The sequence below is a fragment of the Coleofasciculus sp. D1-CHI-01 genome (assembly GCF_040218875.1).
GTDB lineage: Bacteria > Cyanobacteriota > Cyanobacteriia > Cyanobacteriales > Coleofasciculaceae > Coleofasciculus.
Genome location: NZ_JAVJQP010000124.1, coordinates 1 through 47,114 on the forward strand (window position 1 = coordinate 1; position 47,114 = coordinate 47,114).

At 44.8% G+C, this 47,114-nt stretch carries 28 protein-coding genes and 4 pseudogenes; 14 read left to right on the top strand and 18 right to left on the bottom strand.

Annotated features, from left to right (window positions below; genetic code table 11):
- Positions 1-395: 395 nt before the first annotated feature.
- The 5 genes from RIB93_RS22080 to RIB93_RS22100 form a co-directional block, all read right to left on the bottom strand.
- On the bottom strand, positions 396-3,392 hold the full coding sequence (locus RIB93_RS22080; protein WP_446375661.1) for an SAV_2336 N-terminal domain-related protein: 2,997 nt from the start codon (positions 3,390-3,392) through the stop codon (positions 396-398).
- 327 nt (positions 3,393-3,719) lie between these two features.
- Entirely contained in the window at positions 3,720-4,874 is a 1,155-nt protein-coding gene (locus RIB93_RS22085; protein ID WP_446375663.1) for an AAA family ATPase, read from the bottom strand.
- A 20-nt stretch (positions 4,875-4,894) separates the two neighbouring features.
- On the bottom strand, positions 4,895-6,358 hold the full coding sequence (locus RIB93_RS22090; protein WP_446375665.1) for a VMAP-C domain-containing protein: 1,464 nt from the start codon (positions 6,356-6,358) through the stop codon (positions 4,895-4,897).
- A 732-nt stretch (positions 6,359-7,090) separates the two neighbouring features.
- Positions 7,091-8,503, bottom strand: a complete 1,413-nt coding sequence (locus RIB93_RS22095) for a CHAT domain-containing protein (RefSeq protein ID WP_446375667.1) — start codon at positions 8,501-8,503, stop codon at positions 7,091-7,093.
- Between the two features lie 317 nt (positions 8,504-8,820).
- Positions 8,821-9,126: a DUF3288 family protein gene (locus tag RIB93_RS22100; protein WP_446375669.1), complete on the bottom strand. Its 306-nt coding sequence runs from the start codon at positions 9,124-9,126 to the stop codon at positions 8,821-8,823.
- Positions 9,127-9,562: 436 nt separating this feature from the next.
- Here RIB93_RS22100 and psaC point away from each other — a divergent pair, with 436 nt between their 5' ends.
- Positions 9,563-9,808 (top strand): photosystem I iron-sulfur center protein PsaC, encoded by a 246-nt coding sequence (gene psaC / locus RIB93_RS22105; protein ID WP_071777200.1) that lies wholly within the window; start codon positions 9,563-9,565, stop codon positions 9,806-9,808.
- Between the two features lie 270 nt (positions 9,809-10,078).
- A complete protein-coding gene (glmS, locus tag RIB93_RS22110; protein WP_446375671.1) occupies positions 10,079-12,031 on the top strand; it encodes a glutamine--fructose-6-phosphate transaminase (isomerizing) in 1,953 nt (650 codons plus the stop codon).
- 279 nt (positions 12,032-12,310) lie between these two features.
- Here glmS and RIB93_RS22115 read toward each other — a convergent pair.
- Positions 12,311-12,715, bottom strand: a pseudogene (locus tag RIB93_RS22115) (Uma2 family endonuclease); the annotation flags it as partial.
- Between the two features lie 111 nt (positions 12,716-12,826).
- Here RIB93_RS22115 and RIB93_RS22120 point away from each other — a divergent pair.
- The gene (locus tag RIB93_RS22120) at positions 12,827-13,597 is read left to right on the top strand and encodes a cysteine hydrolase family protein (protein WP_446375673.1); all 771 of its coding nucleotides are present in this window, start codon (positions 12,827-12,829) and stop codon (positions 13,595-13,597) included.
- 135 nt (positions 13,598-13,732) lie between these two features.
- Complete coding sequence (locus RIB93_RS22125; RefSeq protein ID WP_446375711.1) at positions 13,733-14,185, top strand: cupin domain-containing protein; 453 nt, start codon at positions 13,733-13,735, stop codon at positions 14,183-14,185.
- 271 nt (positions 14,186-14,456) lie between these two features.
- Here RIB93_RS22125 and RIB93_RS22130 read toward each other — a convergent pair.
- Positions 14,457-14,756, bottom strand: a pseudogene (locus tag RIB93_RS22130) (ThuA domain-containing protein); the annotation flags it as partial.
- A 50-nt stretch (positions 14,757-14,806) separates the two neighbouring features.
- Between RIB93_RS22130 and RIB93_RS22135 the strand changes: the two are divergent.
- From RIB93_RS22135 to RIB93_RS22145, 3 genes are all read left to right on the top strand, one after another.
- Entirely contained in the window at positions 14,807-16,453 is a 1,647-nt protein-coding gene (locus RIB93_RS22135; protein WP_446375675.1) for a CocE/NonD family hydrolase, read from the top strand.
- A gap of 575 nt (positions 16,454-17,028) precedes the next feature.
- Positions 17,029-21,042, top strand: coding sequence for a response regulator (locus tag RIB93_RS22140; protein ID WP_446375677.1), 4,014 nt, complete (start codon positions 17,029-17,031; stop codon positions 21,040-21,042).
- Between the two features lie 162 nt (positions 21,043-21,204).
- The gene (locus RIB93_RS22145) at positions 21,205-22,473 is read left to right on the top strand and encodes a sensor histidine kinase (protein ID WP_446375679.1); all 1,269 of its coding nucleotides are present in this window, start codon (positions 21,205-21,207) and stop codon (positions 22,471-22,473) included.
- Here RIB93_RS22145 and RIB93_RS22150 read toward each other — a convergent pair.
- Positions 22,445-24,784 (bottom strand): response regulator, encoded by a 2,340-nt coding sequence (locus tag RIB93_RS22150; RefSeq protein WP_446375681.1) that lies wholly within the window; start codon positions 24,782-24,784, stop codon positions 22,445-22,447. The genes RIB93_RS22145 and RIB93_RS22150 overlap by 29 nt on opposite strands.
- A 547-nt stretch (positions 24,785-25,331) precedes the next feature.
- Here RIB93_RS22150 and RIB93_RS22155 point away from each other — a divergent pair.
- The 4 genes from RIB93_RS22155 to RIB93_RS22170 all read left to right on the top strand — a co-directional run bounded on the left by RIB93_RS22155 (position 25,332) and on the right by RIB93_RS22170 (position 34,370).
- Entirely contained in the window at positions 25,332-25,808 is a 477-nt protein-coding gene (locus RIB93_RS22155) for a helix-turn-helix domain-containing protein (RefSeq protein ID WP_446375683.1), read from the top strand.
- A 132-nt stretch (positions 25,809-25,940) separates the two neighbouring features.
- Positions 25,941-29,444: a WD40 domain-containing protein gene (locus tag RIB93_RS22160; RefSeq protein WP_446375685.1), complete on the top strand. Its 3,504-nt coding sequence runs from the start codon at positions 25,941-25,943 to the stop codon at positions 29,442-29,444.
- A gap of 1,265 nt (positions 29,445-30,709) precedes the next feature.
- Positions 30,710-31,665, top strand: a protein-coding gene (locus RIB93_RS22165) for an IS630 family transposase (RefSeq protein ID WP_446375687.1) whose coding sequence is annotated in 2 segments (ribosomal slippage) — positions 30,710-31,052 and positions 31,052-31,665 — 957 coding nt in all. Because the reading frame shifts where the segments join, the coding sequence is not laid out codon by codon here.
- On the top strand, positions 31,626-34,370 hold the full coding sequence (locus RIB93_RS22170) for a CHAT domain-containing protein (RefSeq protein ID WP_446375689.1): 2,745 nt from the start codon (positions 31,626-31,628) through the stop codon (positions 34,368-34,370). Before RIB93_RS22165 ends, RIB93_RS22170 begins: the two co-directional genes overlap by 40 nt.
- 411 nt (positions 34,371-34,781) lie before the next feature.
- Here RIB93_RS22170 and RIB93_RS22175 read toward each other — a convergent pair whose 3' ends face one another.
- The 4 genes from RIB93_RS22175 to RIB93_RS22190 all read right to left on the bottom strand — a co-directional run bounded on the left by RIB93_RS22175 (position 34,782) and on the right by RIB93_RS22190 (position 39,892).
- Positions 34,782-35,759, bottom strand: a complete 978-nt coding sequence (locus RIB93_RS22175; RefSeq protein WP_446375691.1) for a tetratricopeptide repeat protein — start codon at positions 35,757-35,759, stop codon at positions 34,782-34,784.
- 314 nt (positions 35,760-36,073) lie between these two features.
- Positions 36,074-37,834, bottom strand: a complete 1,761-nt coding sequence (locus RIB93_RS22180; protein WP_446375693.1) for a protein kinase domain-containing protein — start codon at positions 37,832-37,834, stop codon at positions 36,074-36,076.
- 152 nt (positions 37,835-37,986) lie between these two features.
- Positions 37,987-39,285, bottom strand: coding sequence for an NB-ARC domain-containing protein (locus RIB93_RS22185; protein ID WP_446375695.1), 1,299 nt, complete (start codon positions 39,283-39,285; stop codon positions 37,987-37,989).
- Between the two features lie 214 nt (positions 39,286-39,499).
- The gene (locus RIB93_RS22190; protein WP_006100053.1) at positions 39,500-39,892 is read right to left on the bottom strand and encodes a hypothetical protein; all 393 of its coding nucleotides are present in this window, start codon (positions 39,890-39,892) and stop codon (positions 39,500-39,502) included.
- A 460-nt stretch (positions 39,893-40,352) separates the two neighbouring features.
- On the opposite strand from RIB93_RS22190, the gene RIB93_RS22195 reads away from it, so the two are divergent.
- The 3 genes and pseudogenes from RIB93_RS22195 to RIB93_RS22205 all read left to right on the top strand — a co-directional run.
- Positions 40,353-42,566, top strand: a complete 2,214-nt coding sequence (locus RIB93_RS22195) for a phosphoketolase (RefSeq protein WP_446375697.1) — start codon at positions 40,353-40,355, stop codon at positions 42,564-42,566.
- A 96-nt stretch (positions 42,567-42,662) separates the two neighbouring features.
- Positions 42,663-42,860, top strand: a complete 198-nt coding sequence (locus tag RIB93_RS22200) for a hypothetical protein (RefSeq protein WP_446375699.1) — start codon at positions 42,663-42,665, stop codon at positions 42,858-42,860.
- A gap of 20 nt (positions 42,861-42,880) precedes the next feature.
- Positions 42,881-43,124, top strand: a pseudogene (locus RIB93_RS22205) (IS630 family transposase); the annotation flags it as partial.
- Between the two features lie 139 nt (positions 43,125-43,263).
- On the opposite strand, the pseudogene RIB93_RS22210 reads toward RIB93_RS22205, so the two are convergent.
- The 6 genes and pseudogenes from RIB93_RS22210 to RIB93_RS22235 all read right to left on the bottom strand — a co-directional run.
- Positions 43,264-43,392, bottom strand: a pseudogene (locus RIB93_RS22210) (transposase family protein); the annotation flags it as partial.
- A 630-nt stretch (positions 43,393-44,022) separates the two neighbouring features.
- Positions 44,023-45,456 carry a protein kinase domain-containing protein gene (locus tag RIB93_RS22215; protein ID WP_446375701.1) on the bottom strand — a complete coding sequence of 478 codons (1,434 nt, stop codon included), beginning with the start codon at positions 45,454-45,456 and terminating at the stop codon, positions 44,023-44,025.
- A 111-nt stretch (positions 45,457-45,567) separates the two neighbouring features.
- Positions 45,568-45,960, bottom strand: a complete 393-nt coding sequence (locus RIB93_RS22220) for a hypothetical protein (protein ID WP_446375703.1) — start codon at positions 45,958-45,960, stop codon at positions 45,568-45,570.
- 83 nt (positions 45,961-46,043) lie between these two features.
- Entirely contained in the window at positions 46,044-46,517 is a 474-nt protein-coding gene (locus tag RIB93_RS22225) for a hypothetical protein (protein ID WP_446375705.1), read from the bottom strand.
- Between the two features lie 10 nt (positions 46,518-46,527).
- Positions 46,528-46,719, bottom strand: a complete 192-nt coding sequence (locus tag RIB93_RS22230; protein ID WP_446375707.1) for a hypothetical protein — start codon at positions 46,717-46,719, stop codon at positions 46,528-46,530.
- Positions 46,720-46,822: 103 nt separating this feature from the next.
- The coding region (locus tag RIB93_RS22235; RefSeq protein WP_446375709.1) for a hypothetical protein at positions 46,823-47,114 on the bottom strand (292 nt) is incomplete at its 5' end.

The window sequence follows — 47,114 nt, forward strand, 5'->3', positions numbered from 1 at the left end:
TTCCCATGTTACCCGGATATCTTCCGGTAGCGATCGCGGTTTAAAATCAGGTGGGTTTTGTTATTGGGTTTGAGGTTAACCGAAAAATTTAGGTTGTGATTAGGGCGGGTTTCGTTGTTGAATTTGAGGTGGGTTATTTCATTTAATCCCTAAACCCGCCCCTACACCTTTTGGGTGCGATCGCGCTTTTAAATCATCTAGATTTTCTTGTCCGATTTCCGGTTAATCTATCAATTGGATATTGAGAAAAAAATCTAACGTAGGGGCGGGTTTAGGGACAAATTCAACAATACCCACCCATAACCTTTCTACAAAACCCGCCCTGTCCCAACCTTAATATTTGCCAAAAATTTCGATCCGCCGTCAGGAGGGCAAAAGGGCAAAAGGGCAAAGGGCTACAAAGTCCTGCCGGAAACGCACACTACCCGAAACCCGCTGATGATGCTGAGGTCGTCGGGGTAGTTGCTGAGGCGATCCGCCACACGGCAGTTATACGGGTTGTAGAGCCAGGAACCGCCACGCAGTACCTTGTATGATTGAGCATTATTTTCATCAGTGTTTTGAAGGGTAAAATCGCCTGAACCCCTTGATTTTTCGTTTGCATTTACCTTGCTTGTCTCTTGTTGATAATTTTTCCTATCTAGCCATGCGCTACCATCCGTTGGCGCACCTTCATAGTTTTCATGCCAATCATCTAAACACCATTCCCACACATTCCCATGCATATCGTACAAACCAAAGGCGTTAGAGGAGAAACTGCCCACGGGAGTGGTTTGTTGTCGGTATTGTCCTTTAGTTTCATCAGCATAGGTAGAACTGGCTCTGTAATTAGCTAATTGATCCGTTAAGGTTTCGCTAAAGTGAAAGGGAGAATAGGTGGGATTTTGGCTCGATTCACTCATCAATGACGAATCCGGGAGAACGGCTCGACAAGCATATTCCCATTCGGCTTCAGAGGGCAGTCTGTATTCCCGTCCGGTGAGTTGGGAGAGTCGGGCGCAAAATTCTACTGCATCATACCAGGAGACTCGCTCAACAGGTCTATCCCAGCGCGTGGGGACTGTATCGCTTGAGCGATAGTTGGGTAAGGTTTGGGGATCAGGATCATCCTTAAAATAAGCCGGATCAGGGTCAAGATCACGGTTTACCTTCAAATCCGTGCGAGACGCGATTATACGCCATTGTGCCTGAGTAATCGGCGTTTTGCTCATAAAGAAGGATGGCACCGTAACTTCGTGTTGAGGGTGTTCGTCGTCACTTCCTTCTCCTGCTGGCGAACCCATCAGAAACGAACCGCCAGGGATAGCGACCATATCTAGAGTAATGTCTTCCTCCTCTGTTCGAGCAAGTTGTTCCCTGAAATATCGCGCCGTGCGGGTTTCCCGTCTACTAATCTCACCCTTGCGGTTAACAAAAACCGTCTCAAAGGAAAATAATTCAAGTTCCCTAGTATCCAGTGATGGAAACCCAGCAGAGGACGACTGTGACTGTTGTTGAGTGACTCTCGGCGTCGCCTCCACCGATTCACCCTGCCATCCCGCTTCAATTTCCTCGGCTAAACGCACATAAGCTCCCCCCAATTGTTTCAAAATATGGGTAGTAATCTCAGCAAAATGCTCTGGCTCAAACTCCTTAAGCGTTTCCCTTTGCACCTGTTTTAAAGCGTCTGGCTGCTTCAACAATCCATAAAACTGCTTGAGATTTTTACCCAGTCGTTGGGCAAAATAGCGAGAAATCACCGTAACAATCTGCACAGACTTGGCTGTGGGAGAATCCTTCAGAAACAGGCTGCGGATTGTCTCCGACTCATCTGTTGATGCATCGCCAATAAACCGATACTGAATCTCATCTGGGTTCGTCTCTGGCGTAATTAAACCTTGGGGGTGTAAGATTCCCCCCAGAAACACTTCCGCAACATGAACCGGTTGAAGTTCCCGCAGTAGCGTGCGTCGAATTAAACGCACAATCGGTAAATTCACCACAGGTGCAGCCGCCAGCAAACTCGCCAATTCTCGCGCCATGGGGGAGGAAGATAAGCGGAAGTCATAATACCGTTCTGGGAAACCTCTCTCCAAACCTCTCTCCTGCGAGGAGAGAGGCTTTGAATTCTCGCTATTTTCTGAATTCTCGCCATTCTTTGAATTCTCCCCCTTCCGTGCAAGAAAAGCGAAGCCTCCTCTGTCCTCCCCCCTCGCAGGGGGGAACGAGGGGGGTTGGGAAGGGGGTTGGGGGGTTAGGTCTGATGTTTCTGGATGATATGATAAGCCAGCTTGTTGTGAAGGTTGAGCCTTGTCATCTGTCGGATTTCCTCTCCTCTGTGACGTTGGCGGAAACACAAATCCAGTCGCCCCAACGGTTCCCTTCCCCACCACCATTTCACTCCAGGTTTGAGCCAGGTCAGGTTCTAAACTGAATACAGGCACTTTAACGCCCTGTTCCCCCTCAAAATCCTCGCCAAATACAAGTTCCGTAATTGCCAGATTTCGATTTGCCACAGCCGCTTGACACCGACTATCCAGTTGTACCATTATCCCCCCACTTAATCCCGTTCGCCACCACATCCGAGTGGGTAACATCTGAACAATGGCGACAACATTCTGGTTTCCCCAGGTGTCTAGAATTGAGACGGCTTTCCCATTGCGCCACCTCTCGCCAACGCAATCACTAACCACTAAAATTAACCGATGACCACTGGGATCAATAAGTATTTGGGGACGGTAGAGACGGTGAGACAACGCATATTTACCGATTCCTTTATTCAGGCGAATCTCTCCCTGTTCATCCGTTACCATTCCCCAAGTCCGGACATGACGAAAAATGCCATAGTGTTGGCAGAGTTGTTCTAATTCCTGAGTTGTCTGTCGCCAGAAAATCATCGAGTCGCTTTGATCAATCACCAACTCTAAATCAAATCTCAGTTCTTGAAAAGGCTTGAGAACAGGACTTACAATACCGTTTAATTCGGCAGTCGATTCCACCGTGGCGACTTCATCTAAAATCGTGGTTTCCCTAGAGGAAATACGCTGCATCAAGGGGCGAAATGCCCGTGCCAGTTTCAGGGGGTGAGGAATAGCCGCCACATCGGGAAGGGCAATCTCTAAGGAATCGTGACGAGAAGCAGTTTTGGCGTAGACTCCTACAGCAGGTTGGTTTCGGGAGGGGATAGTCGGAAGAGACGATTCGGGTACTGTGGTGGATGATGGTGTAGAGGATACGGTTGAATCAACAATAGGCGATTCGGCTGGGGTAGGTTCGTGGGTAGAAGCCGGAGTTGGAGGTTGAGTTGAGGCAGAATTCCGGCGTTGTGCCGCCAGCCAGAGAATTTCAGCAATTTCTGTCCCGGTGAGGTTTAAATCCTGTTCTAATAGGGCGATTAATCGGTCAAATTTCATTTCCGAAGGCAGAGGGTAAGAGGCAACAGGCAACAGGCAACAGGGAGAAATTCTATCCTAATTGTAGGGGCGGGTTTAGCCATTTAACTGACGGGTAGACCAATAACTTATCAACAAAACCCGCCCTCTTGTCGCCTCATGTCTCTGGATATAAGGGGTAAGGTGGGCAATGCCCACCCTACGTCTGAGAAATTCTATCCTAATTGTAGGGGCGGGTTTAACCATTTAACTGACGGGTATACCGATAACTTATCAACAAAACCCGCCCTCTTGTCCTTTAGATTGGCTCCAAATGACCAATGACGAATGACAAATGACCAATGACTATCACAATTCATCAATCGCTGACAAACTATTCAACAACAATTCCTGTAACTCCTCCGTAAACGCTTCCGGACTCAGGTTATTTCTAATATAAATCGCATTAAGTAATTGATCCGTCGCCCGATCCTGTTCATCCTTGTCCAAAAACGCTTCAATCAATGACTCCGTTATCTGTTTCATCCTTTCCCAATTCGCCTCATCCGTTTCCTCTTGGAAATGAGCCGCAATAATCCTTTTTAAAGCGGCTGTATCCGGATCAGGCATTCTCACCCGCAGACAGCGACGCACAAAAGCCGGGGGAAACTCTCGTTCAGCGTTACTGGTCATAATAATAATCGGAAACTGAGAACAATGAACTCTTCCCCGTCGAATCGAGGCTTTAATTCCCGCATCTTCAGTTCGCACTTGTACCGATTTAGGGTTACTATTATCCGTCTGAGTTGGCGACTTATCTGCCCAACGGACTAATTCCGGAATCTCATAGTTCCCTTCTTCAAACAGGTGCAACAGTTCGTTAGGTAAATTAATGTCACTTTTATCAATTTCATCAATCAATAACACTCTGGGATACTGAGAGGGTAAAAAAGCGGTTCCCACGGGACCCAAGGTAATATACTGACCAATATCCGGCGATTTACCTTTATTAAGCTGGGAATCTTGGAGTCGTGCGATCGCGTCATACCGATAGAGTCCATCTTGTAAGGTAGAACGGGTAGTAATCAGCCAGGTTAAGACGGGTCCTAATTTAAGTTCATGAGCAATCGCATAAGCTAAAGACGTTTTTCCCGAACCCGGATTTCCTGTTACCAAGAGGGGACGCCGTAAATACAACGCCGCATTCACCGCATCCGCTACATTCACCTTTGGCGGTTTACTTATGTCATCTTCCCATTCATTATCAATCGATTCATCCTCTGGTTTAGGGGAATGCAGCCGAAATTTTCTCCCTTTTTCTTTTCCTTGTTTATTTTCCTCAGCATCCGCTAATTCTTGCACCGCTTGCCAGCGTTCTTCGATATCTTCAAGTTCGGCTGAATCGTCAATTTCTCGAAATCGCCGCCAGGGAGGAGGCGGAGGTAAATTGGCAATTTTAAAGCCATGTTCTTGTCCATCGCCATAAAAGAAATACCAATCATCCGGATGCGTTTTTGATGTCACACTACCCTCCTATAATCCATTTAGCTTGCCAGTTGATTAAACTTGGGTAAATTAACTGGCTTGCGCTCAGTATTATCGCAGAGAACGGATAAATTATACCCCAAAAGCGTCTCTCGATTCGGTTGAGCCAAGTCTTGCTTACGAATGTTTAGGATTTTTTCCGATAATGTATCTAAATCAGAGAACGAGTCTGCCGTGGTTAATGTATTCAAGCTGTCTATAGCAGGCTGACAAAGGTCTTTATTTTTCAACCAGAAACACAACGGAATTCCCTTTGCCAATAAAAGCTCAAAAAATACCTGAGTTTTGCGAGGGGGTAAGTCACAACACAGTTTAACAATGATAAATCGTTCCAGTTCTAATGCCAATTGTTTCTTTTTTAATGTATTGGATAATAAACTGGACAAGTTCCTATCTTTATCAAAATCACGGATATCATTGGGTTTGAGTTGGGTCATTTTTTGCCATTTAATCAGACAAGCATTCTGCCAATCGGGTTTTAACAGTCGATTTAACGAGCGTAACATCACCGAATATTTCTCGCAGAGGGCGATATCATCTTTCTTCCAAACTTGAGGAGGCTTGAATTCAAACCGCTTACTGAGGAGTTCAGTGGGCAGAAATAATTCAATCTTCAAATTGTATGGCTGATTCTGTAAAACTTTTGCGTGTAAGTAGTCATCTTTGGCTTGTTGAATAAAGTTATAAATCACATCTGGGATCTCTTTCTCGAAGTATCCCTCAGTTTTCATGTCCTCTGGATTTAAATCAATCGGTTGATTTTGGGTGTTGGGGAAATCCTCGATAAACTCAGCTTGGATGTTAAAGGTTTTCTTTTTAGTTCGGGTTTTACCCAGCAGCGGATAAACCAAGATTAAAATATAGCTGTGGAGAATAGAATTGGATGGCTGTTCAGTGGGACAATTAAGAGTAGGATAGTTCTGCTGAATCCACCGTTTTAACCTATCGTTTAGATCAGGCGGAATATCTGGGCGAGTTAACAGGTTCATCACAGAGGATTCGACAAAATTGGTTAAGCTAGGACAGGTGGTAGATAACCCCATATCTTTTGGATTATTAAGACAATTGAAGAATAGGCGATCGCGCTCAATCAAGCCTAACAAATTTTCCTCTAACTCTTCAATATTATGGCAATCAAAAAATTGCTCAACCTGTTTACCGCTAGTTACATCTTGCAGAATAAAAATGAGGGCTGACAGTTGTTCATAAATAGTGAAATTCGCTGCAACTCTGGGATACTCTTGACCAACTTGTCTAACAAAATCTTGGAAAAGCCCTCTGTTCTCTAATTCCTTAATGGCGTAAATCAGCCTAGTTCGGTAGTCATCACCTGGAAGTTGATTGTAAAAATTCTTGCCAAACGTCCCTTCATTTTCCAAGACTATATTTTTGAACTTATCTTCACTGAGTACATCTTCAATATCTTGGCGAATTTTTTGCTTTTGCCGATCAGTTAGACTCATATTCAAGATATCAACATCACTCTCAATCGAAACTAGGCAGCATTACCTTATATATTAACCTATCTTTCCACGGGAAATCACGAAACCTGCGTATCGGGGCGGGTTTAGTCGCATCTGGGTGCAACCGAAGAGATAATAGTGAAACCCGCCCCTACATCTTTACATACCATACCTGACTAGCAAAGACGTTCGGTCAAAATTATTATATATCGTGAAAAGTCAGATATATTAACAAAGGTGCGTTACGCAGCGCTAACGCACCCTACATTGTAGGGGCTTCTAACTTTTCATGAGAAATCAAAAAACCTGCGTATCGGGGCGGGTTTAGTCGCATCTGTGTGCAACCGAAGAAATAGTAGTGAAACCCGCCCCTACACCTTTACATACCATACCTGACTAGCAAAGACGTTCGGTCAAAATCATTATATGCCGTGAAAAGTCAGATATATTAACAAAGGTGCGTTACGCGGCGCTAACGCACCCTACATTGTAGGGGCTTCTTTCTCCAATTATAGGGAATTATTCCTCCAATTATAGGGGCTTATTCCTCCAATTATAGGGTTTTTTTTCTCCAATTATAGGGGCTTCTTTCTCCCCTCTCCCGTGCAAAAAAAGCGAAGCATCCTTTGTCTTCCCTCCTCGCAGGGGGGAATGAGGGGGGTTGGGAGAGGGGCTGGGGGAGAGGGGGTTATTACTTAATTTAACACCCATAACAGCTTACCTACGCCCAATTTAACCGAGAACATCCCGTGCAAAATTCTGATAATCCTCTCTAACAACAGCGATAAATGCTGACAAATAACCTCGATTCTCCAACTCTCGAATTAAGCGAATCACTCGCGTTCGATAATCACCGCCCGGAATCTGATTATAAAAATTACTGCCAAACGTCCCTTCATTTTCCAGGAAAATACTTTTCACCTGATCTTCACTCAACACCGTTTCAACTTCATCCCGCAACCTCTTCCTCAATTCATCAGTCAACTTAACCAACACCGCACTCTTTTGCTCACCTTCTCCTAACCCCCCTTTTCCCCATAAACATCCATCAACCGCATTCATATAAATCACCGGAATCGCAAAATCTATCTGTTCATAACCATTATCCAGAGCAATATTAAACCGCGCCTGCTGTACAGCAAAATCCACAGACTTCCCCTTAACAATTTCCCCATAAACATCTTTGACAAAACCACTAACCGTATGATTAGACACTTGATACTGCATCGCGATAACCACAGGAATTCCTTGCAGCATTAAACGAGACGCCACGCTACTAAACCCATCCGTCTCTGATGATTTTCCTGTCTCACAAGCTTGTAAAATAACAATTTTAGGACGATACTGAGTAAATAGTCGGCTAAAAAAATCAGCCGTTTTCCAATCCGGTTCCCCCGAATCTCTCACCAATGCCACTTGTCCAACGTCCTTGCCATTTTCTGATATTAATTGACCATGACCAATAAAGTGAAAGATATCCGGTTGATTATGGCGTAATTGTTCCGCAACTTTTCGCGATGTCGCAGGATTAATTACGGGTAAAAGTTGAATCTTATCCTGTTGATTGGCAAGCCGAGTTAAATAACCTTGAACTTCCTGATAGTCAACCTGACTCAACTGAGAATCGGCAGTCGGAATAGCCACAACTAAAGCAATTTTAAGAGATTCATTTGCCCCTACCTGAATCGCTGGCTTCTCCTCTTTATTCACGTTATACCGACTCCGAACCCAACTCAAATTCGGATCAGTCGCCAATAGAATTTCTCCCCGTTGATACCGTTGGGGAAAACGCAATAATTCCCAGGGATACGCCATTAATTCCGGCATTGCCGTTTCATTTATCTCTAGACTAACCTGTAACCGTTGCTGCGTTTGAATCACAATCTTTCGATAGGTTTGCCAGAAATCCTCCCGGAGTTGATTGTCAAATAACGCCTCAAATAACGCCTCACCGACTCGTTGAATTGACTCCCCCGTTAACCGAGACGAATCAGCAAGACAATCTTGAACACGCTGATTCAACCTATCCAGCCGCAACCTGCCCGTCGCTTCATTCAAAACTTCAAACGCTGGACTGTATAATGTCACCCTAACCGACGTTTCATTCGGGACACAAATCTGATAAATTGACTCAATTTTATCCATGAGGCAGTATTATCTTATTTTCACCAATCCAGGCTTCTTTTTGACCCACCGCAAAATCTCTGTTCCACTTCCTCAAGATTCGGTGGTGTCAGGTTTCGATTTGTCATGGAGTCTTGCTTCGCTAGATAAGTAGACTAACAAAATCACCATACTCTTGGCAGCAAAAATTGTCCGGACAACTCTCTACTGTTAACTTTTATTGTGTCCACCGACTTAACTCTAATGGCACTGAATTAGGGCTGGTGGGCATTGCCCACCCTACGGTATATCAAGGGTTTGGGCGAGCCAAAAAAGCAAATTAGAGAGTGCTATGCTACTTAAGTCCAGTCATCTGGAGTCTCGACGGATTTAGGTTGCTTGTAAACATAACCCTGGCTGTGGATTTGACGGGTTAACTCAAATAACTCGTCTTCTGTTAAACTCCACTGCTGGAGAATCCGTTCGAGCCCCTGTTGAATCCTCCTAGCGCCAGGAAACCGAGAATAACGAATCCGTAGTCGCGCCAATTCCGTCAACTGGTACTCCGTCGGATTGGCTGAGACTTCCAAGAGACGATCCACTAGGGCGCGATCGCTCTTTTCTTGGGGATGTTGTTGGTCTTTGTTTTCTAAGATTGATGACATAATTGTACTTGACTTTTTTGCCGTTATTCTTTAAGTGTCCGCTTTAAGTTACCCGCAAATGTTACAGAGTTTGAAGTTATGTAACTTAATCCTCAAACAGATGAGAGTGCTGCGGTACACTAAGCCTTAATCTGTAGTCTGTCTTACTGCGATCAGCGAGAATACTCTTGTCATAATCGTTGATTAGACGCCAAGAGCGATCGCCCGTGTGTGAGCAGATCCATCTGCAATAATAGATTGCGTACTGTCACAGAACCTACCGTTAACTTGAATAAGGGATAACGGCGGCTTGTCAAAAGTTGGGACTGTGACCACCTTACCTGAGTCATCAGGTAAACAGTATGCCATTAGAATCCCTGACTATCCCTAATTAGGGTTAGCGTGGGGAGGATATCTAAATCAATCACCGATAATTCTCGTTTGGAGTCGTTATTCTATGTCTCATAGCGTCAAAATTTACGACACTTGCATCGGTTGCACCCAATGTGTACGGGCTTGTCCCCTCGATGTGTTGGAGATGGTACCCTGGGATGGCTGTAAAGCTAGTCAGATTGCCTCGTCTCCACGTACTGAAGATTGTATCGGTTGCAAGCGCTGCGAAACCGCTTGTCCGACCGATTTCTTGAGCGTTCGGGTTTATCTTGGCGCTGAAACCACCCGCAGTATGGGTCTTGCCTACTAACGGTGTTTTGAAACCAATCTATATCATTGTAGGGATACAGGGGCATTGGTATTCGAGCTGTCGCTTGCATGGTAATGCTTCTGTATCTCTACGAAAAATTGCCAATTTTTCAGTAAATTTGAATACAAAAAGGCAAATTTAGTAGGGACACGACATGGTGTCCCTCTGAATAAATAACGTTTTAATGATTCTTGACGTTCCCATGGGTTGCCCTCTAGCCTATATCGCATAAGATGTTGAAGGCATCATGTTTGAGGAGGGAGCGGTTCAATGTGTGGAATCGTTGGTTATATTGGCACGCAACCAGCAACAGATATTTTAATGGCAGGGTTAGAACGACTCGAATATCGAGGTTATGATTCTGCCGGAATTGCCACCGTTTGGGAAGGAGAGATTCAGTGCGTTCGCGCTAAAGGCAAACTCTACAATTTACGAGAAAAACTGGAACGTACCGACAACCAAGCCCGACTCGGGATTGGACATACCCGTTGGGCAACTCACGGGAAACCTGAAGAATATAATGCCCATCCCCATACCGACACCCATCAGCGCGTGGCGGTGGTGCAAAATGGCATCGTGGAAAACTATCGGGAATTACGGGAAGACTTGAAAAAACGGGGACATGAATTCCGTTCTGATACCGATACCGAAGTGATTCCCCACCTAATTGCCGAGTTTCTCCCCGAACCCTCAACCCCAGATATTCAACACCCGAATGCCTTCCTAGACGCCGTGCGCCAAGCGGTGAATCAACTCCATGGGGCGTTTGCGATCGCGATTGTTTGTGCCGACTATCCCGATGAACTGATTGTCGCACGACAACAGGCTCCTTTGATCTTAGGATTTGGTCAAGGGGAATTTTTCTGCGCCTCCGATACTCCCGCCCTCGTCCCCCACACCCATGCGGTATTGAACCTAGAGAATGGAGAACTGGCACGGTTAACCCCCCTAGGGGCAGAAGTCTATAACTTTGCTGGGGAACGTCTTCGCAAATTTCCCCGTACCCTCAATTGGAATCCCGTACAAGTCGAAAAACAGGGATTCCGTCATTTCATGCTCAAAGAAATTTTTGAGCAACCAGGCGTCGTGCGAACCTGTTTAGAAGCTTATATTAGCAGTGATTGGTCAGCAGGAGAAAATGATAGCAGTAGTCCAATACCTGATCAAAACCCAGTCGCCGGAGACACCCCATCCATAACCACGCCAATACAATTGGGACTTCCTGAGTCGTTGTATGAAAACTTAGAACACGTCCAGATATTGGCATGTGGTACCAGTTGGCACGCCAGTCTTGTCGGGAAATACCTGATCGAACAACTCGCTGGAATTCCCACGATGGTACAATATGCCTCAGAATTCCGCTATGCCCCCTCACCCTTGACCCGTAATACCCTCACCATTGGCGTCACTCAATCGGGAGAAACTGCTGATACCTTAGCGGCGTTGGAGATGGAAAAACGACGGCGTACTGGTTTAGGACAAGAATATCAGCCGCGACTGGTGGGGATTACCAATCGTTCCGAGAGTTCTCTGGCACATTTAGTCCCGCATATTATTGAGACGTTTGCGGGAATGGAAATTGGTGTTGCGGCAACGAAAACCTTTGTCACTCAATTAGTGGTATTTTACTGTTTAGCTCTGGATTTAGCCTATCAACGCCAAACCCTACCCCCGTCACGGATTGCCGAAATTATTGCTGGGTTGCGTCAACTTCCCTCCCAGATTGAGTTGGTGTTATCGCGTCAGGAACATTATCTGGAAGAATTAGCCCATGAGTTTGCCGAAACCCAAGATTTCATCTTTTTGGGGCGGGGGATTAATTTCCCCATCGCTTTAGAAGGGGCGTTGAAGCTGAAGGAAGTCAGCTATATTCACGCTGAAGGGTATCCAGCAGGGGAGATGAAACACGGACCCATTGCCCTATTGGATTCTAAAGTTCCCGTGGTTGCGATCGCGATGCCGGGTACTGTGTATGAAAAGGTGCTATCTAATGCCCAAGAAGCCAAGGCGCGAGATGCGCGATTAATTGGGGTGACACCCATGCATGATCCAGAAGCGGCTCAAACCTTTGATATTTTATTATCGGTGCCAGTGGTGGAGGAATTATTGTCTCCAATTTTGGCAGTAATGCCTTTACAACTTTTGGCATATCATATTGCGGCGCGGCGGGGTTTAGATGTGGATCAGCCTAGGAATTTGGCAAAATCAGTCACGGTGGAATAAATGCAAAATCTTATGTTCTAGAGTAAAAAGAAATGCCGAACAGCTTATTATACAGATGTCGAGACGTATCCTGGCACGTCTGTAGGGGCGGGTTTCACCGATAACATGCCAGCAAAAACTGATAACTTAATTAAACCCGCCCTCTTTCCGGTTGAGGAGAGGGCGACCCGACCTAATTGATGAACTGGTGTTGTTAATTAGACCAAGCGGGTCGCCCCTACAGGTTGTTATAGCAAATCCGCATTTATTACCCCCTTTCGACATTTCGCCACGATACTTCTATTCCTCACTATCGGCAAAATTGACGTTTTCATAAATATCGCTCAAATTGATCTGAAACCCGATTGAACGTAATTTGAGAACCGCCTCGGCTGATTCCTGATCACTTAGTAACCATTGACCCTCATGATTTTTGGCATACTGCATCAGATGATATTTGGTTTGGTCAATCAAAATATATTCCTTAAACTCCGGAATTGACCGATAGTAAATAAACTTATCGCCTAAATCATAATTCTTCGTCGATTTGGATAATACCTCAACAATCAACGAGGGATTCATCACCGTCGTTGTCCCTGTTCCTGTGTAAATCGGTTCTCCTTCAATAACCATCACATCAGGATAGGTGTACTGACGATAACGAGGTATCCATAACCGTACATCCCCGATATAGATATCGTAATTTGCTTCCCATCCTAATTTATCAGACCATTAGGGCGATGACTTATCCATTACCCCTTGTGAGTGGATCGAAACTGAGTACAATTATTGGGATATCTATCATTCATTACTGCCATGAATCAACCGTTACGGACATTAGGTGTAGCCCCCAATGCTTGGGGAGTGAGTGATGCGATCGCGGATTTGACTCGCCCCTCCCTAACCCCTCACCCCATTACCCTTACCACCGAAACCAAAAGCCTGCGCCTGGATTTAGTCAAATCTGCCATCCTCATCATCGACATGCAAAATGACTTCTGTCATCCCGATGGCTGGTTAGCCCATATTGGCGTAGACGTAACCCCAGCCCGCAGCCCAATCGAACCTCTGACAGCCTTGCTTCCCCAGTTACGAGAGGTTAATGTTCCTGTGATTTGGGTGAACTGGGGAAATCGTCCCGACTTACTTAATATTAGTGCTGGATTGCGCCATGTTTACAATCCTACAGGTGCAGGAATTGGACTCGGTGATCCCTTGCCCAAAAATGGGGCAAAAGTGCTAACCAAAGATAGTTGGGCAGCCGCAATTGTAGATGGATTAAACCACGAACCCGAAGATATTTATATTGACAAATATCGCATGAGTGGTTTCTGGGATACTCCCTTAGACAGCATTTTACGCAATATGGGCAAAACCACTCTTTTCTTGGCGGGTGTCAACATTGATCAATGTGTCATGGCAACATTACAAGATGCTAATTTTCTGGGATATGATTGCGTGCTACTCAAAGATTGTGCGGCAACAACATCTCCTGATTACTGCTTTAAAGCGACGATTTATAATGTTAATCAGTGTTTTGGGTTCACCAGCGATTCTCAATTACTTTTTAAAGCTTTAAAATCGTAAAAAATTCAGAATACAGAGGGCATAATGGCAGGGGAGACAAAGAAAATGGGGAGATTTAGCAGCTATCAACGGTTTGCATCAAAAACGAATGACGAATGACAAATGACAAATGACGAATTGCAGGAGAAACTACCTATGGAATCCCGGTGTATGATTCCCGTTATTAAATCCCCCAAGGACTACCAAGCCTATCGCATTAGTCCCCAGGATAGCAACCGTTTAGCCATTATCTTCGATCCGGCGATCGCGGATTCATCATTAACCGTTTGTGTGGAGATTTTTGATCAAGGTGGCAAAACTCCCCCTAATCGTCATCAAATTGCTGTAGAAATGTTTTTTATCCTTAAAGGGGAGGGAATTGCCCGGTGTGATGGCAAAAATGTGCCATTTCGGGCAGGAGATAGCTTATTAGTGCCACCAACGGGTATTCATGAAATTATAAATACAGGTCAAGGTCGTTTATATGCGTTATGTTTCATGGTTCCCAATGAGGATTTTGTTGAACTGATTCGCAGTGGTACACCTGTCAATTTGGATGAGGAAGATTTTCGCGTCTTGGGACGCACTGATGCGGTGGTTCCGTGTTAAATAAATAGGAAATAGGAAATAGGAAATAAGTAGGTAGGTACAATAAACGTGAACAGCGGAGATTATCATTCGTTGGTCATTTTTCATTTGTAAGAGATTAAAACCCAGAATCAGGGCGGGTTTTGAATAAAGGTTATCATCAATAGCGAAACGAAATGTCCTAAACCCGCCCCTACAGAAAACCCTGTCCTCGAACAAAGCGGCGAGTTCAACAATTAACAATCAACTAATTTAAAGGACTTGCCCAATACACGGAATTGGTAATAACGCGCAATACAATTAGACCCATGCCAGACAAAACGCGCTGATGGACTTTATCGACAATAGTGTCTTGTACTTGGTCATGGGCAATGTGTCCCCACCAGATTAAAACATCTGTCTGGTTAAGGATGGCATCAGTTAATCCATGATCAGGTTGGTCTAATGTAGCAGTTTTAACCGTTAATCCTGAGGATTGCAAATGTTGCGCGATCGCGTGATGAATTCCATCAGGATAAATCTTGGCAACGTCAGGTTGTTGTTTTTCCACTTGATACTCATTCCAGACGGTAACGCGAGGCTTGGCTGTCATATTATAAATAAACCATTCTTTTTTTTTATTATGCCAATAACAAATGAAAAATGAAAAAAATTCATAAACAAACAGCATCAATGTTAACCCGCGATGGAATTCATCTAGATGCTGATATTTACTATCCCGATACTGATACAGACTTGCCCGTACTCCTGATGCGACAACCTTACGGGAAAGCGATCGCGTCTACGGTAGTCTATGCCCATCCCACTTGGTATGCTGCCCAGGGGTATATCGTCGTGATTCAGGATGTGCGGGGACGGGGAACATCAGGGGGAGAGTTTCAGCTATTTGTCCACGAAGTTGCTGATGGCATTGATACCGTTAACTGGGTGTCACAGTTACCGGGTAGCAATGGACAGGTGGGCATGTATGGCTTTTCCTATCAGGGGATGACTCAACTGTATGCAGCATCGGCAAATATGCCCGCGTTGAAAACCATTTGTCCGGCGATGATGGCGTATGATTTATATGCAGATTGGGCGTATGAAAATGGGGCATTTTGTTTACAAATCAATTTAGGCTGGGCAGTACAATTAGCCGCCGAAACTGCCCGATTAAAGGGTGATGCTATTGCCTATCAAATTCTCTATACTGCTTCTCGCGATTTGCCATTTTATAATTCATCATCCAAATTTATTGAGACTTTAAGCAAATATGCGCCGAATTCGTTTTACTATGAATGGCTAAATCATCCTGAACCCGGAGATTATTGGCAAAAATTCTCACCTAACCTCGACGGTGTGGATTTGCCGATGCTACATATTGGCGGTTGGTTTGATCCGTATCTCCGGGGTAATCTGCGCCTCTATAAAGAAATGGCAAATCGGAGTAACTTTCCCCAGCATTTGATTGTCGGACCTTGGGCGCATCTGCCTTGGGGACGGAAAGTTGGGGCAAGAGATTTTGGCACAGAGGCGGTAAGTCCTGTGGATAGGTTACAAGTGCGTTGGTTTGACCAGTTTCTTAAGGGGATTGATAGCGGATTGTTGGACAAACCGCCTGTCTATTTATTTGAAATGGGCAGTAATCAATGGCGTTATTTTGATATGTGGTTGTCAGATAATCAAAAATCCTATTGTCTTTCCAGCACGGGTTTAGCTAGTGTGCGAGACGATTCTGGGACTCTTATCCCCCAATCTGAATTATCTGATCCATTGTCCGTCTTATCGGCTGCAACTGATGTTTTTGTTCATGATCCCTGGCGTCCGGTTCCTGCCTTAGGTGGTCATGCAGCAATACCTGCGGGTTCCTTTGATCGTTCTACTATTGATAGCCGCACTGATGTTTTAACGTATACTTCAGCACCATTTGCTGACGATTTATATCTAATGGGGGATGTCGCGGTAGAGGTTTTCTGCCATGCTAATCAATCAAGCTTTGATCTCTGTGCCGTGTTATCGGAAGTCTTTTCTAATGGAATCGTTTATAATTTCACTCAGGGGTATGCGACTGTAAGTCTGGGTCAAGAAACAACACCCGTTAGGATTGAACTCCAGCCAACTTGTATAAAAATTGCCACAGGAAACGCATTACGTCTGAGTCTAAGCGCTGCTTGTTTTCCAGCGTATCCCGTGAATCCGGGAACAGGCGTATCGTCTACTGCAATGTCCTTGATGGAGGCTCAACTCATTACACTTACGGTGAATTGTGGTGGAAACTTGACATCAAAAGTTTTGTTACCAGTCGCTTAAGTTTATCTTATAGGATTGGGTTTGATTGAGGCGACGAAAAGGCTAAACTAACCACTCAACAAGGATTCGACAATTTCAAAGCTAAAACGGTATTAACCTTTTCCCTCTTTTGGAGCTAGAGAGAGTATAAATACTCAAACAAAATCGATATATATTATACCTCAATGAGCCAAAAATGTACTCAATAAGCGTAGCGAAGGGAATGATAAAAATTTGTTAGTAAAGATGATTGAGGACTATGTAAAATAAGAGAAGTGATCGAGTTATTTACAGTTTCAGTTGATTGTAATAGCTGTCAAGAACTGTTAAAAAACTAAGACAAGACCCTGGCATCAAAGCCGCACTCCTGTCGTTGTTGCGTTGGGGCTAACGCTCAACCTTTAGCATGGATGTGATACAAGAAAACTAGGTAAGTTTAAGGAGCATTGAGCCAAGCCCAGCATTCTCCAGGCTATCCCGAATTGATTGAGAACCCTGGTCAACGGCTGCTGATCAAAACACCTCCTCCCGCCCGGTGTAAATTGACCAACCCTTCCCCCAAGCTAAACCCAGTCAAGAGTTTTGACGTTTGACCAATGATGAACAAGCCACCCTTTCTAGAAACGAATCCCCAAGAAAATGACCAGCAACCGTTAGCACAGCCTCATAAATCTTGGCGTCCCCGTCATTTTCTAGTCTGGATGGTAGTGGGTTTAACCACTGTGACGATTGGCGCTGTCGCCACAGTCAGCTATTTTGGAGTGCGCCAGCTAATCCTAGAAAACATCAAGCAAAACGCCCTCAATTCAGTGCAAGCCGAAGCCAGTGAAATCGATCGCTGGTTAGCCACGCGCAAGGCTGAAGTCGAAACGATCGCCAGTACCCCGATTCTGCGATCGATGGACTGGTCGCAAATTAAACCTTACTTGCAACGAGAAGTACAACGCAGCCGGGACTTTACCTCGTTTTCTGTGATCAGGGCGGATGGGACATTTCAAAGCAGCAATGAAGGAGAGGGAAATGTTCAAGATCGCCAACATTTCCAACAGGCGATGGCGGGAAAAGTCTATGTCTCTGATCCCCTAATTAGTCGGGCGACCAAATTACCGATTATTATCATTGCCGCCCCGATTCAAGCCATGCCCCCTCAGCCTCCCCGAACCATTGGTACAGCGGCGGGTGCGATCGATATTGAGCGCGTGGCGGAAGTTGTCGAAAATATATCTTATGGCAAGGACAGCTACGCCTTTGCCCTCAACTCTAAAGGAGTGCCAATTGTTTATCCTGACCAACAAACAATTGGAACGCCAGAAACACCCGCCCCCAGTTGGCTAGACTCACCCGAACCGGATCTAGCCGCGATCGCGGACAATATGGTCAACAAAGAACAGGGAATCCAAAAGGCAACTATTGAAGGGGAAGCCGTTTATGTAGCCTATGTCCACCTCGAAGAGGCAAACTGGTCGATTGCCTTAGTCATGAACGACGAGAAAATAGAAAGCCCGATTTGGTCACTGAATTTGCTGGCGATTGTCTTAGTCGCCCTCTTGTTCGTTGCCATATTTTTCGTCAGGCGACAGGTGAAACTCTTTGAGCTGACACGGGCTAAAGCCGCCAAAGAAGCACTGCTCAATCGCTTGACCAATCGCATTCATTCCTCACTTGACTTGGATCGCACCTTACCCGCTACCTTAAAAGAGTTGACATCGTTGCTGGGATTAGAACGAGTCATTTTTGGGTGGTTGCTCGACAATCAGACGTTGAGAATTGCCTATGAGTATACGGAGAAGGGTTTATCTAGCGAATCCAAACAGTTAAAGATAAAGACTCCCGATAACTTGGAGAGTCAGTTACGCAAGGGTGAGACCGTTGATTTGAAAATTTCCACAGTCAATGGTCAATCGGATGATGCTGGTTTAGAAAATACCCCAGATCTGCCTCCATCGTCAGAGGAAACCTATATCCTGGAAAATGGTCACTATTCAGCGATTCCCATCCGTCCTCAAACTGGACCGTTGGGCTATTTAATCTGTATCCACGCCACCAGTTGGTCTTGGAGTCCCAGTGACATCGAACTATTAGAAGCGATTTCTAAACAAATTGCCAGTGCTTGCACCCAGTCCCATCTCTACGCTCAAACCCAAGAGCAAATCCAACTCCTCGACAATACCTTAGACTCATTAGAGCGAGAGCGCCGACAACTGCAACAAGTCATTGCCAGTGCGCCGATGGCAATGGCAATGTTTGATAACGAAATGCGCTATATGGCTCATTCCCAAAAGTGGCTCACGGTGCAAGGGCTTGAGGGGCAATCCATCATTGGTCGCTGCCATTACGAGGTGATCCCAGATGTACCGGAACACTGGAAACAGATTCATCAACGGGCACTCACCGGGCAAGTGATCACCAACCCAGAAGATGTCTGGGAACGTAGCGATGGTTCTATCGTTTACATGCGCTGGGCAATTAACCCTTGGTATACTGCCAATGGTCAAGTTGGTGGGATTGTCATTGCCACCGACCAGATTAACGAATTAGTCGAAGCCAGAGAAGCGGCACTGGAAGCGGTACGGTTTAAGTCCAAGTTTTTGGCGAACATGAGTCATGAAATTCGCACCCCGATGAATGGCGTCTTGGGCATGGTGGGACTCCTATTACAGACTCAACTCACGTCTCGACAGCGAGACTATGCCCAAACTATTCGCCGTAGTGCTGACCATTTACTGACCATCATCAACGATATCCTGGATTTCTCCAAACTAGAAGCGGGAGAAATGGAACTTGAAACCATTGAGTTTGACCTGGATGGTTGCATCGAATCGGTTCTGGATGTGCTAGCTACTCAAGCCGAAGCGAAGAACCTAGAATTAGCAACCTTAGTTGACCGCCAAGTCCCCCGACAACTCAAAGGTGATCCGGCTAGACTGCGACAGGTTCTGTTAAATCTGGCGAATAATGCGATTAAATTTACACCCCAAGGGGAAGTGGTTATCCATGTCACTTTAGAAACCGCCACCTCCAAAAATGCCACCCTCCACTTTGCCGTGTCCGATACAGGAGTGGGCATTTCCCCGGAAGGTCAAGAAAAACTCTTCCAATCCTTTTCCCAAGTTGATAACTCCACCACTCGTCAATATGGTGGCACAGGCTTAGGGCTAGCTATCTGCAAACAGTTGGTCGATTTGATGGGCGGCGAAATCGGCGTAGAAAGTCAGGTGGGTAAAGGTTCCACGTTCTGGTTTACGGCAAAATTTGACACCCAAACGAACGCTGAAGCCCCCAGCACTCCCTTTGCCCTCACCCATCTGAAACTGTTGGTTGTTTCCGAAAGTCGCACCACCCGCCAATCGGTGCGTTACTTAGTCAATACCTGGGGAATTGGGATTGATGAAGCCAACTCCGCAGAACTGTCCCTAGATGCCCTGCGCCAAGCCGCTAGACTTGACCAGCCTTATGATGTGGTGATCTGTGATTGGCAACTGCCCCAAATCGAGGATGGGTCCCTGATTAAAACCATTCGCTCTGATTCAGCGTTGAGCCACACCAAAGCCGTGGTGATGACGCCGATGAATCAACGGGATCAAGTCGAACAATTACTGTCTGTGGGAGCGGCGAGTTATTTGCTCAAGCCAGTGAGAGCTTCACGGCTATTTGATAGTTTAATGGCGGCTGTAGCACCCGAAATGATTAAAGAACAGCAGGAGGAAGAACTAGCCCAACATACAACAACTGGAGACTTCACTCATAGACAACCTGCGACTCCTCTGAATATCCTCTTAGCTGAAGATCATCCCATCAATCAACAAGTCATTCTCAATCAGTTACAGATGTTGGGTTATGATGCCGAGTGCGCCCCCAATGGTCAAGTTGTCCTGGAATTAGTCGAGCAAAATTCCTACGATATCATTCTCATGGACTGTCAGATGCCTGTTCTGGATGGCTATGTGACTACAACTAAATTGATTGAGCGCTACGGTCGTCATCATCCGGTTATTATTGCTCTAACCGCTCATGCGTTTCCCGAAGACCGAGAACGATGTTCGGCAGTTGGTATGGATGACTATATCAGCAAACCTGTTGATGAGGAAATGTTGAGCGAACGATTAGAGTATTGGGCAACCCAGATTAGACAGGATCAAGACAAAGGGCAAATGGCACAAGGAAACGAGAAGGCAGAGGACAAAGGGCAGATGGCAGAAGGAAACGAGAAGGCAGAGGACAAAGGGCAGATGACAGAGGGTAAGGAAGACATTAACTCAACCCTCAACACTTCCCCAATTAACTGGGAACACCTTGAGCGTGTCACCCTCGGTAAAAAATCGGCTCAAGAACGACTCTTGCACGCTTTTATTGAACATGCTGAAGCGGATTTAAAGGATATCCAAATTGGAATTGCTGCTGAAGACTATGAACAAATTTATGCAAAAGCCCATCGGTTAAGAGGATCAAGTGCCAATTTAGGTATGGACGCGATCGCAGAATTAGCCGCCCAAGTCGAAAACCATGGACGTTCCGGTTCTCTAGCCGCTATCCAGGAAAACGTTGGTGAGTTAGAACAACAACTGACTACAGTTTGCGAATACATCCGCAACATGAATGGTTCATCATGAATTCCCTATGACACACCGAGCGAAGTCAAGGTGTTCCCTATTCCCTATTCCCTATTCCCTATTCCCTATTCCCTATTCCCTATTCCCTATTCCCTATTGCCCATTGCCCATTGCCCATTGCCCATTGCCCATTGCCCATTGCCCATTCCCTAACAAATAACCATGGCAAAAATCCTCGTCGTTGATGATGATATAACCGTACAAATCATTCTCCAAGAGTTGTTAGAGAGTGAAGGTCATGAAGTTCTGCTAGCGGACGATGGAGAAGCGGCACTCCGACAAACCAAAAAACTTAAACCTGACTTAATCATCTGCGATTGGATGATGCCTAAACTTGATGGCTTAGAAGTGTGCCGCCGCATTAAGGCAGATCCGCAATTAGCAACCATTTTTCTGATTCTACTAACCATACGCGAACAAGTCGCCGATCGCGTCCAAGGGTTAGATTCGGGGGCGGATGATTTTCTCTCCAAACCCATTGAACCTAATGAATTGCAAGCCAGGGTTCGTTCGGGATTGCGGCTGCGTCAATTAAACCAACAACTCTCACAAGCCCTCCACCATCTCAAGCAAACTCAATCTCAATTAGTTCAGAGTGAAAAAATGTCTAGCTTGGGTCAGATGGTGGCTGGAATTGCTCATGAAATTAATAATCCCGTTACATTCATTCATGGTAACTTATCCCACATTGAGGATTATACTCAAGATTTGTTAGATCTAGTTGAATGCTATCAACAGGAGTATTCCAATCCTAGCCCTCATCTACAAAACAAAATAACCGATGTTAATCTTGACTTTTTGAGCCAAGACTTTCCCAAAGTATTGGCTTCGATTAAAATTGGTACTGAACGCCTACGAGAACTGGTGTTATCCTTGCGTAAGTTTTCCCGGCTCGATGAAGCTGAACGGAAACCAGTTGATCTTCATGAAGGAATAGAAAGCGCTCTTTTTCTAGTCCAACATCGCTTATCCAATTCCGCCGACCAGCCGGGGATTCAAATCATCAAAGAATACGGCGAACTCCCCCCATTTGAATGCCATCCAGGACAACTGAATCAGGTTTTTCTCCACATTATTAATAATGCTATTGATGCTTTAGAAAGGAATAAAGAGAAAGAGACAGTAAACAATTATTCACCTCAAACTATACCAACTATTAAAATTAAAACTACTCTGCGAAACAACTATCAAGTAATCATTTGCATTAGCGATAATGGAATTGGCATATCCGACAGTGTAAAACCTAGAATATTTGATCCATTTTTCACCACAAAACCTGTCGGTAAAGGCAGAGGATTAGGGCTATCCATTGCCCATCAAATTGTGGTGAATCAACATGGCGGTGAGTTGGAGTGTATTTCTCAACCGGATATCGGGACGGAGATGATTATTAAACTTCCGTTTAAAAAATGTTTATTAAATGTCGATTAACTCTTTGCACTAAATTGCCTTTTTGGGTTTTGAGTATACTCGGTATTTTAATAATAAACTCACTGCCTTGACCTAAAGCAGAAATACAGCCAATTTCGCCTTGGTGCTTTTCGACTACAATCTGATGACTTACAGCTAATCCTAAACCCGTGCCTCTACCCACAGGTTTGGTGGTAAAAAAAGGCTCAAAGATATGCTGACATACATTTTCACTCATACCAATTCCGTTATCTTTAATCCGAATGATGATGGATTGAGGCAGCGTATAGTGAGAATTAGAGAGTTCAGTTTTGATGATAATTGACCGGGTTCTTGGTTGATAGTCTAAGGCTTCAATGGCATTATCGAAGATATTGAAAAATACCTGGTTTAGCTGACTAGCATAACAAGTCACTAGCGGAAGTTGAGCATAGTGCTTAATCACTTTGATTTCTGGGCGATTGCCTTCAGCTCTAAGTCTAGACTGTAAGACAAATAGGGTATTGTCAATACATTCATGAATATCAACGGGTTTTAACTGCGCTTCATCCAATTTGGAAAAGCTTTTAAGCGATCGCACAATTTTCTCAATGCGTTCAATGCCAATTTCCATAGATTGCATCAGCTTATCCCAATCCTCAACCAGAAACTCTAAATCAATCTCCTCACTCAGTTGGTGAATCTCTACCGTGGGTTCTGGATAGGTTTTTTTGTACAGTTGCACAAGTTTTAATAAGTCTTGGCAATAGGTACGGGCATAGGTAATATTGCCGTAGATAAAGTTAGCGGGGTTGTTAATTTCATGGGCGATTCCCCCAACGATTCGTCCTAAACTCGACATTTTCTCGGTTTGGATCAGTTGGGCTTGGGTGTATTTTAATTGTTTTAGGGCGTCTTGTAGCGCCTGGGCTTTTTGTCGTTCCCGGGCTTCGGATTGTCGTAGCGCGAGTTCGATGTGTTTGCGATCGCTAATATCAATCGCTGCACCTAGGGTTTGTCGAGTTGTCCCGTCTGCATTCTGTTTAAACACCGTTTCTTGGGAAAATAACCAACGCCATTCCCCATTTTTGTGGCGCATCCGATACTCTAACTCAAAGACATCACCGATCTGGGCATATTTGATCCGGCGTTGATGATCCCAAACGATGTCGAAATCATCCGGGTGCATCAGCATCGAGAGAACTTGGTTCCCCATGTCTTGAATTTCTGCGGGGGTATAGCCTAAAATTTCATGGATTCCTCCGTTGGTATAGACATTGCGTCTTTCTACCCAATCATGAATATAGATAATATTCGGATTCGCCTCATTAATTGCCTTTAACCAGCGCTGGGACTCTTGCAAGGCTTGTTCAAGTTGTTGGCGTTCAATTCCCACCGCGATTTCATTGGTAATAGAGGCTAAGGTATCCAGGGTGGTTTGACTGAAAGGATGACGGGAAAACAGTACCATCACGCCCACAAGTTCCGCTTCCACAATCAGGGGATAACCTGCAAAGGATACTATTCCTTCCTGTCTCGCCCATTCACAATCACTGATGTTCGGATCATTAGCGATATCATTACTCACGTAAGGTTGGTGTTGACTGGCAATGCGACCAATGGGTGAATCACCCACTGAGACTTGAGTGTGAGTCCCATCAGTATGGGTGTACAATCCTGCTGAAGCTTGCAACTCCAGGATATTGTCCTGGGAGTTTAACGTCCAAATTCGGGCAAATGCGACATCTAAATGTTCTACTAACGCTTGAGTACAGCGAAATAGCATCGCCGATAATTCAGTTTCCTGACTTAAGGCTAATCCGATATCAGAACGTAAGGTTAACCGCCGCGTTTGTGTCGCTAACTCTGCTTCTGCTTGTTGGCGATCGCGAATTTCTTGTTGCAGTCGGATATTTTGTTGTTGCAGTTGCAGGGTTAAGAAACGGAGATGCAGGTGAGTTTTAATCCGGGCTAACACCTCATCGACTTGCATGGGTTTGGTGATGTAATCAACCGCCCCTAATGACAAGCCTTTGACTTTCGCCTCACAATTCGATGTGTCTATTGCTGCGGTCATAAAAATGACCGGAATATCTTTGGTTTTCTCCCAGGTTTTGAGATGACGGCAGGTTTCAAATCCATCCATTTCTGGCATTATCACATCCAGTACTATCAGATCTGGAGTCAGCTTTTCTAAGAGTTTCAAGCCTTGGATACCACTCTTAGCGATTCGCACCTCATAGCCAGTATTTTGTAAACAGTCCGAAATCGGTTTCAGATTTTCGACCCTATCGTCAATAATCAAAATCTTTGCCTGTCTATAAAAATCTTGGCTATTTTCATTAATAATCATGAACCTGTTCTGATTCTTTGCGTCAAACTGTTTATTTTATGGGATTTTATTGTGCTTTTCTGACTGCCCAACACTATGGACTTGATCCGAGAATGACTATAGCGATTATCAAGATAAAAAATATAGATTAATTTACCTATATTATGGCAAATAGTTCAAATCGTCAAGACAATAACAATCCCTGATAAATATGACTTTTCTGACCTTATCTGACCTTGAATGGAAATAAATGCCTTACTTTTCTGACCTTTTCATTGGCACAAAAAAATGATACTTATAGAAATATAGCTGATTAAATAGACAAGTGTTGAGAGTTAGGGTAGATGTCGCTGAAATAAGCATTGTGAGATCGCCAAAACCTTTGATATGTAGTAGATATGTCGTAGGGTGACTTAATCAGCGTGACATTCGAGTTAGGGTGAGTATGCAGACGACACCAGGAATTAGACTGATTCTTGTCTGGATACTGAAAGGGTAACTAATATACTATCACTTCCAATTTATTTCGTTGTATTGAATACAATTTTACATCCCTTGGTAATTCGTCATGAAAATTAAAGTTTTTATGCCAGAAGGAAACGAAAATACATTTCAATATACAAATAACCTTGATAAACGAAAAAAAATCCATGAATTGAACAATTTCATTTTTAAAACTAAAGATGTGAGGGAATGCAAAAGAGCTGAAGCAGTAAAACTGGAACTATTAGGAATTAGCCACCAAGAAATAGCCAATAAGCTAGGAGTGTCTATGAGTTTTATTGCTAAACACAAAAAACATTACAATGAAAAAGGTGTAGACGGACTCAAGCTAAAATACAAAGGAGCAAAAGGTTATCTAACCTCGACACAAAAAGCCGAAATTGTTGATTGGATAAAATGTACACAAAGCCGCAATTTGTCGGCATTAAAAAGGTATTTAAAGGATAACTATAATGTTGTATTTAAATCCAAGGAAAGTTATTATAGGATTTTGAGAGAGAGTCAAGTTTGCTGGCGACCAGCGAATAAAGCTAAAAGGTAAGCATCTTCGAGAGTCCTTACGATGAAAACAGATCAAAAACTTCGGGAATAGGGAATGAGTAATAGGCAAGAGTTCTTCTAACTCTTAATTCTTATACTCCCCCAAACCTGCATCAAAAGTTAAAATTAGTTTATGTCTCAATCCATGAATATGAGCCATAATCTCTATCAGGTGGGGGGGAGTCTCACTGTAGATAACGCTACCTATATTTCGCGTCGAGCCGATCGCCTACTCTATGATGCCCTATTCCAGGGAGAATTTTGCTATGTCTTCAATGCCCGACAAATGGGCAAATCCAGCCTCCGAGTCAGAATCCAGCAACAGTTACACGAACAAGGCTATCGCTGTGTCTATTTAGATATGACTCAACTGGGTAGTGAACAGGTGAATCATCAGCAGTGGTATCGGGGCATTATGTTGGCAATTGTCAGCGAACTTCGGCTTTTGGGTAAAATTCCCCTCAAAAAACGCTGGCAAGAGTGGGAAACCTTGCCGATGGTGCAACAATTGGGAGTGTTAATGGATGAAGTGCTTGCCCAACTCCCCCAAACCCGACTCTTTATCTTTGTCGATGAAATTGATACAATTCTCAGCTTATCCTTTCCAGTAAATGATTTCTTTGGCTTTATTCGGTATTGTCACGAATTACGCCAGAATAACGCCACCTATCAACAGTTAACCTGGGCATTATTTGGCGTGGCTACCCCATCGGATTTAATTCGCGATCGCACTCGCACCCCCTTTAATATTGGTCAGGCAATTGATTTAAATGATTTTCACTTAGAAGAAGCCTATCCCCTGCTGCGATATTTCCCAGATTATCTACCCAATCCAAAAGGAATTCTCAACGCAATTCTCCACTGGAGTGGCGGTCAACCCTTATTAACCCAAAAACTCTGTCAACGGGTGGTTGAGTTGAGTACAATGGCAACCGAATCCCATCTGAGTCTTCCTTCGGGTACAGAAAACCAATGGATTGCAGAAATCGTGAGAACTCAGATTATTGACCATTGGGAATCCCAAGATGATCCCGAACATCTTCGCACCATTCGCAATCGTCTGCTCTATGACGAACAACGCGCCGGACGATTATTAGGATTATATCAACAGATTTTAGACCAAGACGGCATTATTAGTGATGACAGTCCCGAACAAACGGAATTACGACTATCGGGATTAGTGACGAAACGAAACGGAAAATTACAGGTCAAAAACCCAATTTATAAAACCATCTTTAATCGGGACTGGATTCAAGCCCAATTTAATCAATTACGTCCCTACTCCCAAGCCTTAAACGGCTGGGTTGCCTCGAACTGTAGCGATGACTCTTGGTTATTACGGGGACAAGCCTTACAAGAAATGCTAATCTGGGCGCAAAATCAAAGCCTCAGCGATTTAGACTACCGTTTTCTATCCGCCAGTCAAGTCTTAGAACGCCAATCAAGCCTAGCCAAAGCGGAAGCCGCCCGTCTCCAGGAAGTGGAAGCCCGTCTAGCCATTGAACATCAGCGCAACCAAGAACAGCAACGCAGTTTGAAACGACAGCGCCTGTTATTAGCAGGGGTGAGCGGTGCCTTGGTGATTGCGGCTGGATTAGGCATTTTTGCTTGGTATCAATATCGTCGGGCATCGGTGCGAGAAGCCGAAGCCATTGTCCAAACGGCTGAAGCCTTATTTGCCTCAGATCAACCCTTTGAAGCCTTAATACAAGCCATTCGTGGCAAACAGCAACTCAAGGGCTGGCAACGGGTGAATCCTGCCGTGCAATCTCACGCCGATGCAATTTTAGAACGAGTGGTGTTAAATATTCATCAGCGCAACCGTTTGGATGGACATGAAGCAGCCGTTCTCACCGTTGATATTAGTCCTGATGGACAAACCATCGCCACAGCGGGAGTCGATACGAGGGTTAAATTGTGGAATCGAGACGGAAAACTACTCTCGACATTTAAGGCACATGAGGCGACAATTCGAGTCGTCAAATTTACCCCGGATGGTCAATTCCTGGCGACGGGGGCAGGTGATGGCAAGATTCACCTGTGGACTCCCTCTGGCACATTAAAACGCACGATTAAAACCCATTTAAAGGCAATCTGGGATTTAGCGTTTAGTCCCGATGGGCAAACCTTGGTGGCGGTTGGACGTCCCAGCATCATGGAATTTTGGCAAATTGATGGGACTCCTATCGAACACCTCAAGATCAAGTCATCCGGGGGATTATCGGTGAAGTACAATCCCCAGGGGAATCAAGTTGCCGTCGGCGGAAATGACGGTACCGTAACCCTTTTCCATCCAGATGAACAACGACAACAGATCATCAATGCTCATCAGGCGGAAATTAATGCGCTTGCCTTTAGTCCTGATGGAGAACGATTGGTAACAGCTAGCCAAGATCAAACGATTAAACTGTGGCGCAAGGATGGTAAGTTGCTGAAAACCTTGACTCATCATAGCGCGGGCATTATAGATATAGATTTTAATCCAGATGGGCAAACCTTTGTGGCGGGTAGCCACGACAAAACCCTGTCGTTGTGGACTCGTCACGGTACGTTACTCAACACCTTCAAAGGGCATCAATCCGCTATTTGGGGCGTCGCCTTTAGTCCCGATGGCAAGATGCTGGCATCAACTGGCGCGGATAATACAGTTCTGCTGTGGCAGATTCACCATCCTTTCCATCAAACTGTACACGGAGCGGGGGGAAAAGCATTAAAGGCGATTTACAGCCATGATGGACAACGCTTAGTCACGACTGGGGATCAAGATAATTTAGTGTTAACTTCAACCTCTGATTTAACCATTAAATCTCTGGATTCTCAACAGGCAGTCGTCAGGAATTTGTCATTGCATCCAACCCAAGAGTTGGTGTTATCGACGGGAATGGATCAGACGATCGAAATTCGCCAGCTAGATGGAACCATTTTGCAAACGATTCAGGATCATGATGAGGTGGTCATGGGGGCTGATTGGCATCCCAGTGGCGAGGAAATCGTCTCAGCCAACGCCTCGGCTCATATCTATCGCTGGAATACCCAGGGTAAAAAGCTGACAGGTTGGTTAGGTCACTCCGCCCCGATTTGGGATATTCGCTATAGTCCCGATGGCAGTCAGTTTGCCACCGCCGGGAATGATGGAATGGTGAAACTCTGGAGTCGAGAGGGCAAATTACTGCACACACTCAACCATGATTCAGCCGTGTGGCGCGTGGCATTTAGTGCCGATGGGGACTATCTGATCTCTGGGAGTGGGGATAAAACGGCGAAAATTTGGCGCAAAGACGGTACGTTAGTCACAACGTTAACGGGACATCAGGCGGCGGTTTGGGGGGTGGCATTTAGGCCCGATGGCACGTTAGCAGCGACGGCTAGCATTGATGAAACGGTGAAACTCTGGACGATGGATGGGGAATTATTAGCCACCCTCAACGGTCATACGTCAGGGGTTCGCAGCCTCGCCTTTCGTCCCGACGGACAGGTGTTGGCTTCAGCCGGAGATGATAAGGCGGTGGTGTTTTGGAATATTGCCAACATTTTACAATTGCAACCGTTAGACTATGCTTGCGATTGGGTCGAGAATTATCTTCGCACGAATTCCCAGGTTACAGACACCACTCGAAACCTGTGTCCATCTGGTTAACCTGGTTAGTGAGGTATCACAGATCCCCGACTTCTCCAAGAAGTCGGGGATCTTGCTCAGGTAGTTGATCGAGAGCGTCGGTCAAGTATTCCTAGAACTCGCCGCTAACCCTACGGGTATAGCGGGAGACTTCTGGCACAATCAAATTAAACTGACTTTTCACGGCATGGCTCTTGCGCTGTGCTAGTTGGACAGGGAGGCTAGGTTATCCTCTAGGAGCTTTGAGGGAGCTTGAGACCCAGGTAAAGGTGAATTTTACGACTATCTTTCAGGTTACATCCAGATATGAATCAAACCTCCCCAACTTTCGCAGGTTTTGAGACATTCCGTGAAAAGCCAGCGACTTAGACAGGATAACCGTCTGAAGCTACCTTACCAATTCAGTGAGCCTGAAATCAAGTCAGAAAAGTCTGAACTTTTATCAGTCAAAATCTGACCTTTCTGACTTTTTGGACTGAAAAATATCTGACCTTTATAATTTGACGGTTAAGACATCTCGCTCCCTTGAGTATAACGATGCCCACCGTTAAGTTGAATGGCAGGCTCCAGTCATAATTTTGAGATCGCCGAAATGTACAGGAGTAGGTTCTGTTACCTTGTCAAAAAAAGTTTCTAAATGATTTGTACCAATAATAGAGAGCATGTCTTAATGCAGGCTAGGCGTTAAACTGCTTGCCAGTTAACTTTTTCAGCTTATAAATTTGTTTTTTTTAGGTTGGATGTATGTGTACGAATCAAATAGACTTTATCGAGATAGCAACCTTCAATAGATTGTGGTCGTTTTTGAGCTAAATTCTTGCCCTAACTGGGTTTCAAGCCACAAACTTCTCAATTAATAAGTTTTTTAAATAATTTTAAATATTGTCAAATATATTTTATAGATGCTATAAATAAAGACATGAGTTTCTGTCCTATCATAAAAATAATAGATGATAACTAGAAAGACAATACCGTAAGTAATGTATAAAATATAGCGTTTTCAAATGAGACGTAAAAATGCCTGGGAGTTTTTCAGGTTAGATAATCTGACTGGGAATACTTAACTGTCAGGAATTACGGCTCATACCAGAGCGGAAAAGCCGAACGTCTTAGTTTTACATCTCAAATGTAAACGCTAGAATAAGCTATTCATCCGAGTAGTTGAGGGGTTGTGGGGCGACCGAACTAACTAATTAGCTTGGTAGAAATAGACCTACCTACAGCATTTCCCACGCTGATGAGGTACATTTAGGGTAGGACTTTTGCTCAAGCGAGGATTCATCGGTTTGAAACCATATTCTTTAGACTTCCGTAAGAAAATTATCGATATCTATGAAAGTGAACCGATTTCACAACGGCGTCTAGCCAAGCGGTTTGGAGTGGCGAAAAGCTTTATCGAAAAACTCTTGAAGCAGTACCGTGAAACGGGTTCCCTTGCTCCTAAAAAGCGAACCCAACAAACACCAACTTTACTGAGTACCGAGCAGCTAGCGGTGCTTCGACGATTGGTGCAACAGCGGAATGATGCCACCTTGGAGGAACTCCAAACCCTCTTGGAAAGAGAAATCGGAGTTCACCTCAGTCGCACGACCGTCGATAGAATGCTCAAAAAATTAAATATCACTGTTAAAAAAAAACGTTCCACGCCGATGAGAAAGAAACTGAACGCACCCAGAACAAGCGGGTAGAGTTTTGGCAACTGGTTCAAGGCTTTATAGCCGAGAACCTGGTCTTTATTGATGAATCAGGGGTCAATCTGGCTTTAACTCGCTTGTCGGCTCGTTCGCCTAAAGGTCAGCGAGCCCACGGTAAGAGACCTCAGACAAGGGGGAAAAATGTTTCTATCATTAGCGCTTTAGGATTACAAGGTGTTGTCACTCAAATAAGTCTTCTAGGTGCTATTGATGGTCTCACTTTTGAAGCCTTTATCGCTCGTAAATTAGTGCCGTATCTTTGGTCTGGAGCCTGTGTCATTCTTGACAACTGCTCTATCCATCTGGGAAAAAGGATTGAATCATTAATTCAGGAGGCAGGAGCAACACTGATTTATTTACCTCCCTATTCTCCAGATTTTTCCCCGATTGAAAATTGCTTCTCAAAAATTAAATCGATACTGCGAGCTATGGAAGCCAGGACATATCCGGACTTAGCCAAAGCGATAGAAAAAGCATTTAGCCAAGTTTCTTTAGATGACATCAAAGGATGGTTTACTCATTGTTGCTACTGTACCTCACTAGACTGAGAAATGCTGTAGGATTATTCCTATTCACAGGTATCCCCCCTGTCTTATCCCAACTGAACCCAATTACCCCTTCTATCCAATCCGCCGCACAATCTATAACCCAAGGGAGAACTTATTACGCCGCCAAAGAGTATCAACAAGCCATTCACTTCTGGCGACAAGCCGCCCAAGGCTACGAAACCCAAGGGGATACCCTGCATCACGCCCAGGCGTTGAGTTATTTGTCCTTAGCCTATCAGAAACTACACCAATGGACAGACGCCGACGCCGCCATCACAGCCAGTCTGACTCTATTAGATACCGTAGCAGAATCAACAGAGCGATCGCGCCTTTATGCTCAAGCCCTGAATCACCAAGGTCGTCTAGAATTAGCCTTAGGGCGGGCGGAATCTGCATTAGCCACCTGGAAGCAAGCCACGCAAATCTATCAGCAACTCGATGATGACATCGGCGTGACAGGTAGCCGATTCAACCAAGCCCAAGCCATGGAAGCCTTGGGATTCTATCGTCGCGCTTGTCAGATTTCGCTGCAAGCCCTCCAGGTAGACAATCACTGCAACTTATCAGAATCAGGCGAATTAGACGCCGCCATTAACACCTTTACCCAGCACTCTCAACCCGCGTTTACCGTTGTCGGGTTACGCCACCTAGGAAATGTTCTCCGCCTCGTTGGACATTGGCAAGAGTCAAACCTTATTTTACAACAAGCCTTAGACTTAGCCGCACAAATCGACTCCCCATCCAACCAAAGTGCTACATTATTCAGTTTAGGTAAAACCGAATACGCCTTATACCGCCAAGCCAAAGACTTATGGGAGAGAAGTAATATAATCGCCAATCGCAAAACTGCCAAAAAATGGGCAATAAAATCCTTAAACACCTATCAGCAAGCCGCCGCCATCAACACCGACTCCACCACCTTACCCCTAGAAGTCCAACTACATCGACTCCGTTTATTAATCGAGTTTCAGCAGTGGTTACAAACCCTAGAAAAAACTGATACAACCGCCAACCCAGCCGAATTCACCCCCCAAATTCAATCCCAAGTCGAGACATTACTCAGTAGTCCCCTTGCCAACTTACCGCCCAGTAAAATCGCCATTTATAGCCGACTCACCTTTGCCCAAGAGTTACTGCAATTACCCCAATATGACCCAAACTTTAGTCATGCCCTAAATTATAGCCAAACCGCATTTAACCAGGCAAAAACCCTAAAAAACCAACGGGCAGAATCTGAAGTCCTAGGTACATTAGGTCACATTTATGAACAGAATCAACAATGGAAAGATGCCCAAGACTTAACCCATCAAGCCCTCGGTTCAGCCCAATCCCTTGACGCCGAAGACTTAGCTTATAAATGGTTATGGCAATCGGGACGAATTTATTGGCAACAACAGCAAAAAGAAAACGCCATTCATGCTTACGACGCCTCGATTAACCTACTGGATTCCGTGCGGCGGAACTTATTAGCCATTAACCCCGGCGTGCAGTTTTCCTTTTTAGACGATGTGCGACCCATTTATCAAGAATTCCTGCAAATCCTACTCCAACCCGACGCCAATCTTGACCATCTCAGTCAAGCCACACGCATCAGCGAAGCCCTACAACTGGCTGAACTCGAAGACTTTCTCCGCTGTAGTTTTACCAACTTAGTCTCCATTGACCAAAATGAAAATCCACCCGATGCAATTATCTATCCCATTTTACTCGAAGACCGCCTCGAAGTTCTGGTAAAATTGCCCCAATCTGAATCATCTCCAGAAAACGTTTATCGGTATACCACCCAAGTTTCTGCTAAAGACTTTAGCCAAACCCTCTACGACTTACGCCACCAATTAGATGACCCAAAAAATCCAGTCAACACCCTCATTTTACCCTCTGCCCAAAAACTCTATAACTGGTTACTCCAATCAGCGCAAGCAGACTTACCCCAAACCGGAACCCTAGTCTTTGTTCTGGATAGTACCCTACAAAATCTCCCCATTTCCATTCTCCACGATGGTCAGCATTACTTAGTCGAAACCTATAATATTACCGTTAGCCTCGGGTCACAATTACCCAACCTCAACCCCTTATCCCCAACCCATTGGCAAGGGCTACTAGCCGGAATTCATAAAAAAGCCGAGAGTTACCCACCAAAACTACCCGCCTTATCCAGTGTCTGGGAAGAACTGCAACAGATTCACAATACCGTTCCCAGCCAACTTCTAGAAAACCAACAATTTACCCAAACCAACTTCCGAAACCAACTGATTGACCATCCATTTTCCGTAATTCATCTAGCCACCCACGGCGAATTTAGTTCAGATGTAACCAAAACCGTCATCTACGCTTGGGACAAGAAAATCCCCGTCGAAAAATTTGGTCAACTGTTGCAACAGAGAGAACAAAACCGCAGCGAACCCATTCAATTATTAGTCCTTAGCGCCTGTCAAACCGCCTCAGGTGATAAACGCGCCGCCCTAGGATTAGCCGGAGTCGCTTTAAGAACAAATGCCAGTAGTACCGTCGCCAGTTTATGGCGCGTTAGTGATAATTCTACCGCCCAATTAATGGACGACTTTTACCAGCAATTAAATCAAGGCATTCCCAAAGCCGAAGCCCTAGCCAACGTGCAACGAAAATTTATAAATAATCCCGATAATTCATCCCATCAACATCCTTATTATTGGGCAGCATTCATCCTAGCTGGAAACTGGTTTTAATCGTTCGTAGTAAGGGCTTTAGCCCTAGCTATATTTCCGACGTAAACCCAACCGACAATCAAATAACTCCCCATCGCTTGTAGGGTGCGTTAGCAAAGCGTAACGCACCAATAGTTGTAGGTTGGGTTGACTAACTCCAACTAGCCATCCCGATTATCTGCAAAAACCAATATCGCTTCCACTTATGTCCGAATCCTACAAAATTTCACCCCAAATCCTTCAACCCCTCTGCGTACCTCTGCGCTAACCTCTGCGCCCCTCTGCGTTGAAAAAACATAACAGACATAATATCACCCTTCTAAATTCAACCCACCTGAACCCGAAAAAACAACCGAAAATTAATAGGTGATGCGTTACGCTGCGCTAACGCACCCTACGTCTAAAGAATTTGAGTCAATGACAAATGACAAATTAATTTAATCGCCGCATCACTTTTTCGATGTACTCAATCCGCTGTTCAGCACCAATTGCCTCATATCCCGCCTTAGCGTCTTGATACCAACGCCGAGCCTCTTCATAATTATTATCCATTTCATAAACTTCGCCTAAAAACTGGGCAACTTGCGGAGTCAATTCAGCATTATTTAACTGCTGATAATGGCTGTATGCTGCCGTTAACGCCTCAACAGCTTGCGGTAATTTTTCCTGCGCCACAAAGGATTTCGCCAATCCAATTTGCGCCTGGGCAAGTCCGGCAATATCTTGACGACTGCTTGCCAAATCTAGGGATTCTTGATAAACTAATTCTGCTACTCTCGGTAGCTCCAATCGATTATATAAATTACCCAGACTCTGATAAACCTCTAGACTCTGGCTATTCTGATCAATCGCGTCTGTTAGCGTTTGAATCGCGGCTGTCATCAAGTCATAGTCTTGGTAAACTTCGGCAAGTTGTAACGCCATTTCATCTACACTCAGATTCTTCTGGCGAATCTCTTGCACCTCAGCCATCACAGATTCAGCTTGGCTGGGTGTCATCAGTCTAAACATCGATTTCCCCGCCTTTCCATCCGCCTCAACCATCAATTCATAATTAATCCCAGGGGTTAATGGAGATTGATTGGCTGGATAGGGAATTTCGGTGTCTCGCACATTCGGTAATTCCCAAATAGTTTCCCCCGATCGCAACAAACGCACGGTATACTCTTGAGTATCGGCTAGCGGTGTCCAAGATAGGGTAGGTTGCGGATTCAGCAGCGAACCTCTGGGAGGAGTGATAACCCGAATATCCGTCAAACCACTGCGACGAGGGAAACGACAAGGACTATTTTCTGGGCAGATTGGCTTGGGGTTTTGGGTATCCGCGATCGCACGTTGCCAGACAATACTCTCGATTCCCGTTGTTAAGCTAAATGCAACGAGTAAGGGAAATAATACCTTAGGCTTCATATTAACACAAAAGCACGGTAGCAGCACAAGACATTAATATCATTGTATAGACATTAACGATGACATTTCTAGCAATATTGCTTGTCTGAACAAAATTGTTGCTTGTCTGAACAAAATCATACTGACTTTTCGCGAGAAGTCTAGAAACCTGAGTCGGGGCGGGTTTAGTTACTTATGGGTGCAACCGAAAAGATAGTAGTGAAACCCGCCCCTACAAAACTCACACTCACGTTGCGCCACATACCATGAAAACCAACAAAATCGTAGGGTGCGTTAGCGCAGCGTAACGCACCGTTCCGTTGTTCTTGAGAGAATTACTGTGCATTTAAATAGTCTAATGCATCCGTTTGCCATACCTGTACTTCGGGTAATCCTCCAGACTCAGCATTGCGACAATTTTTCCAGGATATCAACGCTTTTTTATTATCCCCCTGGTTTTGCCAAATTTTGGCGAGAAGACAGTGTGGCGCTGCTTGTTTATCATCTAAATTAATGGCTTTTTGTAAATAATTTTCGGCGTCTTGGTAGCGATTTTGTTCCAGACGCGCCCAACCGAGATTTTTGTAGAGTACGGATTGGAGACTGTTTTTTTCTGTCTCATCTAAGTCAATATTTTCTGTTCGCTGTAAAGCCTTGAGTAGCAGGTTAATCGCTATGTCGTAATTACGCTTTTGCCAAATTTGCAGACGGGCAAAATTATTCGTTGCATCAATACCGACATAACCGTTATCTTGCATGGCACGTTTATATTCAGCCAGCGCCTGTTCAAAGTTTTCGCTATCCTCATAAAGTATTCCCAAATTGTAGTGAATCGTTGCCCTTGTTTCAGCGTCTGACTTTAGATTTAAAGCTTGAACAAATTGTTCTTTAGCGCATTTAATGTCTTCTTGATACTTACAAACCAGACCCAAATCACTGCGGGCTATGGCACTATTGGGATTAATTTTAACCGCTCGCTCTAAATTGATTCTAGCTTGCTCTAAGCGAAATTCCATGAGAGCTTCTCGTCCCTGTTTCCAATAATACTGAAATCGCCAAGGTTGTGAGATATGATATCCGCCAATTCCTATAATTCCTAGAGTAATAATAGTGGCAATTCCTTGAGGCGATCGCACCCAGCACGCCAACCCCCGCAACCACAGACTGACGCGGGTTAACCCCTGCGCGATCGCTTTCACATCTTGGGGACGATTCACCACTGCATCTGCCATCAAATCATCGATAAACTCGGCTAAAGGTTTAGAGATGTGTGGTGCTTTATCTTGCCAAATTAACTGACCTGTATTATGATTAATAGGTAGACAACTAGGCGGTTTATTAGTAAGTAAATAAACCAACGTGCGTCCCAAGGCATAAAAGTCAGATTGGGGCAAACATTTGCCCTGCCTTTGTTCCGGTGGTGTATACCCTTCTGATATAATCTTGGTTAGTTCAATATCTCCCCGAAGTTTCGCCAAATACGTCCCGGTAATCTCCCGCACACTGCCAAAATCAATCAAGACCAATCTGCCATCCGGCTTCAGGATAATATTACTGGGTTTAATATCCCGATGAAAGAATTGGTTTTGATGCAAGTAATCAAGAATCTCAAGAAGTTGTCTCAACCAATTGAGGGCTAATGCTTGAGAAATTTCCCCATACTGTTTTGCCCAGGCTTCTAAATTCTGTCCCTCAATTCTTTCCAAAACTAAGCAGTGTAATTCTGTGTTATTATGAACAGAAACCGTAAAATACCCATCACCTTCAACTTTGGGAATTCCTGAATGATTTAAAAGTTCCAGCGTCAAAGCTTCCCGTTCAAACAATTCAACTAATTTATCCTGATTATTGTTGAGAACCTTCATCACTTTCCGGGTTCCTTGATCATCCACCTCGAAGATATCGGTATATTTCCGCCAATCTAATCGACGTAAGGGTTGAATCAACCGATATCGGTCATGAATCAATAGTGGAGTACCACAGGTTTGGCAACACTCCAATTCATCGGGATTTTGACGCTGTTTGCAGTAGGGATTAATACAGTAAATCACATAATTATTAAGGGTAGAAGGGTAGGAGGGTAAGCTGTTCGGCATTTAAACCTTAATGTCAATAATGACGAAATTCTTGCCGTAGTAGTGCGAGCATCTTGCTCGCTACATTGAGCATCTTGCTCGCTACTAATACCCAATTTAAATGCATGACAGCTTAGAAGGGTCAACCTGTAGAGACGTTGCATGCAACGTCTCTACAAATCATTCAGTTTGTAGGTTTTAACATATTTCCTAATAATCGGTTGTAAGGTAAAAAATGGTTCGCTAGTCTTCTTCCCATCACCCCCAGTCTTCTCAATCAGAGAACGTCCCCGTAAGGAGTCCAGTACCTCTAATAATTCCGAAAACGAGATAGAATTATTTTTTTGTAACGTTCTCAGAGACAGAGGCTTGTCTTGACTCGCTAAACTCTGTATAATTTCTTTCTCTAAATTGGATAACTTCTCAAACTGTCGGTCGAGGTTTTCGCGAAAGATATCATCGACTAAAATAGTTTGCAAGTTAGTGAATTCCACCACATCGCCATTAAAATACTCTTGAATCGTGGCGGCGACTAACTTTAAAGCCAAGGGATTCCCTTGATAATCCCGAATCAAACTATCCCATTTTTCCTCACCCGTTAATCCGTTATCGGCTAAGATTTGGCGGGCGGCGTCGTCGGGTAAGGGGTTCAGTTGTAAGGAATGAACCGAGGGACGAGTTGTTTCTAATCGCCGGATATCTCTCAGGGTTTCTTGAGAACAAAGTAATAAACAACTTTGATGGGAGGTTTCACCAATTTGCCTCAGGAGTAACCCATAATCCTCATAATCTGGACTATAGCGTCCAAATCTATCACCACTTCGCACAATTGTCTCCACATCATCCAGGATTAATAGACAACGGTGTTGACTTAAATAATCTCGCAACAGAGAGAGTCTCTCATTTAAGTCTGTAGGTAAATCCGATTCCGCCTGATTTCCCAAAGCGATAAGCCAATCCGCTAAAAGACTGTCCAGGGGTAGCGGATTTCTAAGCGATCGCCAGATAATAAACTCAAACTCCTCCTCTATATCCTGCGCCAGGTTTACCGCCAACGTAGTTTTGCCAATTCCTGCCATTCCCAAGATGGCGACTAAGCGCGAGTTATCCTGGACAATCCATTGCTTCAGCCTCTCTAGTTCCTCTTGACGCCCATACATCACCGAGATATCCGGCGCTTCTCCCCAATCTCGACGCCGAGCGGACTGAGTTTGATAGGCTTGATAAGCACAGATGAGACGCTGTTTCAATTCCACTAACTTACCCGGACCCGTTCCTATAATTTCAAACTTGCGATAAACTTCACCCAGCCGCTTCCGCAAGGCGATAGGAGTGATCCCCAGAAATTGGGCAATCTCATCCTGAGTTGACTTACCCGTCAGGACTAACGATAACGCCTCCAGTTCAGTGGAGGACACACCGCGTTCGGCGGTCAAGGTTTTCAGGAATTCAGGGGGAATTGGGGAAGTCAATGTCTTTGGTTCTCACGTCAGTCTGTACTTCTGATTATAGACTGTGAGACGGACAGTTTAATCCAGTCCATTAAAATGGACTTTAGCTATAAGCCCGGAGTTTGAACTCCGGGCTCCGGACTTTGCTTGTGTAGCTGTGACTTCTAGTCGCCCTTTATATTTTATATAAGGTGAGGCTTCGTTAACCCGATCACGGAGGCTAACCCTGCATTGATCATCTAGGAGAAGAACGCAACGATGGAGCCGCAGCCGCGCCATAATTCACTCGGCAACCAATATTAAAGACACTAACACCACATTCTAGGGGAACTACGTCACCGTTCCGCATGGCACTACAGCTCACATAACCATCATTGTTGGTATCTTTCATCATGCACTCAATGGGTTCTGCACCAGCACGATCAGACCAAGAATTCATCCCCATCCCTGCAACAATGTGATGCCAGAAGAAAACCAGCAAGAAGAAACCCAGAAAAATTGAAACAACGGCTGTCGTGATTAATCCAGCTCTAAATTTCCAACTTTGCAGAAAATTGCCCGACTGAGTTGGAGCTGCGTCTGGGGTAGACGTAGATTCATTGATTGGTTTATCTTGAGTTTCGGTCATAGGAGTACGTAATCTCTTGTGATTTTAAGATAATCGCTTATGGATCTATTCTGATTGTAGCGATCGCGCCTTCCCCCTGCTTCCAGACGCGCCATGGCACGTCTCTACATACATTGCTTCCCCTGCTTAAGCCCTAGCCGTACCGACAGGCACTGACGCTTCCCCGGTTAAAACACGGATGAAACCATCGCTATTTTTTTGTAAGCCTGCATCCGTTCCCCATGAAAGGGTGTTTGAGTTCATGTTTCTTAGAGTAGCGAATTGTCGCCTATTGACATAACCCTGATTCTGTGAAACAGATTCAACTCCTTTCTGAGCCGTTATCGTGAATCCAGTCTGATTACCTAGAATTATCACTGCATAACGCAAAATTGATTAAGTTTAACAACATTCACGTTGCAAAACGTTGTAAAATTTTCATAAAGTTAATCTACCGATACAATTATTTAAGGTACTCAGCATGACTGCAACAACCCCAAAAACTACGTCACCCGTTCCAGCCTTTTGCGAAGGCATCCAATATTTTGGGCAAGCCTTACCGGGTTTGGAGACGTATGGTGGAAAACCTGCCATTGCTGAGGACAAAGTCGCGATCGCATCTCCATCTGACCCGGCGGCTATCTTCCAAACCCTCCTAGCCGCTGATGCCCTGCGTTACCTAACCCTGCAAGTCACAGCCTCCAAAGCATCCGGTCATCCCGGCGGATTTGCCAGCGTCGCCGAAGGTATCGCCGCATTAATCATGCTGGGCTACAAAAATATTATTACCGAAGTGGGACACCATGCCCCCGGCTTTTACAGCACCATGTTCTTAGACCGTTCCCTAGAGGACATGGGGATTACCACCGTGCAACAGATGCGGGAACGCTTCCGGGAAATGCATGGACTCCTAGGACACCTATCCGGTCAAATTCCCGGACTGCTGAACCCGGCTGGACCCTTGGGACAAGGGCAGCATTTCGCCATGGCGGGGGCGTTACTCCACCGGGATACCCTCTTCCCAGTTACCATTGGCGACGGGGGGATTGGTGAACCCTACATAATGAGTAGTTTTGGTCACTTCAACACCGCCTATCCCGATGTCACCAACTTCCTACCCATCTTAGTTTGGAATGGATACTCTCAGGAACACCACAGTATGGTATCCACCAAACCCAACGAAGAGATGATTGAATATTGGGAAGGCAATGGATTTAAAGAAATTATCCTAGTCAATGCCAAAGACTTTGACGACGCCAACCAACCCGGTGAATATGTGGATAGCACCGCCTTTTCCTGGGAAAAACGCTTGGAATTTACCAAAGCTGTATTAGAAGCGACAGACAAAGCCGCTAAATCTGCCCTAGGCGGTAAGCTTACCGTACTGATTATCAAACAGCTTAAGGGTTCCGGTGTCCATGCGCGAGGCGCAAAAGCCCACAACCTCTACGCCTACCATACCTTAGACAATGAAGAGATTATCCAAGCCCTGAAACAGCGTGCCTTACCCCCAGAGGCTTGGCAACTGGTACGCACCAACTGTGAACGGGCGGCTGGGGGTCCCGCGTCGCATCAGGTAGTGACGGAGAAGGAATTATCGTTACCGGATTTAGGCACATTACCCTTAAACGAATTTGAAATTAAGGGTGATAAGCAAGTGGCGACGACGGCGATGGGGGCGTTGGTTGCCCATGTGGGGAAACAAGACCCTAACTTTATCATTTCTAACGCCGATGGCAATGCCGCCTCTGGGATTAATAATGTTAACGTGGCGCTGAAAATTCTCCATCCTACCGTCGATGACCTCTATTATCAGGGACCCAAGGGTCAGGTTTACGAACCCTTAAGTGAGGATGCTTGTGCGGGGTTAGCCGCGAGTTTAGCCTTGTTTGGTTCCCGTACCCTTTGGTGTTCCTATGAATCCTTCGCGGTGAATGGATTACCGATATGGCAAACTGTTACCCAAGCCATGGCAGAATTGCGCCGTCCAACACCCGCTACAATTACATTATTTACCGCTGGCGCATTGGAACAAGGGCGCAATGGTTGGACTCACCAGCGTCCAGAGATTGAAAATTACTTTGCTGCCATGATGCGGAATGGCAATGTGTTTCCCTTGTTTCCCTGTGATGCTAATAGTATCCAGGTGTGTTATGACTGGGCGCTGACGATGAAGAATAAGGGAATTACGATTATAGCGAGTAAGTCTCCTTTGCCTGTTTTAACCACATTGGAACAAACCCGTCAAGCCTTAAAAGATGGGGGTGTGGTACTCCATGAAACCGAAGGGAGTAAGCAAGTCGTGTTTGCCGTGATTGGCGATATGCCACTGATTCCCGTCTTAGATGCAGCCGTTCACCTGGAAAATGAAGGGATTGGCGTGCGAGTTGTTTCCGTAATTAGTCCCCGGCGTTTGTATCGTCCCCATGATGTCGCGTGGCAAACTTGTACAGATCCTGATAGCCACTTTTTAGATGATCAAAGGTTTGAGGAGTTCTTTGGTGGCGATGCGTTGATTGGTGTAACCGGGGGTGCCAGTGCCATGTTAGAACCGTTGATGTTACGGAGTACCGTTAAGCGCGATATTTTTGCCTGGAAGCGCGGGGAAACCGCATCGAGTGCGGGTCAAATTATGGCGTTTAATGGGTTAACGGCTGAGAATTTGGCGAAGCGGGCGACTGAGTTGGTTGGCTAGAATTGAAGTGAATTGATTAATTTTGCCCCTACCTGGGTTTTTCCTGGGTAGGGGATTGTTATAATTGAGCAAAAAATGAGGGTTAAAACATAATTTATGACCATCTCACTATCTCTGCCAACAATAATTGAATCCATTGAAGCCCTTTCTGTTGAAGATCAGGCGTTATTATTTGAACAACTTTACAGGCGAAGACTGGAAAAGCAGCGTCAAAAGAATGTCAAGGAACTAGCGGAGACAAGAGAGAATGAGCCAGTAACAGGCAAATCTCCCCAATCTCAGAATCCTTTATAATAGTAATAATACATCCCTAAAAGAATCCGGCTAAAAATGATGAATTAGTCAAAGCTAAAAAAAAAGAAATAGAGGTAAGGCTAGAAAAATGGAAACCGGAAATAGAAGCTGGAAGCCGCACGGTGCTTATGCTTGACGAATGTCATCTGCTGTGGGGTGATTTGTTAGGTTATGCGTGGGGAAGAACAAATGTTAAGAATAGAAGTTCCTCTCAAAAATGAAAAAGAAAGACAGACTTATTATGGGGCTTTAGATTATCAAACTATTTAGGATTGCTATATTGCTCGACGAAATTTTCAAATATGGCTTTTATCTCTAGGGTTTCAACGCCGATCATCACTCTTCTTATTGTACTATAAGATGGTAATTTTTCTGGACATATTCCTAGCCATTTTATTAGATTTTATTTTTGGTCATGGCTAAATCTTGCGATCTGCTTATAATTGACATGTCCCGTCATCAGACCCAAAAAAATAATAGATAAAACTACCCATAATTCGTGCCGTTTGCCTCGCTTGTTGCGAAAATCCTTGACTTTTTTGAATTATTCAATTAGGCGAGTAAGCATGGTTTTTTTTTAATTTAAAAAAGTGAGCTTTTCTTAATTTTACCGGGAAAAGTTCACTTTTCTTTTAAAGATTCCCCCGGACTTTGAAAACCCCCTGCTTCAAAAGGGGGAGACCAAAGGATGCTTCGCTTTTTGTTCCATGGGGAGACCAGATGTTGCTTCGCTTTTGTTGCACGGGAGAGGGGAGCAAGAAATATCTGATACCGAGTTGCATTCTAAGCTGTTCGGCATTTAAACCATAATGTCAAGAATTGCGAAATCCTTGTAGTGCGTTAAGCGAAGCCATGCCGCAGGCTTTGCATCTTGCTCGCTACCCATTCCCAATTTAAATGCGTGACAGCTTACCATGTCATTCTGAGCGAAGCTAAGAATCTGGACAGATGCTTCACTACACGGAGCCTGCCCTCGAACGAAGTGAAGGGTTACGCTCAGCATGACAAATTCTACCTTAGACTGCAACTTGGTATGATTTGATATAATTCCCCTTCTCCCTTGATGGGAGAAGGGGTTAGGGGATGAGGGTGAAAAGCAAGATGGGTAAGCTTTCACCTTAAATTTACACGAATGGACATTACCCTATCCCTCGGATAAAAATCATCGCACTTTAAACGATTTCATCATCACCTCTTCCACAGGTTTCAACCCATCCTGATATTCATCTTCTGCTGCCGTATACGTCACAATATAAGCCTGATTCTTCTTCAACACCCAAACTTGCATCGACTTTAACCGGACATTATTCTCCTCATCCTTCCCGGTATAAATCACCCGATGAGCCTTATCTCCCGCCAACCTTGCTGACTCCGACGAAAAAATCTTCGCCTCTGGCAGAAACTCAATAATTTCTGCCACCGATGCCGTAGTATAATCCGCTAAAGACATCGATTCCGTCAACGGTTCCACACTAATCGTCAATTCCGGTTTAAACCCAGTCGAATTATTCCCCTTTGGCACAAATAGAGCCACCGTTCCACTAAACGGATCACCTGTTCCTTTTTGTTCCCAGGTTTTCGGATAATTCATCTGAATTCCTAACCCTTCATTCTCATAAACTAACGTATCCGCCACCTGTGCTAACCGTTCATCCATGCGGAAAAATTGCCTAAATTCCGGAATCACCACCACAGCCGCTAAAAACGAACCCATCGCCACCACTAACCCCAAATCAATTCTGAGTAACTTTAAAATCCACCGAAACTTCCCCGACGATTGCAACCGCTTCACCGCCTTTAACGCCTCCGTCGCTGACTGATAGCGGCGGCTAAAATGACAGCGCACCATGGTATCAATCACCTTTGCCAACTTCGGATTAATTTTTAACCGTTCCCGCCAGATAATTTCCCCCGTCTTCCCATCTTCAGGTAAATCTTGCGGCGCGATTCCCGTCAACGCTTGAATCGCAATCATTCCCACCGCATAAATATCACTCGCTAACCTCGGTTTCCCTTGGGTTTGTTCGCTGGGCATATAGCCTTCTGTACCCACCGCAATGGTAAAATTTGATTGTCCTTGGGGTGTGACAACCTGAGTGGTAATTTGTTTCACCGCGCCAAAATCAATCAAAACCAACTTTTTATCAGACTGACGCCGAATAATATTTGACGGTTTAATATCCCGGTGAATCACATTCTGTTCATGGACAAATTCCAGGATTTCCAGAATTCCCTGTAACAGCTTAATCACTTGTTCTTGACTCAACCGTTTTCCCGGCTTCACCTCTTGACTTAAAGGCTGCCCCGCGATAATATCTTGAACTAAATAAAACTCCTGATTTTCCTCAAAATGAGCCAACAGGCGCGGGATTTGGTCATGATTTCCCAAACGATTCAACACTTGGGCTTCAGCTTCAAATAAACGTTTTGCCTCTTGTAACGTAAATGGATCAGTAGACTGAGGATGCAAATGTTTGACCACACAATGGTCATGATTGGGACGCTGTAAATCTTCAGCCAGATACGTCTGACCAAACATTCCGCCGCCCATAAGGTCAATAATGTGATACCGTCCAGCTAGTGTTTGTCCAATCATCAAACCGTCATCCCCAGAGATGTCTGACTGAAAATCTTCTACATCATAGTTTATTGACGAACGGATCGCATGTCAGGAAGAGGGCGCACGTCAGTGCGCCCCTACGTGGATTTATTCTTTGACAACGTTGTTAACCTCTGAGTTAATCTGAATATCTGCCGGCTCTTCCAGAATGAAAACTGTACCGAGTAAAGCTGTGGCAATCATCAATAAAAATCCGGAAATTACTAAACCATTGGCAACAGTCCAGAGGGGATGTTTACGACGCTCTTGCTGAAGGCGATCGCGACCACGTTTTTCCCTCCCCATCAATAGCACCCAGTAAAAGCTTCCTTGGATAAATGGCATCGATAACCGCAAATCAACAGTATGTTTTTTCGATGCACGACTCCCGAAGGTTTGTTTGAGTATTTCCAGTTGAGTAGGATTAAACGTTGCCGCCGTTTTCGGGGGAATTCGAGCGAAAAATTGTTCAATGAATGGATCGGGTTTTGACGGCTTCATAAACGGCTAGTTTTTCCTAATTTAGTTTTTATCAAAAATTTATTTGAGCAAATAAACTTCAATTATTGAACGCCAAATTTGGATTAAAATAAAGGATTGTGTTCACTGTCCCAACATTGCCCCTCTGACCAGGTTCTATTCGTTTTCTGGCACTGTTCTGAGTTAGTAATCCAGGGCAGACTGGTGGGATAGGCGGTAGTAGGAAGATTGAAGGATTTGAAGGAAGCGAAGACGACTGAAACTGAGGCATAGCTGGAGGTTAGCAATAACGAAAAAAAAGCCGTAATCAATATAATATTGGCAGGCGTCCATAGCGGAAATTGAGAACGTTCAGCACGCCGCCGTTGAGGAGAACGCGATTCCCGTCCGCCTAACAAAACGAGATAAAAGCGGCATCCAGGAATCGGTAAGGTTAAGCGGATATCAACCGGATGCGTTTTCCAAGGGCGGGGACTAAAGGCATATTTAATCGCCTCTAACTGTTCTGGCGTAAATGTCTTGAGTGTTTCCGCAGGAATTTGGGCAAAAAAGGGGTCTGAAAAAGGGGTCTTACTCATCGGTTTTGGCTTATATCTCTCGTGTAGCAATCCAACTCGCGATCGCAAAAAACAAATTCGATAAATCTAAGCACCCAAAAATCGCTGGTGAGTCAGTTCCAGTTAACAAATTTTCAACTAATTTAGCCTTGTCTTCCAGCGGAAGTTGCTCAACCAGTTGCTTCACTTCTGCCAATAAAATAGAATGTTGATGAACCCGCATAAACCATCACCTTGACTCTGGATCAATCCTAGAGATATTTGGCTTGTTTTTCCTCCGGGAAATTACACAAAAAAATAGGGCTTATAATTTGCCGATTCCGCAATTACTCGGACGTATAGCAACAGGTAGAAAGCAGAGAGTAGAAGGGAAGAGAAGTGATTACGAACAAAGGACAAAGGGCGTAGTTGGCTTGGCACATCGCCAGTAAGCTGTTCGGCATTTCAACCTTAATGCCAATAATGGCTCCCACCCTTGTAGTGCGAGCATCTTGCTCGCTACATTGAGCATCTTGCTCGCTACATTGAGCATCTTGCTCGCTACATTGAGCATCTTGCTCGCTACATTGAGCATCTTGCTCGCTACATTGAGCATCTTGCTCGCTACATTGAGCATCT

Coding starts and splice junctions, on each gene's coding strand:
- RIB93_RS22080 (WP_446375661.1), bottom strand. CDS start 3,392: ATGAAATTTGACCGATTAATCGCCCTATTAGAACAGGATTTAAACCTC.
- RIB93_RS22090 (WP_446375665.1), bottom strand. CDS start 6,358: ATGAGTCTAACTGATCGGCAAAAGCAAAAAATTCGCCAAGATATTGAA.
- RIB93_RS22095 (WP_446375667.1), bottom strand. CDS start 8,503: ATGGATAAAATTGAGTCAATTTATCAGATTTGTGTCCCGAATGAAACG.
- RIB93_RS22100 (WP_446375669.1), bottom strand. CDS start 9,126: ATGTCATCAATCTTAGAAAACAAAGACCAACAACATCCCCAAGAAAAG.
- psaC (WP_071777200.1), top strand. CDS start 9,563: ATGTCTCATAGCGTCAAAATTTACGACACTTGCATCGGTTGCACCCAA.
- glmS (WP_446375671.1), top strand. CDS start 10,079: ATGTGTGGAATCGTTGGTTATATTGGCACGCAACCAGCAACAGATATT.
- RIB93_RS22120 (WP_446375673.1), top strand. CDS start 12,827: ATGAATCAACCGTTACGGACATTAGGTGTAGCCCCCAATGCTTGGGGA.
- RIB93_RS22125 (WP_446375711.1), top strand. CDS start 13,733: ATGGAATCCCGGTGTATGATTCCCGTTATTAAATCCCCCAAGGACTAC.
- RIB93_RS22135 (WP_446375675.1), top strand. CDS start 14,807: ATGAAAAAAATTCATAAACAAACAGCATCAATGTTAACCCGCGATGGA.
- RIB93_RS22140 (WP_446375677.1), top strand. CDS start 17,029: ATGATGAACAAGCCACCCTTTCTAGAAACGAATCCCCAAGAAAATGAC.
- RIB93_RS22145 (WP_446375679.1), top strand. CDS start 21,205: ATGGCAAAAATCCTCGTCGTTGATGATGATATAACCGTACAAATCATT.
- RIB93_RS22150 (WP_446375681.1), bottom strand. CDS start 24,784: ATGATTATTAATGAAAATAGCCAAGATTTTTATAGACAGGCAAAGATT.
- RIB93_RS22155 (WP_446375683.1), top strand. CDS start 25,332: ATGAAAATTAAAGTTTTTATGCCAGAAGGAAACGAAAATACATTTCAA.
- RIB93_RS22160 (WP_446375685.1), top strand. CDS start 25,941: ATGTCTCAATCCATGAATATGAGCCATAATCTCTATCAGGTGGGGGGG.
- RIB93_RS22170 (WP_446375689.1), top strand. CDS start 31,626: ATGGTTTACTCATTGTTGCTACTGTACCTCACTAGACTGAGAAATGCT.
- RIB93_RS22175 (WP_446375691.1), bottom strand. CDS start 35,759: ATGAAGCCTAAGGTATTATTTCCCTTACTCGTTGCATTTAGCTTAACA.
- RIB93_RS22180 (WP_446375693.1), bottom strand. CDS start 37,834: ATGCCGAACAGCTTACCCTCCTACCCTTCTACCCTTAATAATTATGTG.
- RIB93_RS22190 (WP_006100053.1), bottom strand. CDS start 39,892: ATGACCGAAACTCAAGATAAACCAATCAATGAATCTACGTCTACCCCA.
- RIB93_RS22195 (WP_446375697.1), top strand. CDS start 40,353: ATGACTGCAACAACCCCAAAAACTACGTCACCCGTTCCAGCCTTTTGC.
- RIB93_RS22200 (WP_446375699.1), top strand. CDS start 42,663: ATGACCATCTCACTATCTCTGCCAACAATAATTGAATCCATTGAAGCC.
- RIB93_RS22215 (WP_446375701.1), bottom strand. CDS start 45,456: ATGATTGGACAAACACTAGCTGGACGGTATCACATTATTGACCTTATG.
- RIB93_RS22220 (WP_446375703.1), bottom strand. CDS start 45,960: ATGAAGCCGTCAAAACCCGATCCATTCATTGAACAATTTTTCGCTCGA.
- RIB93_RS22225 (WP_446375705.1), bottom strand. CDS start 46,517: ATGAGTAAGACCCCTTTTTCAGACCCCTTTTTTGCCCAAATTCCTGCG.
- RIB93_RS22230 (WP_446375707.1), bottom strand. CDS start 46,719: ATGCGGGTTCATCAACATTCTATTTTATTGGCAGAAGTGAAGCAACTG.